This is a genomic window from Streptomyces pseudoechinosporeus, from assembly GCF_054783935.1.
Genome location: NZ_BAAGPS010000025.1, coordinates 89511 through 135481 on the forward strand (window position 1 = coordinate 89511; position 45971 = coordinate 135481).

Below are 45971 nucleotides of genomic sequence, written 5' to 3' on the forward strand. Positions count from 1 at the left end.
CAGAGCAGGACCCGCACCACTCGTGCTCAGGAGCCGAACGCGGCGCGGAGGATCCGCTCCTCCACCGGGTTCATGGCCACGGCCTTGGCGTCGGTCGCATTGATCGAGTGGACGAGGGTGCGGGAGAGGTCGGGGGTCGTGGCGATCACCGTGCGGTAGCCGGGGCGGGAGCCGGACTTGAGCCAGAGTGTGAGGCCGTCCTTGCTGTAGTACTGCAGGCCCGCGCTCATGGTCGCCTCGCCCTCCTCGACCTTCGGGAGCGTGAGCATCTCCTTCTTCAGGAGCGGCTTCGGGACCACCTTTCCGCGGAACAGGCCGAAGAGGAGGCGTTCCAGGTCCGCCGTCGTGGAGATCATGTCGCCCGCCGCCCAGCGGTCCGACATGTTCCACTCGGTGGCGTCCACGAGGCGGCCGTCGGCGAGTTTCTGGTAGCCGCGGTTGTGGGGGCCGTGGATGCGGGGGTCCGGGCCGCCGGGGAAGGAGGTGTGCCACATGCAGAGCGGCTTGAAGATCCGTACGGCCGCCTGGTGTTCGTACGAGTCGCCCGTGACCTTCTCGATGAGCATGCCGAGCACGGTGTAGTCGATGTTGCCGTACACCTGCCGCTGGCCCGGATCGAACGCGCGCCCCTTGGCGACGGACGAGGCCACGACCTCCTCGGGCGTCAACGTCTTGTAGCGGTTCTCGAAGCCCTCCCCGGCGACGTCGCCCAGTGAAATGCCCGGTTGCAGGCCACTGGTGAAGATCAGCAACTGCCGTACGGTGATGGGGTCGAAGTCGTCCGAGAGCAGGCCGGGAAGGTACGTCTGGACGTGCCCGTCCAGGTCCACCTCCCCCTCGGCCGCGAGCTGGAGTACGACGGCCGCCGTGACCACCTTGGTCGTGGAGCCGGCCCGGAAGCGGCCGTGCTCCAGGGCGGCGCGACCGGTGGCGAGATCGCGCACGCCGGCGCTGCCGTGCCAACTGCCGTCCGTGCCGCCGACCCGTACGAGCGCGGCTGTCGCGTCCTTGTCCGGGTCCGGCAGGTCGGCTATCGCGGCGCGCAGGGCCGCGGCGTTCGGGCCGTCGGCCTTCCGTACGACCGTTGAGGCGGGGGAGGCGGCAGCGGCCCCGGCCAGGGGTCCGGCTGCCAGGCCCAGGACGACGACAGCGGCGCAGACGGTACGGACACGGGCATGCATCAGGCGACTCCTCGAGGTGGTGGATCTTCATCCTCCGCGCGTATGCCGCCCCCGCGGATCATCACCGAGGAGGGCACCGCCCCTCGGCCGACCCTCAGCCAACTGACGTGCCGGTCAAGGGTGTTGTCAGGGGTCTCCCTTAAGGTCCGCGGTCGTATCCGTGAAAAAATTGTTATCGCGGAGAGGTTTCCGCCGTCTCCTGTGCACACGCGGCACACAAGCCCCACCTGACACCCACAGGCCGCGCCCCCGCACTCGTTGTCGTACAGGAGCTCTTCATGGCAGAGCACAACAAGCACCGCATCAGCCGCCGCGGCATGGTGAAGATCGCCGGAGGCGTCGCCGCCGCGGGTGCGGTGGGCGGCATGGCGGTCTCGCTGAGCGGCCGCGACTCGGCCGGCGCCGCGCAGACCGGTACGCCCGCGTCGTCGCCCAGCACCTCCAGCACCACCGCCCCCAAAATGACCTTCGCGCACCCCGGGATGCTGCACAACGCCGGCGACCTCAACCGCGCCAAGATGCGCGTGGCCGCGAAGGGAGAGCCCTGGCTGGCGGGCTGGCAGCGGCTGACCGCCAACCGGCACTCCGCGAGCACCTGGAAGCCCAACCCGCAGGCCAGGATCATCCGCGGCGGCCCGGGCCAGAACTACGCCATTCTCTTCAACGACATCCACGCCGCCTACCAGAACGCCCTGCGCTGGAAGATCGCGGGCACGAAGGAGAACGCCGAGGCGGCCGTCGCGATCCTCAACGCCTGGTCGGCCACGCTCACCACACTCACCGGGAACTCCGACCGGTTCCTGGCCTCCGGCATCTACGGCTACCAGTTCGCGAACGCCGCCGAACTCGTCCGCGACTATCCGGGCTTCGACCTGACCCGCTTCAAGAAGATGCTGCTCAACGTCTTCTACCCACTCAACGACCACTTCCTGATCAACCACAACGGCGCCGTCATCACCAACTACTGGGCGAACTGGGACCTCTGCAACATCGCCTCGATCATGGCGATCGGCATCCTGTGCGACGACAGGGCCAAGTTCGACCGTGCCGTGGAGTACTTCAAGAAGGGCGCGGGCAACGGCTCGATCAAGAACGCCGTCCCCTTCGTGTACGAGGACCAGGGCCTGGCCCAGTGGCAGGAGTCCGGTCGCGACCAGGGCCACACCGCGATGGGCATGGGACTGATGGGCTCGATCTGCGAGATGGCGTGGAACCAGGGCGTCGACTTCTACGGCTATGACAACAACCGCCTGATGAAGGCCGCCGAGTACGTCGCCAAGTACAACCTCGGAGGAGACGTCCCCTTCACCAAGTACGTCTGGCGCACCGGGACCAGGGGCGCCTGGCGCGAGCAGACCGTGATCTCCAACATAGGCCGCGGCCAGATTCGCCCGGTCTGGGAGCTTTTGCACAACCACTACGCCCGGCGCCGCCGCCTCCCGGTGCCGCACGTCACAGCGATGGCTGAGAAAGTACGTGCCGAAGGCGGCGGCGGAGACTACGGCCCCAACAGTGGCGGCTTCGACCAACTGGGCTTCGGGACGCTGCTCTACAGCAAGTGACATCGGTGCGGGAAGGGGCGTACGTGGACGGACGGCAGTGGCGTACGACCATCGCGGCAGCGCAGGCCGGTGACCGGCGCGCCCTCGACGAGCTGGTCAAGGGCTGGCTGCCGCTGGTCTACAACGTCGTCGGCCGCGCCCTGAACGGTCACGCGGACGTGGACGACGTCGTGCAGGAGACCATGCTGCGGGCCGTGGACAACCTCGGCTCGCTGCGGGATCCGGACAGTTTCCGCTCCTGGCTGGTCGCCATCGCGATGCGGCAGATACGGGACCGGGCGCGGCGCCGTACGTCCGAGTCGCTGGCTGAGGACGCCGCGCACGAGGCCGCCGACTTCGCCGAACTGACCGTACTGCGGCTTCAGTTGGAGGGGCAGCGGCGTGAGGTCGCGGAGGCGGTGCGCTGGCTCGACGACGAGGACCGGCAGCTCCTGTCGCTGTGGTGGCTGGAGGTCGCGGGCGAGCTCACACGGCGGGAGCTGGCGTCGGCGCTCGGCATCAGCCGGCAGCACGCCGCCGTGCGCGTCCAGCGGATGAAGGCACGCCTGGAGACCGCGCGGGGCATCGTGCGGGCGCTCGGCTCGTCCTGCCCCGACCTGCGCGAGGTCACCGCCCGCTGGGACGGGCAGCCCGACTCGGTGTGGCGCAAGCGGCTGGCCCGGCACATCCGGGACTGCCGCCACTGCTCCGGGCGGCGCGAGAAGGTCGTACCGGCCGAACGCCTGCTGGTCGGGCTCGCGCTCGTCCCCGTCCCCGTCGGCTTCACGCTCTCGCTGGTCTTCGGCGGCAAGACGGCGGTCGCCGCGACGACGGCCGCCACGACCGTTGGCTGGTCCGCCAAGATCGTCGGTGCTTTCACCAAGCCCGCGGTGGCCATGACGGCCGGGGCGACGATGGTCGCGGGCGGCGCCTACGTGGTCACACAGCCGCCGGACGCGCCGCGCCCCCGCGTCGCGGCCCCCACGGCGCAGAGCACGGTCCGTCCGAGTCCATCACCCACGCCCACGCCGACGCCCACCCCCTCACCCACGAGGAGGGCCAGCCTGTACGGCACGGTCGTCGACGCCGTTGACCAGGCACCCGACCCGAACGCGCGCCCCGCCGAGCTGCCGCGCCGGCCCGAGTCCGGCATCACCAGCACCGGTGGCGGGCGGGCCGTGATGCAGCACCGCGGCGAGAGCGTGACGCTCAGCGGCCAGGGCTATGTACTGGTGCGCTGGCAGATCTCCCCGCATGACCGGCCCGGCGGCCTGGTCATGCCGACCTGGACGGGCCTGCGGGGCAAGCTCTTCCACGTCGCGTCCGGCGGCGGCCGACGAATGGACGACGCCGGCGGCACCCGGCCCGGCTATGCCACCGGAATGGGCAGCCCGGACATCGGCTTCACCGTCCTGCCGGAAGGCACCCAGCAGATGTGGCAGAACGAGTTCTTCTACGTCGACGGCACCGTCACCCTCAACGTCAACGAGCGCGGCGCCTCCTACGGCCTGGCCGTCTTCCCGACCGACTGGGAAGCGGTGAACAAGGACATCACGACCGGCCCCGAACAGGGCGCCATCCGCTACGGCCTCACCCGCGACAACGGCAAGGACACCGCCCCGGTGCCCCAGTACGTCACCCGCTCGAAGCCCGCCGATCCGGCGACGGTGCCACAGCGCTCCCGGGTGACGACCTAGGGGGCTTCTGACGGCACCTGCCGAAGCGAGCACAGCGTGTCGATGCGGTTCGTCGTGATCGAGTCGGCTCCCGCATCCAGCAGCCGTCGCATCGAGCGGCGGGTGTCGGGGGTCCAGGTCGACAGGAGGTAACCGTCGCGGTGGACGCGGGCGGCGATATCGCGGTCGACCAGGCTGAAGCGGTAGTTGAGCCAGCGGGGGCGGATCGCTTCGAGGAGGGCGGGGCGTGGGGGCGCGAGCGTGGTCCAGGTGAGGGCGATCTCCGCGGCGGGGTCGGCCGCGCGGACGGCGAGCATGGTCTCGGCGCCGGCGCTGTAGTACACGCGCTCGTCGGCGCCGAGGTCGCGGATGACGTCGACGATCCGGCGTACGGCCCGGGGGTTCGCGGCGCCCGGCAGATCGACCATGAAGCGGCCGTGGTCGGTCGCCTTCAGTGCCTCCTCCAGGGTGGGAACGCCACCGGAGGTGAGTCCGTGCACCTCGTCCGAGGAGAGCGAGCTCAGCGGCCGGTCGTGCTCCCACAACCGCTTCAGCGTCGCGTCGTGCAGCAGCACCGGCACATCGTCGCGGGTCAGCCGCACATCGAACTCGACGGCGTCCGCGCCCCGTTGGAGCGCGGAACGCAGCGAGTCGATCGTGTTCTCGCGGACGCGATAGGGGTCGCCGCGATGGGCCACGGCTGTCACGGAACGCATGGGCCCATTGTGCTGGTTCAGTTCGCGAGCCATGCCGCGGTGTACGTGTCGATCTCCCCGGCCAACTCCGCCTTGCCGACCGGGTCCAGGAACGACGCCTCGACGGCGTTCTTGGCGAGCGCGGCGAGACCCTGTTCGTCGAGGCCAAGGAGGCGGGCGGCCACCGCGTACTCGTTGTTGAGGTCCGTGCCGAACATCGGCGGATCGTCGGAGTTGATGGTGACGAGCACCCCGGCCCGTACGAACTCCTTGATCGGGTGCTCGTCGAGCGTGCGGACCGCACGCGTGGCGATGTTGGAGGTCGGGCACACCTCCAGCGCGATGCGGTGCTCGGCCAGGTGCGCGAGGAGCTTCGGGTCCTGCGCCGAACTCGTGCCGTGCCCGATGCGCTCGGCGCGCAGGTCGGTGAGGGCGTCCCAGACGGTCTCCGGCCCGGTCGTCTCACCCGCGTGCGGCACGGAACGCAGCCCGGCCGCGATCGCGCGGTCGAAGTACGGCTTGAACTGCGGCCGGGCCACGCCGACTTCGGGCCCGCCGAGCCCGAACGAGACGAGGCCCTCCGGGCGGATCTTGTCGGTGGTGGCGAGCCGGGTGGTCTCCTCGGCGGCCTCGAGACCCGCCTCTCCGGGGATGTCGAAGCACCAGCGCAGTACGGTCCCGAAGTCGGCCTCGGCTGCCTTGCGGGCGTCCTCGATCGCGTCCATGAATGCGCCGTCCTCGATACCGCGACGGGTCGAGGAGAACGGCGTGACGGTCAGCTCGGCGTAGCGGATGCGCTGCCGCGCCATGTCGCGGGCGATCTCGTACGTGAGCAGGCGTACGTCCTCCGGGGTGCGGATGAGGTCCACGACGGACAGATACACCTCGATGAAGTGGGCGAAGTCCGTGAACGTGAAGTAGTCGACGAGCGCCTCGGGGTCGGTCGGCACCTTGGAGTCGGGGTGGCGGGCGGCCAGTTCGGAGACGATACGGGGGGAGGCGGAGCCGACGTGGTGCACGTGGAGTTCGGCCTTGGGCAGCCCGGCGATGAAGGAGTGCAGGTCGCGGGGGACGGGCACGGCGGGCGGGACGTTCGGGTCGCGGTGGTCGGTCAAGGGTTCCTCCCCGGGAACGGCGCCCGGCCGGTGTCGAGTTGTGTACCGGTGGGGCGCGGATGATCGGCTGATCGGTGGTGCGGGATCATCGTAGGCCGGGGTCCATGGGCCCGTGGTCCGGCCGTAACATGACGGAACGTACGACAGAGGGGACTCCGCGCATGTCCGACGCCGCGCAGCCGCCGGGTACGCCGGGGAACGGCGAACCGAACCCGTGGGCTCCGCCTGAGCACCGGGCTCCGACTGCCGGAGCCCCGAGCGCAGGTCCGCAGGACGCGACTCCCCAGGTTCCCTTGGACGAGCCGGGCGCTGGGGCAGCTTCGGGAGCGGGGGCTTCTGGGCCGCCCTACGGTGCCGGGGGCTCCGGGCAGCGGGGCGGCGCCGGCTCACCTTCCGTGCATGACCAGCCGACGGTCACCTCGATACCCAGCGCGGGCACGCCGCCTTCGCCGGGCGGCGCCCAGCCCTGGGCCAATCCCGTGGCACCGCCGGCCGCCTCCGGCCCAGGCAACCCGTTCGCGGGCCCTGGCGGTACGCCCCCGAATCCGCCGAGTCCGTCGAATCCATCCGGCAACCCCTTCGCGGCCCCGGGCGGCGGCCCCGGCGAACCCGTTCCCCCGCCCCCCATCTCCCCGGAAGGGCCAGGCCAGGTGCCCTACGGCTATGGCTACCAGGGACAGCAGCCCTACTATCCGGCCACCCCGGGCGCCGGTCCCGGCTACGGCTGGCCCGGGATGCCCATGGCGCCGAGCAACGGCATGGGCACGACGGGGATGGTGCTCGGGATCATCTCTGCGGTCGGTTTCTGTCTCTGGCCGGTGGCCATCATCCTGGGCATCCTCGCGGTGATCTTCGGCGCGATCGGCCGCGGCAAAGCCCGCCGGGGCGAGGCCACCAACGCCGGCCAGGCCCTGGCCGGGATCATCTGCGGAGCCGCGGGCATCGCGCTGGGCGTGACCATGTTCGTGCTGGTCATCATCGCCCCCGGCCTGCTCGACGACAGCGAAACCGACTACTCGAACACGGGCGACGACGGCTTCAACACATCACTCGTCGCCGAACGCTAGCGGCTCCGCCGGGGTGCGGATAGGCGGGGGGTTGGAGTGGGAGGGGTTTTCTTCCCCAGGCCCGCCCCTTCCCGAAACTGGGGCTGCGCCCCCAGACCCCCCAAGGGGGTGGGGGTGACAGTCGTGTCGCGGCCGCGGGTGCGTCGTGGCTGGTCGCGCAGTTCCCCGCGCCCCTGAAGGGGCGCTCCCGGAGCCGCCAGCCACCATGCTCACCAGCCCCGACGTGCCCGCACTCGCCCTCCGGCGGGAGGGGACGTGGGCCGGTGCGTCGTATGCCCGTCGCTTAGGTTCTGTCTCAGGCCACCAGGACCCTGTACCAGCAAAGGGCCGTATGCCCGGCCTGCGACGGGCTGACGCACCGGCCCACGGCCCCGACCCACCCACCGGACCCAAAGGGGCGCGGGGAACGGCGCGAGCAACCACCACGAACCCGCACCCGCCCCACCGCCGGAGGCACCCGCGACCAGCCACAACGAACCCGCACCCGCCAACGATCAACAGATTCCGTCGCTTAACCAAAAGGCAACAACGGAATCCCTTGTTGCGCAGACCCCCCTCTGTCAGGATCAGCCTTCAAATCGAGCTGGAGCCACGCCACCCCCCTCCCCCGGAGGGGAACGGCGGCGGAGGAGAGCGACATGCACAACGCGGGCCAGATCAAGCACGTGCAGCGCAGCATCAGGAACGGCGGACCCTCCGTCACCCGCCGTTCACTGCTGCGCGCCACCACCGGCGGCGCCCTCACCCTCGGCGGCGCCGCAACGCTGAGCGCCTGCGGCATCCCGGCGGCAAAAAACACCGCAGGTGTCGACTCCGACGACCACTCGGCCAAGGAGAAGGAGATCAGCTTCTCCAACTGGACCGAGTACATGGACGTCGACGACAGCGAGAAGCGCCACCCCACGCTCGACGCGTTCACGCAGCGCACCGGCATCAAGGTCAAGTACACCGAGGACATCAACGACAACGTCGAGTTCTTCGGCAAGATCAAGCCCCAGCTGGCGGCAGGCCAGGACACCGGCCGCGACCTCATCTGCGTCACCGACTGGCTGGCCGCCCGGCTGATCCGTTTCGGGTGGGTCCAGAAACTGGACCCGTCCAACCTGCCGCACGCGTACGCCAACCTCTCCCAGCAGTTCCGCAACCCCGACTGGGATCCGGGACGCGCGTACTCGTATCCCTGGACCGGTATCTCCACGGTCATCGCGTACAACAAGAAGGCACTCGACGGCGTCGAGGTGAAGTCCGTCTCCGACATGCTCGACAACCCCAGGCTCAAGGGACGCGTCGGCTTCCTCTCCGAGATGCGCGACAGCATCGGCATGACGCTGCTGGACCTGGGCAAGGACCCGGCGAAGTTCACCGACGACGACTACGACGCGGCGATCGCCCGCCTCCAGAAGGCCGTCGACCAGGGCCAGATCCGCCGCTTCACCGGCAACGACTACACGGCCGACCTCACCAAGGGCGACCTCGCGGCCTGTATCGCCTGGGCCGGTGATGTCGTCCAGCTCAAGGCGGACAGCCCGGACGTGGACTTCGTGATCCCGGACAGCGGCTACATGACGTCGACCGACAACCTGCTGGTCCCCAACAAAGCCCGCCACAAGACCAACGCCGAACGGCTCATCGACTACTACTACGAGCCCGGCCCGGCCGCGCAGCTCGCCGCGTACATCAACTACGTGTGCCCCGTGGACGGTGTGAAGGCCGAACTGGCGAAGATCGACGAAGACGCGGCGAACAACCCGCTGATCATCCCCGACGCGGCCATGGCCGCCAAGTCGCGCTCCTTCCGCTCCCTGAGCACGAAGGAAGAGACGGCGTACGAAGAGAAGTTCGCAAAGCTCACAGGGGCGTGACGATGATGACGAAAGACACCAGCGGCGATGTCCGCCTCTCCGGAATCAGCAAGACGTACGGCTCCTTCACCGCCGTGCACCCGCTCGACCTGACCGTCCCCCAGGGATCGTTTTTCGCCCTCCTAGGGGCATCGGGTTGCGGAAAGACCACCACCCTGCGGATGATCGCGGGCCTGGAGGAACCCACGTCGGGAAACGTGTCCCTGGGAGACCAGGACGTGACGAACCTGCCGCCCTACAAGCGGCCGGTGAACACCGTCTTCCAGTCGTACGCCCTCTTCCCGCACCTCGACATCTTCGAGAACGTCGCCTTCGGTCTGCGCCGACGCGGCATCAAGTCCGTGAAGAAGCAGGTCGAGGAGATGATCGAGCTCGTACAACTCGGCGAGCAGGCCCGCAAGAAGCCGCACCAGCTCTCCGGCGGCCAGCAGCAGCGCGTCGCCGTCGCCCGCGCGCTGATCAACCACCCCAAGGTGCTGCTCCTCGACGAACCCCTCGGCGCCCTCGACCTCAAGCTGCGCCGTCAGATGCAGCTCGAACTCAAGCGCATCCAGACCGAGGTGGGCATCACGTTCATCCACGTCACGCACGACCAGGAGGAGGCCATGACGATGGCCGACACGGTCGCCGTGATGAACGCGGGCCGTGTCGAACAGCTCGGATCGCCCGCCGACCTCTACGAGAACCCGAACACCACCTTCGTCGCCAACTTCCTCGGCACCTCCAACCTCATCGAGGCCGAGGTCGACACCAAGAGCGGCGACGAGATCGTGCTCAGGGCGGGCGGTGGCAAGCTCTCCCTGCCGGCCGCGCGCTGTTCGGCGCCCACCGCGACCGGCGGCAAGGTCCTGGTCGGCGTCCGCCCCGAGAAGATCTCCCTCACGCATGCCGACGACGCGGGCGGGATACCCGAGGGCCGCAACCGCATCACCGGGAAGATCGCCGACTCCAGTTTCATCGGCGTCTCCACGCAGTACGTCATCGACAGCCCCGTCTGCCCCGAGTTCGAGGTCTACGTCCAGAACATCGACCGCGACGCCCGCCTCGTCCCCGGCGCCGAGGTGGTCCTGCACTGGAGCCCGGCGCACACCTTCGGCCTGGACGCGACTCAGGACATCGATGCAGGTGTCGAGACAGTCGGAGAAGAGGCCTCGGCATGACGACCGTCACCGAGGCGCCACCGCCTCTCGCACCCACCCCACAGAAGAAGCCCCCGCGCAGAAGAGGCCGCCTCACCCCGTACTGGCTGCTCCTGCCCGGCATCCTCTGGCTGCTGCTCTTCTTCGCGCTGCCGATGGTCTACCAGGCCTCCACGTCCGTGCAGACGGGCTCCCTGGAGGAGGGCTACAAGGTCACCTGGCACTTCGCGACCTACTGGGACGCGGTCTCCGAGTACTGGCCGCAGTTCCTGCGCTCGGTCCTCTACGCCGGCACCGCCACCGCCCTGTGTCTGCTGCTCGGCTATCCGCTCGCGTATCTGATCGCGTTCCGCGCGGGCCGCTGGCGCAATCTGATCCTGATCCTGGTCATCGCGCCGTTCTTCACCAGCTTCCTGATCCGTACGCTCGCCTGGAAGACGATCCTCGCGGACGGTGGCCCGGTCGTCGGCGCCCTCAACTCGCTGCACCTGCTGGACGTCACGAGCTGGCTCGGCATCACGGCCGGTGACCGCGTGCTGGCCACGCCGCTCGCGGTGGTCTGCGGACTCACGTACAACTTCCTGCCGTTCATGATCCTGCCGCTCTACACCTCCCTCGATCGCATCGACGGCCGCCTCCACGAGGCGGCGCACGACCTGTATGCCAAGCCGTTCACGACCTTCCGCAAGGTGACCTTCCCGCTGTCCATGCCGGGCGTCGTCTCCGGCACGCTCCTCACGTTCATCCCCGCCAGCGGTGACTACGTCAACGCCGATCTGCTCGGCTCCACGGACACCCGCATGGTCGGAAACGTGATCCAGGGCCAGTTCCTGCGGGTTCTCGACTATCCGACGGCCGCGGCTCTTTCCTTCATCCTCATGGCCGCGATCCTCATCATCGTCACGCTCTACATTCGCAAGTCCGGAACGGAGGATCTGGTCTAAATGGTCCTCGTACGCTGGCTCAAGCGCCATCTCGTCGTCATGGCAGGCCTGTTGACGCTCGGATATCTGCTCCTGCCGAACGTCGTCGTCACGGTCTTCTCCTTCAACAATCCGAAGGGGCGCTTCAATTACGAATGGCAGCAGTTCTCCACGGACGCCTGGACCGATCCGTGCGGGGTTGCCGATCTGTGCGGTTCGCTGTCACTGAGTCTGCAGATCGCGGCCTGGGCGACACTCGGCGCGACGGTTCTCGGCACGCTGATCGCCTTCGCGCTGGTCCGCTACCGCTTCCGCGCGCGGGGCGCCGTGAACTCGCTGATCTTCCTTCCCATGGCGATGCCCGAGGTCGTCATGGCCGCCTCCCTGCTGACGCTTTTCCTCAACATGGGCGCTCAGTTGGGTTTCTGGACGATCCTGATCGCCCACATCATGTTCTGCCTCAGCTTCGTCGTGACAGCCGTCAAGGCGCGCGTCATGTCGATGGACCCGAAGCTGGAGGAAGCCGCGCGGGATCTGTACGCCGGACCGGTCCAGACCTTCGTCCGCGTCACCCTGCCCATCGCGGCCCCCGGAATCGCCGCGGGCGCACTGCTCGCCTTCGCGCTCTCCTTCGACGATTTCATCATCACCAATTTCAACGCGGGTGCGACCGTCACCTTCCCCATGTTCGTCTGGGGCTCGGCGCAACGCGGCACACCCGTCCAGATCAATGTCATCGGTACGGCCATGTTCATCGTCGCCGTACTGATCGTGCTGTCCGGAATGGTCATCAGCGGTCGCCGAAAGCGGCAGAGAGCATAACCGGGCACAACTGCCAAAATTCTGTGGGGAGTTGACATCATGGCCCCGAGCGCCATGACCCGTTGGAATCACTGGATGAAATCCCTCTCCGAAGCCCAGCCGGTTTCCCACTGGCTGGACGACCCTGCAAAGCCTCGCCCCGAGCCTGCCCTCACCAGCGCCGAGACCTGCGACCTGCTCGTCGTCGGCGGCGGCTACACCGGACTGTGGACCGCGCTGCTCGCCAAAGAACGCGACCCGCACCGCGATGTGGTGCTCGTCGAAAGCCGCGAGGCGGGCTGGGCCGCCTCCGGCCGCAACGGCGGCTTCTGCGCGGCCTCGCTCACGCACGGCCTGGCCAACGGCCTCAGCCGCTGGCCGGACGAGATCCACACACTCCAGGAGCTGGGCGCCCGAAACCTCGACGCGATCGAGGCCACCGTCGCTCGCTACTCCCTCGACTGCGACTTCGAGCGCACCGGCGAGATCGACGTCGCCACCGAGCCGTACCAGGCTGCCGAACTCCGTGACTGGTACGGGGAGTTGGAGCGCCACGGACTCGCGAACGGCATCGAGTACCTCGACGCCGACGCCGTACGGCAACAAGTCGACTCACCGACATTCCGTGCTGGCCTCCATGACCGCCACGGCGTCGCGCTCCTGAACCCCGCCAGACTCGCCTGGGGCCTCAAACGCGCCTGCATCGGGCTGGGCGTCCGCGTGTACGAGCACACGCCCGCGCTCAGCCTGAAGGCGCACGGCGCCGGTATGGCCGTACGCACTCCGTACGGCAGCGTCCGCGCCCGCCACGTCGCCCTCGGCACGAACATCTTCCCCAACCTGGTCAGACGCGTCCGCCCGTACACCGTCCCGGTCTACGACTACGCGTTGATGACCGAGCCGCTCACCGAAGCCCAGCTCGCCTCCCTCGGTTGGAAGAACCGCCAGGGCCTCGGCGACAGCGCCAACCAGTTCCACTACTTCCGGCTGTCGGCCGACAACCGTGTCCTGTGGGGCGGCTACGACGCGGTCTATCCGTACGGCGGCCGGGTGCGCGCCGAGTACGACGACCGCCCGGAGACCTACGCCAAGCTCGCCGGGCACTTCTTCACCTGCTTCCCCCAGCTCGAGGGCGTCCGCTTCACGCACGCGTGGGGCGGCGCGATCGACACCTGTTCCCGTTTCTCGGCCTTCTTCGGCACGGCACATCAGGGGCGGGTCGCGTACGCGGCGGGCTATACGGGACTCGGCGTAGGGGCCACCCGCTTCGGCGCGGACGTGATGCTCGACCTGCTGGCGGGGGAGCGTACGGAACGTACGTCCCTGGAAATGGTCCGCAAGAAGCCGCTCCCCTTCCCGCCGGAGCCCTTCGCCTGGACGGGCATCGCGCTCACCAAGTGGTCGCTGGCGCGGGCGGACGCGCACGGCGGCCGACGCAATCTGTGGCTGAAGACGATGGACAGACTGGGCCTCGGATTCGACAGCTGAAGCCGGGGCTAGCGACGACGGGAGTTCAGGAACACCGTGAGCGCGATCAGCAGCATCGCGCTCAACACCAGACTCGCCACCACATCCAACGGCCAGTGGTAGCCGCGCCGGACCAGCCCGAAGCCGACGGCGACGGCCAACACCAGGCAGCCGATGGTGAGTTCACGGCGGACGTACGAGCCGCGCAGCCAGGGCAGCAGAAGCAGGACGGCCGCTCCGTAGGCGACGGCGGCCGTCGCCGTATGGCCCGAGGGGTAGTAGCCGTCGCCCGCCATGCCGGGTGGACCCGTGCGCCCCACGGCTTCCTTCAGCGGGATGACCAGCACCGGTACGGCGGCCATGGTGACCAGGGCCGCGAGCGCCGGCAGCCACCAGCGGGGCGTACCGGCGCGACGCGCGCGCCAGGCGACGTACGCGAGAACGACGACCAGGACCGGGGCGGCGACCGTGACGTTGCCGAGATCAGCGAGGAGTTCGGCGACGCCGTCCGGCAGTGGGCCGTCCGCGATCGCCCGGCCCAGGCGCTCGTCGGCGCGGCGCAACGGGCTGTCGACGGCGACCTGCCAGGTGAGGAACGCGAAGAGCAGGGCCAGAGTGGCCAGAGCCGCCAGAGACAAGGTCGGCCGCCCCGGAACAGGGGGGGTAGTTCCGAGGCGGCCGCAAAGACCGGGTCGTCGCACGCCCCGGGGGGTTTGGGGCGAGCGACTGTCCGATCGGTGAGGAGACCCTCCGGAGCCGGAGGCTCCAGTTGTGTGCGCGAGGGCACGACCAGGGTGAAGCTGGGGAGGCCTCGACCCTGAATCGCCCACAGTTCCCTGTGGGCGGGGTGTATCTCTCATCTGGGTAGAACCTACGACAGGGGATCGGCGTCCGACAGACCGATTCGCCTCCCGCCATGCACCCCGCACACGTTCTTCACATGTCTTGCTCGTCGCCGCCCCGCAGCGGAAGCGGATGAGAGAAGTCCTGCTCAGATGCGGGTGAACGCCTGCTCCAGGATGTCGAGGCCCTCGCTGAGCAGTTCCTCGCCGATGACCATGGGCGGCAGGAAGCGCAGCACATTGCCGTAGGTGCCACAGGTCAGGACCAGCAGGCCCTCCTGGTGGCAGGCCTTGGCGAGCGCGGCGGTGGCCTCCGGGTTCGGCTCCTTGGTGGACGGGTCCTTGACGAGCTCGATGGCCAGCATGGCGCCGCGTCCGCGGACGTCGCCGATGATCTCGTACTTCTCCTGCATGGCGCCGAGACGTGCCTTCATGACCGTCTCGATGTGCCGCGCCCTGGCGCCCAGGTCGAGTTCCTTCATCGTCTCGATCGAGCCGAGGGCGCCCGCGCAGGCGACGGGGTTGCCGCCGTAGGTGCCGCCCAGGCCGCCCACGTGCGCGGCGTCCATGATCTCGGCGCGGCCCGTGACGGCGGCCAGTGGCAGACCGCCCGCGATGCCCTTCGCCGTGGTGATCAGGTCCGGGACGATGCCCTCGTCCTCACACGCGAACCACTGACCGGTGCGGCAGAAACCTGACTGGATCTCGTCCGCGACGAAGACGATGCCGTTGTCCTTCGCGAACTTGTCGAGCGCCGGCAGGAAGCCCTTCGCCGGCTCGATGAAGCCGCCCTCGCCGAGGAGCGGCTCGATGACGATCGCGGCCACGTTCTGAGCGCCCACCTGCTTGCTGATCTGGTCGATGGCCTGCGCGGCGGCCTCGGGGCCGCAGTTCTCGGGGCCGGTCGGCCAGCGGTAGCCGTACGCCATCGGCATCCGGTAGATCTCCGGCGCGAAGGGGCCGAAGCCATGCTTGTACGGCATGTTCTTCGAGGTCAGCGCCATCGTCAGATTCGTACGGCCGTGATAGCCGTGGTCGAAGACGACGACGGCCTGGCGCTTGGTGTACGCGCGGGCGATCTTGACGGCGTTCTCGACGGCCTCGGCGCCCGAGTTGAAGAGGGCCGACTTCTTGGCGTGATCGCCGGGGGTCAGCTCGGCCAGCGCCTCGGCGACGGCCACGTAGCCCTCGTACGGCGTGACCATGAAACAGGTGTGGGTGAAGTCGGCGAGCTGCGCGGACGCCCGGCGTACGACGGCCTCGGCGCTCGCACCGACGCCGGTCACGGCGATTCCGGAGCCGAAGTCGATCAGCCGGTTCCCGTCGACGTCCTCGATGATCCCGCCGTCCGCACGAGCGGCGAACACGGGCAGCACGGACCCCACACCGGCCGCGACCGCGGCGGTGCGGCGGGCCTGCAACTCCTGCGACTTCGGGCCGGGGATAGCGGTGATGACGCGGCGCTCCTGCGGAAGTGCGCTCATGAAGGGGGCTCCCTGGGGTCTTGCGGGCGGGGTCTGTGCGGCGGGGTGTTTCGGACAGATCGGTTTCTTTCTTCGCAGGCTAGGGCCGGGGGTGGGGAGTGGGCATGCTCCATGTGGGCGTTGTCGGAGGGTCGGGTTGTCCGTGGTGGACATGGCGGTAGCCGAGGGGCTGGCCCGGGCCTGGCCGGGCAATGCGGTGAACTCCCCCTGCGGGGGCATTAGATTGGCTCGCTGATGGTGGATCGAACGGCTGGTCAGGGGACAAGGGCGATGGACAGCGACGGCACGCAGGACGCACGGGGCACACACGCCGATCGTGTGCCGCGCCCGGCGGGGCCGCCTCAGGTACCGCCACGGCCCGCGCAGGCGCCGGGCGCGCCGCCGATGCCGGACGGCTCCGCCTTCCTGGCCTGGCTGCGGGCTCCCCGGCCCGAGGCGGCGCCGGGGGTGTGGCGGTTCGGGCACCGGCCGCGGCCGGACGAGGAGCCGGAGGTCGTTCCGACCCGGCAGTTGCTCAGCGGCGCGCTGATCGCCTTCCTCGTGGGATGGCTGATCTGGTCGCTGCTGCAGAACGGTTACCTGGGCGACTGGTGGTGGGTGCCGCTGTTCCTGCTCACACCCGACTCCTGGCGTGGCGACAACAGTGCGATCGGCGAGGTCGGCAATCTCTTCGTGTATCGGAGCTATCAGCTGCTTGTCGCCCTGGCCATCATGGTCGCGGTCGGGCGGCTCGGCCGCTGGAGTGAGGTCTGGCGCCGCTTCGTCGCCCCCCTCTTCCGGCGCCGAGAGCCCAAGCAGACGGCTCCCGAGCCGCAGGACGATCCCGCCGAGTGGCCCGGGCTCCGCGACGCCGGAGCCACCGACGCCGCCGAACGGCTCGCCGCCGAGGCCCGCTCCGGGCTGATGCGCGACGTCGACCACGCGCGCATCACCCGCGCCTGGCAGGGCGTACGCAGCGGGCGGCACAGTCTCGCCACCTTCACCGGCGCCGTGCTCAAGGACGGCGCCGCCGCCTGCCTGCACCCTTCCGGCGAGCGTGATCTTCCGGGGCGCCTCGCCCAGCACGACCTCGTCACCGGGCAGGTCCGGCTCGGTACCACCGCCGACGACGCGCGCAATCCGTACGCCTACCGCGGCACCGGACTCGGCCTCGGCCCCGAACTCCTCGGCACCTCCCTGCTCGCCGTCGGCCCCGCCGGATCCGGCAAGACCAGCGGTGTCGTCTGGCCGCTCGCCGAGTCGCTGTGCCTGCACGCGCTCGCCGGGCGGGCCGCCGTCGTCGTGGTAGGGGCGGCGGGCGCGGGGCTCGGGCCCGCGGACGCGTATGACGTCGTCGTACAGGTCGGAAGTCCCGAGTCCGTCTACGACCTCGACCTGTACGGCGGAACCCACGACCCCGACGAGGCGGCGGCCGTCCTTGCCGAGGCACTGGTCGGCGACCTCACCGATCCGCACCCCGGCGGAGACAGCCGCCGGTCCACCACCGTGCTCGCCCAGCTGCTCGGACCGTATCGCGCGGTCCACGGGCGCTTCCCCTCCGTACCCGAACTGCGGCAGCTCCTCGACGGCGCGCCCGGCCCGCTCGGCGCGCTGCGCAAGGCGCTCACGGAGGCTGGACAGGAGTCGCTGCTGCGCGAACTCGACGCCAGGGAGCGGCAGTTGGGGCATCCGGGGGATGTGGGGGGCGTACTCGCGGATCGGGTGGCGCTGCTGGACCGGCCCGCCTTCGCCGGCTTCTTCAACACGTCCGGGCAGTCGCGGCCGTTTTCGCTGAGGGCGTTGGATCACCCGGTGCGGGTACGCATCGACCTGCCCGAACGCGGACACGCCGACGCCTCGCGGATCCTGGCACGGCTCGTGCTTGCGCAGTTCACAGCGAGTGTGGCGGTGCGCGAGGACCGGTCGTTGTTCGCGTGTCTGGTGCTGGACGATGCGACGGGCGTCGTCACGCCCGAGGCGGTACGAGGAGTCCAGCGGCTGCGGTCCGCCAATGCGGGGGTGGTCATGACCCTGCGTACGCTCGACGATGTGCCGCGGCCGCTCAGGTCGCCGCTGCTCGGGGCGATCGGCTGCCGGGTGGCGCTGTCCGGGCTCACGCCCTGGGACGGGCAGGACTTCGCCGAGGTGTGGGGCAAGGAGTGGACCGAGGCGACGGACGTCACCGACCGGCAGATCATCGCCGAGACCCCGCTCGGCAAGACCGCCCACGCGCTGCGCCGAGTGATCACGGGACGTGCGCCCACCGCCCGGGCAGTCACCGTGCGGCAGGTCGAACGTGAGCGGTGGTCCGCGTCCGAGCTGGCGCATGCCGTTCCGCCGGGGCATGCGGTGCTGTCGCTCACGAGTGTGCGCGGGGAGCATGCGCCGCCGTTGCTGGTGGATCTTCGCGACTGAGCCGGACAGGTGGCAGGACATCTGGACATAAGGTGACGTGGTCACCGTACAGTGAGGCAGAATCGACACAGGTCGTTCATACGTGACGGCCAAAAGATCATACCCTCCGCTACTCACTGCACTTCCGCCGCTCCGGTGAAGGCCTCGCCAGGAAGACCTGAAGGTCCCATGCCCCCCACGCTCTCCTCGCTCGTCCAGCACTCGGCGCTCAAACTCACCGTGCGCGCGGGCGAGGAACACCTGGACCGGCCCGTCCGCTGGGCCCATGCCAGCGAACTCGCCGACCCCGTGCCGTACATGGAGGGCGGGGAGCTGCTCCTGATCACCGCGCTCCAGCTGGACGCGGAGGACCCCGAGGCCATGCGGCGCTATGTGAAGCGGCTCGCCGGGGCGGGCGTCGCGGGGCTCGGGTTCGCGGTCGGGCTCCACTACGAGGAGATTCCGAAGGCGCTGGTCGACGCCGCGGAGCGGGAGGGCCTACCACTCCTCGAAGTCCCTCGGCGCACCCCCTTCCTCGCCATCAGCAAAGCCGTCTCCGCCGCGATCGCCGCCGACCAGTACCGCGCCGTGACCGCCGGCTTCGCCGCCCAACGCGAGCTGACCAAGCGGGCCTTGAGCGAGGGACCCGAGGGCCTGCTGGCAGCGCTCGCCTCCCAGGTCGACGGGTGGGCCGCCCTGTACGACGCGTCCGGCGCCGTCGTCGCGACGGCGCCCGAGTGGGCGGGGAGGCGGGCGGCCCTGCTCACCGCCGACGTGGAGCGGCTGTGGGAGCGGAGCGTGCCCGCCAGTTCCGTCGTCGGGGGCTCCTCCGAGGAGGGCGAGGACGAGGACCGCGTCGAGCTGCACTCGCTGGGGACGGGGAAGCGGCCGCTGGGGGCGCTGGCTGTGGGCACGGCCGCGGCACTGGGTACGGCCGAGCGGTACGCCGTGCATTCGGCCATCGCTCTGCTGACGCTCACGACTGAGCGGTCGCGGTCGCTGTATGCGGCGGAGCAGCGGATCGGGGCGGCGGTGCTGCGCATGCTGCTGGCGGGGCAGCCGGACCATGCTCGGGCTGCCGCGGGGGATCTGTACGGGGAGCTGCTCGATGCTCCGTATCGCGTGATCCTTGCGGAGTCCGGGGCGGTGCCGGGTACGCGGGGCCGGGGCGTGGGCGGAGGCTTGGTCTCAACTTCGGCTTCGGCAGCGGCTCCGGCTTCAGGGACTGACGCGGCGGCCGATGCCGGGACTGATCCGGTGGGCGGGTTCGCGGAGGTCGTCGAGGCCGCGGCGGCCCGGTCGGGGGAGGCCGTGCTGGTCGTGCCCGATGGGGAGCGGCTGGTGGTGCTGGCCGCGGACGGGGGAGCGGTGGTTGCGTCCTGCGCCCAGTACGCGGAGGCGCTCCTGGCCGATCGGGGTGCGGCTGAGCAGGGCGTGGACGAGGACGAGTTGGTGGTCGGACTGTCGGCTCCTGCCGGCCCCATTGCCGCCGCGGCTGCCTATAAGCAGGCCGAACAGGCCTTGTCCGTTGCCCGGCGGCGGGGGCGGGTGCTGGTCGAGCACGAGGAGTTGGCCGCGGGGTCCGTGGTGCCGTTGCTCGCGGACGACGCTGTGCGGGCGTTCGCGGACGGCTTGTTGCGGGCGTTGTATGAGCATGACGCGACGGGGCGGGGGGATCTGGTCGCTTCCCTTCGGGCCTGGTTGTCGCGGCATGGGCAGTGGGATGCGGCTGCGGCGGATCTTGGGGTGCATCGGCACACGTTGCGGTACCGGATGCGGCGGGTCGAGGAGATCCTGGGGCGGTCGCTGGATGATCCGGATACGCGGATGGAGCTTTGGCTGGCCCTGAAAGCGTCGGCTTCCGGCGGTTAGCCCATCCACCCAGCGCCCCACCCCCGTATGCGCCAAAGTGGAGCACCGAGCACAGTGAGTGGTACAGGCCGGACAAGCCACCGCTCCGGCCGGCAGGCCTACCGTGGGGCACGTACAACACCACATCGACCGAAGGGCCGGACCCCCTATGACTGACACGCACGCCTTCTGGCTCGCCGGCCGCCAGGCCACAGGCGACGCCACGTTCGAGGTCACGTCCCCGTGGGACGGCCACGTCGTCGGCACGGTGAGCGTGCCGAGCGACGCGCAGGTCGACGAGGCCGTCGCCGCCGCCCACGCCGTGCGCGACGAGTTCGCCGCCACCCCGGCCCACATACGCGCCGCCGCCCTCGACCACGTCTCCCGCCGACTCATCGAGCGAACCGAGGAGATCGCCCGCCTCATCTCGGCCGAGAACGGAAAGCCGATCAAGTGGGCCCGCGGCGAAGTCGGCCGAGCCGTATCCGTGTTCCGGTTCGCGACTGAGGAAGCCCGGCGATTCAACGGCGGAGAGGCCCAGCGACTCGACACCGACCTCGGCGGACAAGGACGGCTCGCGATCACGCGCCGCTTCCCCAAGGGCGCCGTCCTCGGTATCGCACCCTTCAACTTCCCCCTCAACCTGTGCGCCCACAAGATCGCCCCGGCCATCGCCGCCGGCGTCCCGATCATCCTGAAGCCCGCACCCGCGACCCCGCTGTCAGGCCTGATGATCGGTGAACTGCTCGCCGAAGCCGCAGCCGAAGCCAAGACCGAACTGCCCGCCGGAGCGTGGAGCATCCTCCCGGTCGCCAACGACCGCATGCCCGCCCTCGTACAGGACGAGCGCCTGCCCGTCATCTCGTTCACCGGATCCGAGAAGGTCGGCTTCTCGATCATGGACTCGGTGCCGCGCAAGCACTGCACCCTGGAACTGGGCGGAAACGGTGCGGCCGTCGTCCTGGCCGACTACGCCAGTGACGAGGACCTGGACTGGGCGGCAAGCCGTATCGCCACCTTCTCCAACTACCAGGGCGGCCAGTCCTGCATCTCCGTCCAGCGAGTGATCGCCGACGCCTCCGTGTACGACCGGCTGGTGCCCCGTATCGTCGCCGCCGTCGAGGCCCAGGTGACCGGCGATCCCTCCGACGACGCGACCGACGTCGGCCCGTTGGTGAGCGAGGACGCCGCGAGGCGCGTGGAGTCGTGGGTCGACGAGGCGGTCGGGGCGGGGGCCCAGTTGCTGACCGGCGGCAAACGCGACGGGGCCTCGTACGCGCCGACCGTTCTCGCCGAGGTACCGGGCGACGTCACCCTGTCCTGCGAGGAGATCTTCGGACCCGTCCTCACCCTGCACAGGGTGGAGGGGGAGGCCGCCGCCTTCGCCGCCGTCAACGACTCCAAGTACGGCCTCCAGGCAGGGGTGTTCACCCACGACCTGCAGACCGCCTTCCGCGCGCACCGTGCGCTGGAGGTCGGCGGCGTGATCATCGGCGACGTCCCCTCGTATCGCGCCGACCAGATGCCGTACGGCGGAGTGAAGCAGTCCGGAGTCGGGCGCGAGGGCGTGAAGTTCGCGATGGACGACTACACGTACGAGCGGGTCATGGTGCTGACCGGGCTCAGCCTCTAGCTTGTGACAATCGTTTTCATGTACGCTCGGGTCGTATCCCGGGATGAAGAGGGCCCGGCACCGCTGCCTTCCGGTGCCGGGCCCCTTCTGTGCGTCGGCCTGGTCCGGACCCTCAACCGGAGAAGCCGACACGCGCGAGCCGAACCCGGCCGCGCAGTCTGATGTGCAGGTCGTGGACCCCGGTGACGTGCGCCGCCGGGCCGGTCACGGTGGTGTGGTCGTACGGGCCTGTCGTCGCCGGGATGTCGAGCCGCGCGAGCACCGGGCCATCCGCGAGTGCGAGTTCGACCGATCCCTCGCCCGCCGCCTCGATGGACGCCATGGTCGTACCGTCGGCGAAGTCGCAGGCCAGGAAGACCAGTTCGGCCTCATCATCGCCCGCCGGCGTCACCGCGTCGCCCGACTCCTTCGTACGGTCGACGATCTCGGCGTCCCGCTGCTCGTCGAAGTCGGCGGCGTTCAGGCCGAGTTCGAGGACGGGACGGGGAGGCGTGGGAGTGCCGTCGAGGTCGATCGTGCAGCGCAGGCGGATGTCCTCGCTGGATGCGCCCACGAGCACCTCGTACGCTCCCGGCTCCAGCCGCCATCTGCCGTGCGCCACATCCCAGAACTCGAAGGTGTGCAGCGGGAGTTCGAAGGAGAGCTCGGCGGAGGCGCCGGGGGCCAGGTGGACTCGGCGGTGTGCCGCCAGTTCGCGGCGGGGGCGCGGGACCGAGGGGTGCACCGCGCGCGTGTAGAGCTGGGCGACCTCGTCGGCGGCCACCCCGCTCGCGTTGGTGACCGTGACAGAGACCTTCAACTCGCCATTGCCCGGCTCGACTTGAAGGCCGTCGTAGGTGAAGGACGCGTACGACAGGCCGTGGCCGAACGGGAAGAGCGGGGTGCCCTCGAAGTAGAGGTACGTCTGGCGGCTGCCGATCACGTCGTAGTCGAGGAGATCGGGGAGGTCCGTGTCGGAGGCGTACCAGGTCTGCGGGAGGCGGCCGGCCGGGGAGACGTCGCTCGCCAGGACGCGGGCCAGGGCGGTGCCGGCCGCCTGGCCGCCGTGGGCCGTCCACAGCAGGGCCGGGATGTCCTCGGGGTCCACCGCGTACGGGTAGGCGGAGACGAGGGCCAGGGCTGTGTTCGGGTTCGCGGCACGGGCGGCCCGCAGCAGGCGCTCCTGGTGCTCGGGGAGGCGGAGTGTCGTACGGTCCTCCGTCTCCCGGCCGTTGATGTGCGGGTCGTTGCCCGCGACCACGAGCACCACGTCCGCGGTGGCGGCGGCCCGGGTCACCGCGTCCTCGCCACGCTCCGTGACGATCAGCTCGAAGATCTCCGCGTCCCGCGGGTCGTCGGCGGCAACCTTTACGCCGTCGGCAGCGACAGAGACGTACCGACCCGTCCCTACGTGCTTCAGGAGGTGCCCGTTCGCGTGGGAATCATGGGGTTCCAGGCGGAATATCTCCTGGACCACCCAGCCGCCGGGCTGCTCCGCGGACGCGCGTACGTAGCCGTCGTCGGCGACGGAGAGATAGCGGCCGTCGGGGGCGCGGAGGGTGAGGACGCCCTCGCCCCAGTCGATCAGCGCGAGGTCCGTACCGGTGACGTCGGTGGTCAGCGGGGGCAGGTCGGTGCGGCCCGCGAGGAGGGCCGGGTCCAGTGCGCCCTCCGCGCCGCGGGCTTCGTCGGTCACGTCGTCGGCCAGGGGCACGCTCAGATACGTACCGGCCGAGGTCTTCAGGCGTACCCGGTCCACGCCTTCGGCGAAGTCGACGCGCTCGGCGCCGAAGCGCTCGTACAGGCCCTCCAGGGGTGTGGAGCGGTGGATGAGCGTGCCGCTGTACCAGTCGAGCTTGCACTCGTCGGCGAGGAGGCCGACCACAGCGATGCGGGTGCCTTCGGCGAGGGGCAGCAGGCTGTCGTTCTTGAGGAGGACGATCGCCTGTTCCGCGGCCTCCTGGGCGAGCGCGCGGTGGGCCGGGGTGTCGAAGGCCTTCGTGTCCGCGTACGGGTCCAGGTGCGGGTCGAACTCTCCGAGCCGGAAGCGGACCGAGAGCTGGCGGCGGACCGCCGCGTCGATGTCCGCCTCGGTCAACAGGCCCTGGTCCAGGGCGCCCTGGACACGTTCGACGATCTTCGAGCTGTCCGTGCCGTGGTCCGTGAAGCTGTCCACGCCCGCGCGCAGGGCGGCGGCCGTCGCCTCCTCGTGCGTGTCGAAGTAGTGCTCGGAGTCGACCAGGTTGGAGGGCGCGCCCGCGTCCGAGCAGACCAGGAGGTCCTCGTCCGTCCAGGTGCGCAGATGCTCGCGCAGATACGGCGACACGTGGTTGGGGCGGCCGTTGACCAGGTTGTACGCGGGCATCACGCCGGCCACCGTGCCCGCCTCGACCGTCTCGCGGAAGGCGCGCAGGTCGTACTCGTGCAGGACGCGGGGCCGGACGGACGACGAGGTGATGTCCCGCTTCGTCTCGTTGTTGTGTGCCAGCCAGTGTTTGAGGACGGGGGCCGTGCGCCAGTACGCGGGGTGGTCGCCGCGCAGGCCACGGGTGTACGCCGTCGCGATCGCCGAGGTCAGTTTGGGGTCCTCGGAGTAGCCCTCCTCGTTGCGGCCCCAGAGGGGGTGGCGCAGGAGGTTGACCGTGGGCGCCCAGACGTTGAGGCCGACGCGGTCGTCGCGGGCGCGCATCGCTCGGGCCTCGGTGGAGACGGCCTCACCGACGCGGCGTACGAGATCCTCGTTCCAGGTCGCGCCGAGGCCCACCGCCTGCGGGAACACGGTCGCCGGGCCCATCCAGGCCACGCCGTGCAGCGCCTCCTGGCCGGTGCGGAACGCGGCGACGCCGAGCCGCTCCACGGCGGGCGCGAACTGGTGCAGCAGCGCGATGCGTTCGGCCACGGTGAGCCGCGACAGGAGATCGTCGACGCGCTTCGCGAACGGCAGCTGCGAATCGCGGAAAGGCGGCGTTTGTGCGGTCACGCGAGCATCCCTTTGTGGAGGAGCGATGAAGAGCTTTCGAAGCGCTTCGATGCTCATTCGACCGGAGGGTGGGTGTCAAGACATCCCGAGGCAACATCTCCGCATCCTCTTTGGCATTTCAAGGCCCAGATCAGACAGGTTCAGTCCTTTACACCTCGGAGGAATGTTCGGAACGACTCTTGTGCACCCTCGGGTGTTCACTTAACCTCACAGCAACATCGAAGCGCTTCGACTGATCGAAGGGGCTCATCCGGTGTCCACCTGGTGCGCACATCCTCCGAGGTCCGCTTCAGCTCAGCCAGCTTTCACTCAAGACACCGCAGCCGACGGCCACACCGCCGGGTGTCCTGGTGTGCGCCATGAAGGGTTGACGCAATGACGCCGAACTCCGCCTCCTCCGGACCCAGTCGGAGAAGCTTCCTCGCCTCCACGGCGGTCGCCACCGCAGCGGTGGCGGGCGGGATGCCGTTGCTTGCCGCGTGTGGGGGCTCGGACACCGACTCGCGCGAGGGCACCACGTCTGGCAAGGCCGCCGACAAGCTGCTGCCGGCCTACGCGGCCAGCGCGTTCGCCAAGCCGGACCTTCCGTCGAAGAACGGTTCGGCGGCCGGCTACACCGGCAAGGTCGACCTCGCGAGCCTCACCACCTCGGTCCCGGACAAGCTCGGCACCGGCGCCGCCCTCAAGATCATGTCCCCCTTCTGGGGCTCCCCGCCGAAAGCCAACTGCGCCTACTACACGGCGCTCGACGCCGCGGCGGGCACCAAGGTCACCTGGCAGAACCAGGACGGCAACACCTACGGTGAGAAGCTCGGCGCCGTCCTCGCCTCCAGCTCCATACCCGACATGGTGGTCGTGCCCGGCTGGGAACTGGTCGGCAAGATCGCGAACGCGGTCACCGCGAAGTTCATGGACCTCGGCCCCTACCTGGCGGGCGACAAGGTCAAGAAGTACCCGAACCTGGCCGCGATCCCCTCCGACGCCTGGCGCATGGGCATCTTCGGCGGCGCGCTACGCGGCATCCCGATGCCCGCTGCCACCGCGAACTGGATCACGCCCTTGTACCGCAAGGACCTCTTCGACGAGAAGGGCTACGCGGTACCCAAGTCGCCCGACGAGTTCATGAGCTGGGCCAAGGAGGCCACCAGCTCCAAGGCCAAGGTGTGGGCCTGCGGTGACATGACCTGGTCGGCGTGGAGCATGTTCGGCGTCCGCGGCTCCGGGACGATCGGCTGGGACATCGGGTCCGACGGCAAGCTGACGTACCGCATCGAGCAGCCCGAGTACCTCGAGGCTCTGGAGTGGGTCCGCAAGCTGTTCGACGCGGGCGTGGTCCATCCCGACGACAAGGCCCGCTCGGGCGACCAGGGCCAGCGGTTCACCGCCGGGCAGATCCTGGTCTACAACACCAACATCGCCGACTGGTACGGGAAGACCGCCGAACAGGCCCAGTCCAACCCGGACCTCCAGATCGAGGCCATCGACCTCTTCGGCGCGGACGGCGGCAACCCGACGCTGTACGCGTCCCAGCCCGCCACCATCTGGTCGCTGATCCGCAAGGGCGCCTCGAAGGCGACGATCGAGAACGCGCTGGCCGCCGCCAACTTCTCGGCCGCGCCCTACGGCACCAAGGAGCGGATGCTCGTCGACTACGGCGTCGAGGGCACCCACTACACGGTCAAGGACGGCGTCCCGGTCAAGAACGACCTGGGCAACTCCGAGGTGCTCAACGCCTGGGTGATGCTGGCCGCACCGGCCGCCTACTACGCCCACCCCGACTTCCCGGACGTCGCCCGCAAGCAGGTCGAGTGGCAGCAGCGGATGGGTGCCTTCATGAAGAAGACATCCACCTTCGGCATGAACATCGTCGAGCCGTCCCGCTACGCCAACCTCTCCAGCCAGTTCGAGCAGTTGGAGATCGACTACGTGCGCGGCAACAAGAAGCTGTCCGACGTCCAGCAGGCCATCTCCACCTGGAAGTCCTCCGGTGGCGAGAAGCTGCGCGACTGGTACAAGAACCTCATCGACCAGAACGGCAGCGGCAACTGATGTCTCTCACGGCCGGGAGCAGGCCCGACGGGACCCGTCCCCCCGCGGCCGTCGAGGAACCGACGGCCGCGGTCGCCCCCGCCGCGGCCAAGGCGCGGGCGCCGCGTGGGACGAGCAAGGCCGGCAAGGTCCCCTGGCGGATCCGGCTGCGCCGCGACCGCGCGCTCATCCTGATGACGCTGCCCGTCATCGTGCTGCTCCTGATCTTCAACTACGTCCCGCTGCTCGGCAACATCGTCGCCTTCCAGGACTACGACCCGTACGTCTCCAGCAACGGCGTCACGGCGATCTTCCACAGCCCGTGGGCCGGCGTGGAGCAGTTCTCGCGGATGGTCGACGACCCGCTGTTCTGGGACGCGGCGAAGAACACCATCGTCCTGTTCGTGCTCCAGCTGGTGCTGTTCTTCCCGATCCCCGTCGCTCTCGCGCTGGTCATCAACAGCGTGATCCGGCCCCGGGTCCGGGCCGTGGCGCAGGCGATCATGTATCTGCCGCACTTCTTCTCGTGGGTCCTCGTGGTCACCGTCTTCCAGCAGATCTTCGGCGGCGCGGGCATCATCGCCCAGACCCTTGAGGACCACGGGTGGAGCGGTTTCGACCTGATGACCAACGCGGACCTGTTCAAGTACCTGGTTACCGCGCAGGCCGTGTGGAAGGACGCCGGCTGGGGGATCATCGTCTTCCTCGCCGCGCTCGCCGCCGTCAGCACCGATCTGTACGAGGCGGCAGCCATGGACGGCGCGGGGCGCTGGCGTCGCATGTGGCATGTGACGCTGCCCGCGCTGCGCCCGGTGATCGCGCTGCTGCTGGTGCTGCGGGTGGGCGACGCGCTGAGCGTCGGATTCGAGCAGTTCCTGCTCCAGCGGGACGCGGTCGGCGTGGGGGCCAGCGAGGTCCTCGACACGTACGTGTGGAACACGGGTATCCAGTTCGGCGACTTCAGCTACGCGGCCGCGGTCGGCCTCGTCAAGGGCGCCATCGGAGTCTGTCTCGTCCTGGGCGCGAACAAGTTCGCGCACCTGCTCGGCGAGCAGGGGGTGTACAAGAAGTGAGCCTCAACACACAGCTCATCCGCAGCCTCAAGGCTCCCGCCCGCCCCGTGTGGGAGGAGCCGCCCAGCAAGGTCGGACTCACCGCGAAGAGCGCCTTCCTCGCGCTCTGCTGCCTGGGGGTCCTCGGTCCGCTGTGGATCGTGATCGTCACCAGCCTCTCCCCGAAACCCGTGATCGACCGGGTGGGCGGCCTTGTGGTGATCCCCCAGGGCATCACCTTCGTCAACTACACGGAACTGCTCAGCGGCGGCCAGGTCAGCCGGGCGATCATGGTCTCGGTCGGCGTCACGCTCTTCGGCACGCTGTTCTCGATGACGGTGTCGGTGCTCGCGGCCTACGGCCTGTCCCGGCCGGGCAGTCTGGGGCACCGGTTCCTGCTGATGACCATGATGGCGACCATGTTCTTCGGGGCCGGCCTCATCCCGACGTACCTTCTGGTGCAGTCGCTGGGCCTCACCGACACCTATCTCTCGCTGGTCCTGCCGAGCGCGGTCAGTGTCTTCAACATCCTCGTCCTGCGGGCCTTCTTCATGGGCATCTCCCCCGAACTCACCGAGTCCGCCCGCATCGACGGGGCCGGTGACCTGCGCATCCTGCTGACCATCATCATGCCGCTGTCGCGGGCGGTGCTGGCCGTCATCTCGCTGTTCTACGCGGTCGGGTACTGGAGTGCCTGGTTCAACGCGTCCATCTATCTCAGTGATCAGGAGATGATGCCGCTGCAGAACGTGCTCATCCAGCTGGTCCAGCAGAACAGCGAGGCGCCGACCGGCCTCCAGCAGGCGGTCCGTACCGGTCAACTCTCCGCCCTGGGGCTGCAGATGGCCGTCATGGTCCTCGCGCTGATCCCCGTCGCGGTTGCCTCCCCCTTCGTCCAGCGGCACTTCAAGAAGGGCATGCTCACCGGCGCGGTCAAAGGCTGACTTCGGTCAGCCCGCTTTCCTCCGGCTCCGGAACCCGCCGCGCCGATCCGCGGGGCGAGCCGGGGGCTGCCGAGTCCGTTATGAACTGCGGGCCGTTCGTTGCTGGTCGCGCAGTTCCCCGCGCCCCCGAAGGGGGCGCGCCCGAACCCCGACTTGAACAGGGCGCCCCGCGTCCTTCACACCCCCAGAACGAGGTATGTCATGCGCACGCCCCGCCTGAGCAGACGCGCCGTCCTTGCCGGGACCGCCTCCACCGCCGCGCTCTCCGCTGTCTCCCTCGCAGGGAGCCCGGCATGGGCGGCCATCGCCCCGGCCGAGGCAGCGGGCAACGCGAACGCGCCCCGCTACCGCTGGCGCAACGCCGTCATCGGCGGTACCGGATTCGTCACCGGCGTGCTGTTCCACCCCTCCGTGCGCGGGCTCGCCTACGCCCGTACCGACATCGGTGGCGCCTACCGCTGGGACGACCGGACCGACCGCTGGACGCCGCTCACCGATCACCTCGGCTGGGACGACTGGAACCTCCTCGGTGTCGAGGCGATCGCCGTCGACCCGGCGCACCCCAACCGGGTGTACCTGTCGCTCGGCACGTACGCACAGTCGTGGGCCGGCAACGGCGCCGTCCTGCGCTCCGACGACCGCGGCGCCACCTGGTCCCGCACCGACCTGACCGTGAAGCTCGGCGCCAACGAGGACGGTCGCGGTACCGGCGAACGTCTCCTCGTCGACCCGCGCGACAGCGACACCCTGTGGCTGGGCACCCGGCACGACGGGCTGCTCAAGTCGACCGACCGGGGCGCCACTTGGGCAGCCGTGACCGGCTTCCCGGCGAAGGCGAACGCCTCCGGGCAGGGCGTGACGTTCCTCGTCGCGGCCGGGCGTTCCGTCTACGCCGGCTGGGGCGACGGCGACGGCACCTCCGGCACGGCGAACCTGTACCGCACCGCTGACGGCACGAGCTGGGAGGCCGTCCCCGGGCAGCCGTCCGGCGCCTCGGCCAAGGTCCCGATCCGGGCCGCGTACGACAGGCACACCCGCGAGCTGTACGTGACGTACGCCGACGCGCCCGGCCCCAACGGCCAGTCCGACGGCAGCGTGCACAAGCTGCGCACCGCCACCGGCAAGTGGACCGAGGTGACCCCCGTGCAGCCCGGCGGCACCACGGAAGACGGCTCGGCGGACAACTTCGCCTACGGCGGGGTCGCTGTCGACGCCCGCCGCGCGGGCACCGTCGTCGTGTCCACCAACAACCGCTGGGCGGACATCGACACGCTGTTCCGGACCACCGACGGCGGCCGTACCTGGACGTCCCTCAAGGACGCTGCCGTGTTCGACGTATCCGAGACTCCCTTCCTCAACTGGGGTGCTGACAAGCCGAAGTTCGGCTGGTGGATCCAGGCGCTCGCCCTGGACCCGTACGACTCGAAGCACATCGTGTACGGGACCGGCGCGACCCTCTACGGCACCCGCGACCTCAAGCGCTGGGCGCCGCAGATCCGCGGCCTGGAGGAGACGGCCGTGCGCCAGCTGATCTCGCCCCCGGTCGGGGAGGCGCACCTGCTCAGCGGGCTCGGGGACATCGGCGTGATGTACCACGAGCGGCTCACGGCGTCTCCGTCGCGCGGCATGGCGGCGAACCCCGTGTTCGGGTCGGCGACGGGACTCGCGCAGGCCGCGGCCAAGCCGTCGTACGTCGTCCGGGCGGGCTGGGGCGACAACGGCAACGGCGCGTACTCGAACGACGGAGGCCGGACCTGGGCGCCCTTCAAGGCCCAGCCGGACATCGCCAAGAGCGCACCGGGGCCGATCGCCACCAACGCCGACGGCAGTACGCTGCTGTGGTCCTTCGTGCACTGGGACGGCACGAAGTACGCAGCTCACCGCTCCACCGACAACGGCGCGACCTGGTCCGAGGTCTCCTCCTTCCCGAAGGGCGCCACGCCGGTCGCCGACCCGGCCGACCCGACGCTCTTCTACGCATACGACACCGACACAGGAACGCTATACGCCAGCACTGACAGTGGCCGTTCCTTCACCGCCCGTGCGGGTGAACTGCCCTCCGGAGACAGCCAGTTCAAGGTGGTGGCCGCCCCAGGACGCTCCGGTGACCTGTGGCTTTCCGCCAAGGAGAACGGTCTCTTCCGGTCCACCGACGGCGGCGCCGTCTTCTCGAAGGTCGCCAGCTGCCGGTCCTCCCACACCCTCGGCTTCGGCAAGGCCGCCGCCGGCGCCGACTACCCCGCGATCTACCAGGTCGGCGCGACGGAGGCCGGGGCCGTCACCGGCGTCCTCCGCTCCGACGACGGGGCCAAGAGCTGGGTCCGTATCAACGACGACCAGCACCAGTGGGGCTGGATCGGCGAGGCGATCACCGGCGACCCGCGCATCCACGGCCGCGTCTACCTCGCCACCAACGGACGCGGCATCCAGTACGGGGACCCGGTCTGATGCCCACGAACAAGGGGCCGAGCCTCGCCGACGCCACCCGTGGCCGCATCCTTTTCGGCGGCGACTACAACCCCGAACAGTGGCCCGAGGAGACCTGGCACGAGGACGTACGCCTCATGAAGGCGGCCGGGGTCAACTCCGTCACCCTCGGCGTCTTCTCCTGGGCGGAGCTCGAACCCCGGCCCGGGGCAAGGGAGTTCGGCTGGCTCGACCGGCTGATGGACCTGATGCACGAGAACGGCATCGGGGTCGTCCTCGCCACGCCCACCTCCTCGCCCCCGCCCTGGATGGGCCGCCTGCACCCCGAGACCCTGCCCCGCGACGAGGACGGCCGCACCGAATGGTGGGGCGGCCGTCAGCACTTCTCGCACTCCAGCGCCACCTACCGTCGCTACGCCGCCGCCATCACCGAGGACCTGGCCGCCCGCTACGGCAGCCACCCGGCCCTCACGATGTGGCACATCAACAACGAGTACTGCACCTACGACTGGGGCGACGAGGCCGCCGTCACCTTCCGCCGCTGGCTCAAGGACAAGTACGGCACACTCGACGCGCTCAACTCCGCCTGGGGAACGGCCTTCTGGAGCCAGGGCTACGGCGACTGGGACGAGGTCCTTCCGCCGCGCCACGCCCACTACCTGAAGAACCCCACGCAGGTACTGGACTTCAAGCGCTACACCTCCGACATGCTCCTGGAGTGCTACGTCGCCGAGCGCGACATCGTCCGCCGGCACACTCCGCACATCCCGGTCACCACCAACTTCATGCCGATGTGGGTGGGACAGGACGCCTGGAAGTGGGTCGACGAGGAGGACCTCGTCTCCGTCGACATGTATCCGGACCCCCGCGACCCCTTCGGCGCCCAGAACGGCGCGCTCATCCAGGACATGACGCGCTCTCAGGCCTGCGGCGAACCGTGGATGCTCATGGAGCAGGCGGCCGGTCCCGTCAACTGGCGCGGAGTCAACCACCCCAAGCCACGCGGCCTCAACCGCCTCTGGTCCCTCCAGGCCGTCGCCCGCGGCGCCGACGCCGTCTGCTACTTCCAGTGGCGGCAGTCCAGGCAGGGCGCCGAGAAGTTCCACTCCGGAATGGTCAGTCACGCGGGGGAGGAGGGACGTACGTACCAGGAGGTCAAGCGGCTCGGGGCCGAACTCGCCGCGCTCGGGGCCGAAGTGACCGGCAGCCACATAGAGGCCGAGGTCGCGATCCTGCACGAGTGGAACGCCTGGTGGGCGGGCGCGCAGGACGGCCGCCTGTCCTCCGAGGTCGACTATCCGCAGGTCGTACGCGCCTGGCACCGCGCCCTGTGGGAGGCCCACCTCACCACCGACTTCGCGCACCCCGAGCACGACCTGTCCGCGTACAAGCTGGTCGTCGTCCCGCAGTTGTACCTGCTCACGGACGCGGCGATCGACAATCTCCTCTCGTACGTACGAGCCGGAGGCACCCTCGTCTGCGGATTCCTCACCGGTATCGCCGACGAGGACGACCGGGTACGTCCGGGCGGCATGGACGCGCGGCTGCGGGACCTCTTCGGGATCCGCACGCTGCACGAGTGGTGGCCGCTCGATGCGGGGGAGAGCGTCGAATGCGACGGTTTCCGGGGGACGTTGTGGTCCGAGGAACTCGAAGCCGAGGGCGCCGAGCAGGTCATCCCGTACAAGAGCGGCGAGCTGGACGGGATGCCCGCCGTGCTGCGCAAAGGCCGCGCCTGGTACGTCTCCACGCTGCCCGAACCGCCCGCGCTGCGTGACCTGTTGGCGGACGTGGCGGCCGGTACGGGGGTCCGGCCGCCCCTTGACGGCCTCCCCGCGCAGGTCGAGGCCGTCCGCCGGGGCGAGCTGCTCTTCGTGTTCAACCACGGGCGCGAGACGGTCACGGTGGAGGTGCCGGGCACGCACCGGGACGTCCTCACTGGCGAACTGGTCACCGGTTCCGTGGAGTTGGCGCGCTACGGAGCGGCGGTGCTCGCGCCGTGAACACCCGATCCCAGGACTTCCTCCCGAGCGCGCGACCGTTCTCCCCGCGCGCCGGAGAAGACCGCGTCCTCCTCCCGGAGCCGCGGTAGTTCCACAGCATTTCCCCCCACCCATGGAAAGGGACAGCCATGGCAACACGCACCCGCAAGAGGGTCGCCAAGGCCCTCATCGCCCCCGCACTCGCACTCGGCGCCACCATCGGCCTCGCCTCCGCGCCGGCCTCGGCCGCTGTCTGGAACTCCTGCGACCAGTGGGGCAACACCAGCCTCAACGGTTACACGCTCTACAACAACATCTGGGGTTCCGGCGCCGGCGCGCAGTGCATCTGGGCCAACTCCGGCACCAACTGGGGCGTCAACGCCAACCACCCCAACACCGGCGGCATCAAGTCCTACCCCAACTCCAAGAAGGTGATCAACAAGTCGATCACCTCGCTCGGTTCGCTCAGCAGCAGCTACAACGTCACGGTCCCGTCCTCGGGCGCGTACAACTCCTCGTACGACATCTGGGACACCGACTACGACTACGAGATCATGCTCTGGATGAACTACAACGGCGCCGTCGGCCCGATCGGCACCTCGCAGGGCAGCGTCACCCTCGGCGGCCACAGCTGGAACGTCTACAAGGGCAGCAACGGAGCCAACGAGGTCTTCTCGTTCCTGCGCACCTCGGACTCGAACTCCGGCAACGTGAACATGCTCCCGATCCTCAAGTGGATCAAGGACACCAAGGGCTGGATGGGCAACGAGACCATCGGAGACGTCCAGTTCGGCTTCGAGATCACCTCGTCGTCCGGCGGTCTGGACTTCCGCACCAACAACCTGACGGTCAGCAGCAGTTGACCCAGCGGTCGACTCGGCCGACCGATTGACCGGCTGAGCGGGCCGGCTCCGCATCCAGGCGGGGCCGGCCCGTGCCGTCAGGCCCGGTCGACCTCGGCCCGCAGGGCGTTGTAGTCCGCGAAGGCCGACTCGACATCGGCGCGGGCCAGGCCGTAGCGGGCCAGGTCGTAGCTGTGGGGGCGGGTGCCCTTGGGGCGGGCGGTGACCTCGGGGAGCCGGGCGGCGTCGGAGTCGGTCCACCGGGCGCCGATGGACTCGTAGAGCTTCGGGGCGCCCGTGGCCGGGTCGGACCCGAGCCAGGAGTACGGGACGTCCACCAGGGCCTCCCGGGGGATGGCGGCACGGGCGGCGAGAGCGCGTGCCATGGAACGGCTCAGCAGTTCGAGCCAGGTGGCGCCGATGCCCTGCAGGTCGACGGGGCGGACGCTGATGGCCATGCCGTGCTCGACCAGGCTGCAGAAGGACGCCAGGACGGTGACGGGGTCGCGGTGCGTCCACACGATCGTGGCGTCGGGGAAGACGGTGCGCAGCGCGTCGAGGTTCTCGATGTGCATGGGGGACTTCAGCATCCAGCGGCGGCGCGGGCGGCCGTACTGGAGGACCTGGTAGACCTGTTTGAGGTGGCGGTAGTCGGGGACGAAGTCCCGCTCGCAGTGCCAGGCCTGGTACTCGGGTATGCGGGCCGCGGAGAGCGGCATCAGGGCGTGCGGCAGGGCGAAGGTGCACTCCTCGGGGCCCTCGGCGACCATCCGGTGGATGTCCTGGAAGCGTGGGGCGAGCAGTTCGGTTCCCTGGACCATGCGGCGTGCGGGCGTGATCGCCTTTCGCCGCTGCCCGGGCGGTACGTCGAGGTCGGGTGCGAGCAGCTCCCACAGCCGGGGGCAGCGGTGCTCGTCCGAGAGGGACAGCACGCCGTGGGTGAGCGTGGTCGCGGTGCGCGGCAGACCCACCACGAACACCGGGTTCTCGATCGGCTCGCGCTCGATGGCGGGGTGCTCGGCGATCAGCCGCCGGACCCGGGCCCGGTTGGTGAGATGTCTGCGGACATGGGCCTGTGCGGACTGCCAGCCGACCGGAGTGAGATTCTCGGCCCGCGCCCAGCAGCGCAGCAGGAACCGGAAGTCGTCGGCGAATCGCTCGTCCCCCGCCGCCTGCCCGGCCTTGGCGACGAGCCGGTCGAAGGCCCGGTCGGGGGTGAGGCGGGAGCCGAACGCGGGCCGGACGAGCAGATTGGCCAAGGTGAGGGCGAGCGGGGTGGAGGACACGGGGGCGGGTTCCTTTCGGAGGAGGGGCGGAGGAGGGAACGTATCCCATCGAACTGGCTTACTGTGCCTATAAGTTGACCGACGCCAATAAGTTGACAGCGCAATGACCCGGCAACCTTCGCCCGGCCGGCGGCGACTCGGGAACGCAACCGTTTCCCGACGGACGAGGCCCCGATGATCAGACCGAGCCGTACCTCGAACCGCGACCACGACCGCTTCCGTTCCCCCTTCCGTCCCCGCCGACGCCGCCCCGGCAAGCTCCTCTCCGGGGCGCTCGCCGCGCTTCTCGTCGCCACTGGCGGTGTGCTGACACTGCAGCACACCGCGGGCGCCGCGGAGGAGATCCCGGCGCCCGCGAACAAGGCCACCTCGGCGCTGGCCGCCGCCCGCGTCGCCGAAAAGCTCGACCGCGGTCTCGTCGCCGTACCGGCGAGTGGCGGCAACCTCGTCACCTGGCGCATGCTCGGCGACGACCCGGAGAGCGTGACGTTCCGGCTCTACCGCGGCGGCACTCTCATCGAGGAGACCCAGAAGACCAACTTCCTGGATGCGGAAGGCAGTTCCAGCTCCTCCTACGAGATACGCGCGGTCGTGGGCGGCACCGAGACGGCGGGCGGCACCGCCCGCGTCTGGGCGGGCGGCCGTCTCGACATCCCCCTCCAGAAGCCCCCGGGCGGCACCACACGCGACGGCGTCGCCTACACCTACTCCGCCAACGACGCGAGCGTGGGCGACCTCGACGGCGACGGGCAGTACGAGCTGGTCCTCAAGTGGGTGCCGTCCAACGCCACCGACGTCGCCAACTCCGGTACGTGCACGGGCCCGACCGTCTTCGACGCGTACGAGCTGAACGGCACCCGGCTGTGGCGGGTCAACCTCGGTACGAACGTGCGCAGCGGCTCGCACTACGACTCGTTCCAGGTCTACGACTACAACGGCGACGGCAAGGCGGAGATGGCCGTCCGCACTTCCGACGGCTCCCGCGACTCGGCGGGCACCGTCATCGGCAACGGGAGCGCCTCCCATCTCGCCGACAACTGCGCGGTGATCAGCGGCGCGGAGTACCTGTCCGTGTTCAACGGCCAGACCGGTCGCGTCATGGACTCCGTCCCCTTCGAACCGGCCCGCGGCTCGGTCGCCGACTGGGGCGACACCTGGGGCAATCGTGAGGGCCGGCTGCTGTCCGCCACCGCCTACCTGAACGGCTCGACGCCCAGCATGGTGTTCAGCCGCGGCATCTACGAGCGCATCGCGCTGGCCGCGTACACCTGGAACGGCACGGACCTCACCCGCACCTGGAAGTTCGACACCAACTCCTCGACGAACTACGGCAAGGGCTACGACCAGCAGGGCAACCACAACCTCGCGGTCGCCGACGTCGACGCGGACGGCCGGGACGAGATCCTCTACGGCGCCATGGCCGTCGACGACAACGGCAGTGCCCTGTGGACCACCAAGCTCGGCCACGGCGACGCCCTGCACGTCGGCGACCTCGACCCGGCCCGCCCGGGCCTGGAGTCCTTCAACGTCCACGAGCACACCGACGCCGCCTACGGCTACGAGATGCACGACGCGCGGACCGGCCAGATCCTCTGGGGCTCGCGCACCGGCACGGACGTCGGCCGCGGCCTGTGCGCGGACCTGACGCGTGGCCACGCGGGCGCCGAGTGCTGGTCCAGCGGGGGCGGCCTCTACGCGGCCAACGGCACGAAGATCAGCGACAGCGTGCCCACGTTCGGCGGCGGAGCCTCGTACAACTCGGCGATCTGGTGGGACGGCGACGCGCATCGCGAACTCCTCGACCACCGCTGGTCCGGCTCGGCGGGCGTCGGCTACGCCCAGGTCCTGAAGTACAACGGCTCCAGCGAGCTCAGCCGCATCTGGCTGGACCAGGACGCGAAGTCCAACAACTGGACCAAGGGCAACCCCGCCCTGTCCGCCGACCTCCTCGGCGACTGGCGCGAGGAGATGCTGTGGCGCAACGCCGACTCCACAGCGCTGCGGCTCTACTCGACGCCCCATCCGACCGACTTCCGGTTGCCCACGCTGATGAGTGACCCCGTGTACCGGCTCGGCGTGGCCTGGCAGAACGTCGGCTACAACCAGCCGCCGCAGGTGAGTTACTACCTGGGCACCAAGTAGCGGCAACACGCACGTGGGGGCGGCCGGACCTCTCAACGGAGACCGGCCACCCCCACGTCGTCGTGCGACTACTCCGCTACCGGCAGCTTCGCCCCGTCCCGCAGGAACAGCGGAATGCGGTCCAACGGGGCGTCGACGGTCACGGCCGCGCCGCCCTCGTACGTCTCGCCGGTCCACGCGTCGGTCCAGCGCGCGCCCGCCGGAAGATAGGCGGTACGGGCCGTCGCGCCCGCCGTCAGCACCGGCGCGACCAGCAGGTCCGGGCCGAAGAGGTACGCGTCGTCCACCGACCAGGTCGCCTGGTCCTCCGGGAACTCGAGGAACAGCGGGCGCATCACCGGCAGCCCCTCCTCGTGTGCGGCGCGCATGACGTCCAGGACGTACGGCTTCAGACGCTCGCGCAGCCGCAGGTACTTCTCCATGATCGCGGCGGCCTCCTCGCCGTACGACCAGACCTCGTTCGGGCCGCCGGTCATGGCAGGGCCGAGCGGCATGCCCGGGACGCGGAAGCCGTGCAGGCGCATCAGCGGGGACAGCGCGCCGAACTGGAACCAGCGGACCATGACTTCCTGGTACGCCGGGTCGTTCGGGTCGCCGCCGTGGAAGCCGCCGATGTCGGTGTTCCACCAGGGGATGCCGGACAGCGCGGTGTTGAGGCCCGCCGCGATCTGGCGGCGCAGGGTCGCGAAGTCCGTGCCGATGTCGCCGGACCACAGGGCGGCGCCGTAGCGCTGACTGCCCGCCCACGCCGAGCGGTTGAGGGTGACGACCTCGCTCTCACCGGCGGCCACCATGCCCTCGTAGAAGGCACGGGCGTTCTCGCGCGGGTAGAGATTCCCGACCTCCAGGCCGGGGCCCGCCCAATAGCGCAGGTTCTCCTGGAAACCCGGCTTGATCTCCGGCTCGCAGGCGTCCAGCCAGAAGGACTGGATGCCGTACGGCGTGAGGTAGTTGTCGCGGACCTTCGACCACATGAACTCGCGGGCCTCGGGATTCGTGGCGTCGTAGAAGGCGACCTGCACCGTGGAGGCGACCTCCTTGTCGGGCCAGTCGGCGTGCGCCATCGGGCCGTACTGCGTGCCGATGAAGTAGCCGCGCTGCTCCATGAGGTCGTGGTTCTCGGAGAGCGGGGACACCGACGGCCACACCGACACGACCAGCTTGACGCCGAGTTCGTCCAGCTCCCGCACCATCGCCGCCGGATCGGGCCACTCAGCGGGGTCGAACTTCCACTCGCCCAGATGCGTCCAGTGGAAGAAGTCGCAGACGATGACGTCGAGGGGCAGCCCGCGGCGCTTGTACTCCCTTGCCACGGCGAGGAGTTCGTCCTGTGTGCGGTAGCGCAGCTTGCACTGCCAGAAGCCCGCGGCCCACTCGGGGAGCATCGGTGTACGACCGGTGGCGGCGCTGTAGCGGCGCTGGGCGTCGGCTGGATGGCCCGCGGTGATCCAGTAGTCGATCTGCCGGGCCGAGTCCGCCACCCAGCGCGTGCCGTTGCCCGCGAGCTCGACGCGGCCGATGGCCGGGCTGTTCCACAGCAGGGTGTAGCCGCGGCTGGAGGTGAGCACCGGGATGCTGACCTCGGCGTTGCGCTGTACGAGGTCGAGGACGGCGCCCTTCTGGTCGAGCATCCCGTGCTGGTGCTGGCCGAGGCCGTACAACTTCTCGCCCTCGTACGCGGCGAAGCGCTGCTCCAGTCGGTGGTAGCCGTTGCCGACGGGGGTGTAGAGGCGCGGGCCCGGCCACCAGAAGTGGGCGCGCTCCTCGGTGAGGAGTTCGGAGCCGTCGTCGGTGCGGGTGAAGCGCAGGAGGCCCTCGGCGCTGACCTCGACCGTGAGCGCGCCGACGGTCAGCAGACCGCGCCCGTCCTCGATCTTGACGGCGGCCTCGGTGGCCGGCGCCTCGTCGAGCAGCGCGCCCGGCAGGCCCTCGACGACCGGGCCGCCGAGCCGCGCCCGGACCCGGACCGCGTCCGGACCCCATGGCTCGACGCGTACGGTCTCCTGGCGGCCGCTCCACTCCAGGGCGCCGTCGCGCTCGCGGAACGTGCCGATGGTGGGGGAGGACTGGGCGAGGCTGACCGCGCCTTGCTGGGGCTTGGTCTCGGCAGGCTGATTCACGTGGGGTGCTCCCTGAAGGAGTGACGGCGGGGAGGGGGTGCCTTGCGAGGGCCGGGAGGACAGGGCTGAGGGCCGGGGGCGTCGGCTACGAGGTGGCGGGCGCGGGCCCCGTGCTGGCCCGTGTCGTCAACTCGGGTGCGATCAGGACGACTTCGTCGGTGCCGTCGCCGTCGAGCTTGGCGACGAGCAGTTCCACGGCGTTGCGTCCCATCTCCTGCGCGGGTATGGCGACGGAGGTGAGCCGCACCGAGGCCTGGGTGGCGACCTGGTCCGGGCAGACCGCGACCACCGACACATCCTCGGGCACGGCCCGGCCCTGCTGGCGCAGGAGCCCGAGCAGCGGCTCCACCGCGGACTCGTTCTGCACGACGAAGCCCGTGGTGTCCGGGCGCTCGTCGAAGACCCGGGCAAGAGTCACGGCCATCGCGTCGTACCCGCCCTCGCAGGGCCGGTGCAGCAGCCGCAGCCCGAGCTCGCGGCTGCGTGAGCGCAGCCCGTCGAGGGTGCGCTCGGCGAAGCCCGTATGCCGCTCGTAGACCGCGGGTGCCTCGCCTATGACAGCGATGTCACGGTGCCCGAGCATGGCCAGATGCTCGACGCACAGCGCGCCCGTAGCGCCGAAGTCGAGGTCGACGCAGGTCAGACCGCTGGTGTCGGCGGGCAGTCCGATGAGTACGGACGGCTGGTCCGTGCCGCGCAGCAACGGCAGCCGCTCGTCGTCGAGTTCGACGTCCATCAGGATCATCGCGTCGGCGAGCCCGCTCCCGGTGACCCGGCGCACGGCGTCGGGCCCTTCCTCGCCGGTGAGCAGCAGCACGTCGTACCCGTGCGTGCGGGCGGAGGTCGCCACCGCGATGGCGATCTCCATCATCACGGGTACGTACATGTCCGTACGGAGCGGGACCATCAGCGCGATGATGTTGGAGCGGTTGCTCGCCAGCGCCCGGGCCCCCGCGTTGGGGTGGTAGCCGAGCTCCTGGATGCTCCGCTCGACCCGCTGCCGGGTGCCCATGGAGATGGACCGCTTGCCGCTGAGCACATAGCTCACCGTGCTGGCCGAGACTCCGGCGTGCTGGGCGACCTCGGCGAGGGTGACCATCCAGCTCTCCAAGGTGTGTGAAGCGCTTCGACAGCGCGTGGTGCGGGTAAGGGCGAGTGAGGGTGGCTCGACAGTAGCTTGATGGGGGGTGGGTGTCCATAGGTTGTCGAAGCGCTTCGACTCCATCGGTTTGGCGGGGCGCCTGGGGGTGGTGGGGTGGGGTTGTCGGGCGGGTGCGGGTTGGTGGGGGCTTGTCGTGCAGTTCCCCGCGCCCCTGAAGGACCTGCGGGCCCTTTTCCGGGCGTCGCTTCATGCCTAGCATGACCGGCCGTGGGGGGCCATGGAGTGGGGGGCGGTGGGGTGGCCGAGCGGTGGATCGGGCCCTACCGCGTCGTCGGACTGCTGGGTGAGGGCGGCATGGGTGCCGTACACCTGGGGCGTGACGTACGGGGGCGGGCCGCCGCTGTGAAGGTGCTGCGGCCCGAACTGGCCGCGGACGAGGACATGGTGCGCCGCTTCCGGCGCGAGGCCGACGCGGCCGCGACGGTGCGTGGGCGGGGAGTGGCCCGTGTGCTCGGGTACGACCTAGACAGTCCTGTCCCGTGGATCGCCGCCGCGTATCTGGCGGGGCCCACGCTGCACCAGGCGATCGCGGCCTGCGGGGTGCTCGACGAGGGCGGGACCAGGGCGCTGGGCGCCGAATTGGTCCGCACGGTCGCGGAGATCCACGCCGCGGGCCTGGTCCACCGCGACCTCAAGCCCTCCAACATCGTGCTCACCCGGGCCGGCCCCCGCGTCATCGACTTCGGCATCGCCCGCCCCGAGTACGGTCTCACGCTCACCGAGCCGGGCCTGGCCCCGGCGACGCCCGGCTACGCGCCCCCGGAACAGGTCACCGGCCGCCGGGCGGGCCCGCCCGCCGACGTCTTCGCCCTCGGTGCCGTGCTGGCCTTCGCGTGCACGGGGCGCGGCCCGTTCGGGGCGGGGCATCCCGCGGCCGTGAGCTTCCGGGTCGTACACGAGGAGCCGTCCCTGGAAGGCGTACCGGAGACGCTGGTACCGGTGGTGCGGGCCTGTCTGGAGAAGGACCCGGCGAGGCGGCCGGTGCCGGAGGAGATGGCGGGCGCTCTGGCGGGGGAGAGGGCACTGGCTTCCGCCCTCGTTCCGCGCGCCGGGCGCCCCGTAGTGCTCGCCTCGCGACCCCCTTGGCAGCAAGGTCCTCTCGCCGACGAGATCGCCCGGCGCGCGGGCGAAGCCGCCGAGTTGTTGAGCGCGGGGAGCGGTCCCTCGCGCCGCGCCGTGTTCGCGGCGGGGGCGGGAGCGGTCGTCGCGAGCGGGAGCGGTGTCATCGGCTGGTGGCTGTCGCGGGACCGGGGCGGCGGGGCGTCACCGGTCACCGCGGACGGTGTTCCCGTCGCCGAGCCGCTGGCCCGCCCCACGGCCGGTACGGTTCCCCAACCGCTGTGGACGGCAGGGAAGTTGAGCGAGTCGGGACCGGGTCCGGTCACCGTGGGCCGTGTCGTCGTCGCGGGAGCGGGCGACGGGGTCGGCGCGTTCACGCAGCACACCGGTGCGCGGGCCTGGACCTGGGCGGGCGGCGCCGCGCCGGACCGTGACGGGCCGCTCCTGGTGTCGGGCCGCACCGTCCTGGTGGTCACGCGGGACGGCGGGCTCACCGCCCTGGACGCGGACCGCGGCGCCCGGTTGTGGAGCGTGCCGGCCGACGCGCGGCAGGCGCTCGCCCTCGACGCCGCGCACGTCTACGTGCTTGACAGCGACCGCCGCGTGAAGGCCCTCGCGCGGACGGACGGCACCGAGCGGTGGACGGCGCGCCGCGCCCTCGGCTCCACGGGCGCCGTGTCCGGCGCGGTGTCGGGAGGCCGGCTCATGGTCACCGCCCGGGACGGCGGGACACTCGTCCTCGACACGGCGGACGGGGCCGTCCGCTGGGAGCGGGACATCGGACGCCCACGGTTCGTCCTGCCGTCGGTCGGACTGACGCCGGCGCCGGTGCGCGACGGTTTCTGCGTAGGCGGCGACACGCTCGCCGTGCTCGACGCGCGCAGCGGCGACGAGCGCTGGTCGGTCCCGGCCGAGGACTCCTTCTGGGGCGCGCCCACAGTCGCGGGCGGTCGCGTCTACGCGGCCCGGCTGTACACAGTCCGGAAGGACGAGCTCACCTGCCTGGACGCCGGAAACGGCGACCCGCGCTGGTCCGTCCCGCTCGACTTCGGTGCCGAACCCGTGCGCCCAGGCGTCGTCCTCGGCAACGCGCTGTACGGCGCACTCGGGCGGATCACCGGCCCCGCCCACGAGCGGCTGCAGGACCTGGGCGTGTACACGGCGGACAGCCGTACAGGTCGGCTGCTGTGGACCTTCAACGACGATGTGGATCAGGCCGGTTGGCGCCTCGCGGGCGCGGCCGGGCGGGTGTTCGTCGCCCGTCGCACGACACTGCGCGCGCTCCCCGTCTTCTGAACTGCCCTCTTGAACTGCCCTCTCACGAGAGGGACTTATGAATCGGACGTTCCGGGCTTAGTCTGGCCGACCGGGGGCGAACGGGGGTTCGTATGGACAGGCTGAGGGCTGATGACCCGCCGGTGCTGGACCGGTACCGGCCACTGGCCCGGCTCACGGCAGCCGGCGGGGAGCGGAGGCTGCTGGCCCGCGGGCCGGACGACGGGCTCGCCGAGATCGTCCTGCTCACGTCGAACGCGCCGGCGGACCTCCAGGGCGTGGCCGAGGCGCTGCACGAGGCCGCGGGTCCGGGCCTGCCCGCGCTGCTGCACGGCGGCGCCGGACCCGGACCCGCCTCGGGAACGGCGACCCGGCGGACCCTCCTGCTGTCCCGCGCCGAGAAACGGGACCGGGAGCCCACGCCCGTGGTCCCGCCGGAACCGGCCTGGCTCGCCTTCCCCTACGTGCCCTCCCTCACCCTCGCCGAGGCCGGCGCCCTCATGTACGGCGGCCTGCCGGACGAGACGCTCCGCGCGGTCCGTGCCGTGCTCACCGGTGCACTCGGCCGACTGCACGCCTTGGGTACCCCTCACGGCGCCGTCACCGCGGAGGGGGTACTGATCTGCGCCGACGGACCCCGTCTCGTACGCCCCCGGCCACGGCAGGGGAGTCCGCGGGAGGATCTGGCGGCCCTGGACGCCGTACTGGCCCAGGTGTCACCCGCGGGCACACCGCCACCGGACACGGCGCACGATCCCCGTCTCCCGGACCCCGCGGCCCCGTTCCCCTTGCCCGCCCGCCTGGTCACCGCCCTGGCCCGCCAGGCCGACCGCGCCCTGGCCATGGAGGGCGCCACCGACATCGGGCAGGCAGGGACCGGCCGGACGGAGAGGCGACCGCCGGGCCGCCGGGCCGTGGTGATCGCCGCCGGGGCCGGGCTGCTCGCGGGCGCGGGCGGTGTCGCCGCGTTCACGCTGCCGGACCGCGGCTCCGGCACCGGCGCGCGGTCCGCCGCGAACCGCGCCCGTGTCCCGGAGGGCATCGCACCATCCGCCCTGTGGCGTTACGACTCCCGGCACAGCCATCTGAGCTACGAGAACTCGACGGTCTGGGCCGTCCGCGAAGGCGAGGCCGCTCTGCTGGCCGAGTCGGAGGAACTGACCGCGCTGCGCCTGTCCGACGGCCGTGTGCTGTGGCGCGCCGACCAGGAGGACGTCCACCTCTCCAGCGCGCCGAACGACTCGATCGTCCCCGGCGCTCCCGGCACCGTCGTCGTCGCGCACGGCACGGGTTTCGTCGCGGTGAGCACCGAGGACGGCACGCGTCTGTGGTCCGAGGACATGGGCATCGCCCCGGAACTCTCCTTCCGGAAGATGCTCGCCTTCGACAGGCGCCGAGGCTTCGTGCTCTACCAGGCGGCGCTCACCACGGCACCCAAAGGAGCCGATCCGGGCGAGCACCTCATCGCCTTCGACTACCGGAAGCGGACCGAGCGCTGGCGGCTGCACATCCCGGTCTCCAAGAGCGACGGCCTGGGCTTCGACGTGCGGGAGGGCCGCGTCTTCGCGGTCGCCGCCCGTGACGGCACAGCCCACGTGATCCCCATCGACCTCGACCGGGGGAGGGCGGGCACGGGCCTGGCCCACCACTGGATACCCAAGGGCCACCAGATGACCGTGGACCCGGTCATGCGACTCGTCTACGCCATGGGTGACGGCCACCTCACCGCCGCCCGCCTCGACGAGGACGAACCGCTGTGGCGGCTCAACCTCAACGACGACGCCTCGCGCACCGAGGAGTCACTGATCAACAGCCCCTCGACGACGGAGATCGCGGGACTGGGCAAGGTCGCCTTCACCAGTGACCAGAACCGCACCGTGTACGCCGTCGACCCGGCCCGGGGCCGCGAACTGTGGCGCGTACGACTCCTCCCCGATCCGCCCGGTGAACACGTCCGGCTCGCCCCGGGACTGACCCTCAGCGACTCCCGCCGCACTCTGCTGGTCGCCGGACGGGCGGCGGGCGTGGTGGCCCTCGATCCGCGCAACGGCACGGCTCTCTGGTCCTTCCAGGCGGGGCAGTCCCCCGAGGATCTCTACAGAGTCCACCGCATGCCCGGCGATCGTGTCCTGGTCGTCAACCAGTCCTCCGTGTACGCACTCCCGGTGAGGTGAGCCGTATGCAGCCCCTACTGGGCCTGAGCGCCGACGACCCGGCCGAGGTCGGCGGACACCGCCTGCTCGCCCGCGTCGGCTCCGGCGCCATGGGCACCGTCTATCTCGCCCGGACGCCGACGGGACGCACCGTCGCCCTGAAGCTGCTGCGCGCCGACCTGGCGGCCCAGGTCCCGTCGCACGCACGGTTCTCACGGGAGATCGAGGCCGCCGCCCGGCTCGGCACGCACCCGCACTTCCCCAGCCTGGTCTCCGCGGGCGCGCAGGGGGAGCGGCAGTGGTTCGCCGCGGAGTACGTCGTCGGGCCCTCGCTCGCCGAGGCGGTGACCGAACACGGGCCCTGGCCCGAGGAGTCCGTACGGGCGCTGGCCCGGCAGCTCGCCGACGCGCTGCGCACGCTGCACGGCGAGGGCTATGTCCACCGGGACCTCAAGCCGTCGAACATCCTGCTCGCCGCCGACGGCCCGTACGTCATCGACGTCGGCCTCGCGCACGCCGCCGGGTCCGAACACCTCACCGCCACGGGCGAGTTGCTCGGCACACCCGCCTACATGGCTCCCGAGCAGAGCGGCGGCGCGGACCCCGGCCCGCCCGGCGACGTGTTCGCGCTCGGCGCGGTCCTGTGCTTCGCGGCCTGCGGGCGCCCGCCGTTCGGCGAGGGCGAACCGGGCGAGGTCCTCTACCGGATCGCCCACCAGGAGCCGGACCTCACCGCCGTCCCGCCGTCCCTGCGCCCGCTGCTCGCCGACTGCCTGGCCAAGGACCCGGCCGACCGCCCCGACGCGGCGGTGGCGGCCGGTCGGGCGGGGCCGGCCGGGCCCGGGCGGACCGGCGGCGGGTTCGCCGAACTGCTGCCGCCCGCGGTGCTC

The 45971-nt window shown here is 70.4% G+C and carries 29 protein-coding genes and 1 pseudogene; 21 read left to right on the top strand and 9 right to left on the bottom strand.

The window, feature by feature from the left end; all coding sequences use genetic code 11:
- Positions 1-26: 26 nt before the first annotated feature.
- Positions 27-1181, bottom strand: coding sequence for a serine hydrolase domain-containing protein (locus tag ACYVO6_RS27410; protein ID WP_461065627.1), 1155 nt, complete (start codon positions 1179-1181; stop codon positions 27-29).
- 278 nt (positions 1182-1459) lie between these two features.
- On the opposite strand from ACYVO6_RS27410, the gene ACYVO6_RS27415 reads away from it, so the two are divergent.
- Together ACYVO6_RS27415 and ACYVO6_RS27420 are read left to right on the top strand one after the other, a co-directional pair.
- Entirely contained in the window at positions 1460-2743 is a 1284-nt protein-coding gene (locus ACYVO6_RS27415) for an alginate lyase family protein (protein WP_461065629.1), read from the top strand.
- A 23-nt stretch (positions 2744-2766) separates the two neighbouring features.
- Complete coding sequence (locus ACYVO6_RS27420) at positions 2767-4419, top strand: RNA polymerase sigma factor (protein WP_461065631.1); 1653 nt, start codon at positions 2767-2769, stop codon at positions 4417-4419.
- Here the strand turns inward: ACYVO6_RS27420 and ACYVO6_RS27425 are convergent.
- Both ACYVO6_RS27425 and ACYVO6_RS27430 read right to left on the bottom strand, forming a co-directional pair.
- Positions 4416-5114, bottom strand: a complete 699-nt coding sequence (locus ACYVO6_RS27425) for a glycerophosphodiester phosphodiesterase (protein ID WP_461065633.1) — start codon at positions 5112-5114, stop codon at positions 4416-4418. The genes ACYVO6_RS27420 and ACYVO6_RS27425 overlap by 4 nt on opposite strands.
- Positions 5115-5131: 17 nt before the next feature.
- Positions 5132-6355: pseudogene (locus ACYVO6_RS27430) on the bottom strand (adenosine deaminase).
- 248 nt (positions 6356-6603) lie between these two features.
- On the opposite strand from ACYVO6_RS27430, the gene ACYVO6_RS27435 reads away from it, so the two are divergent.
- The 6 genes from ACYVO6_RS27435 (at position 6604) to ACYVO6_RS27460 (ending at position 13488) form a co-directional block, all read left to right on the top strand.
- Positions 6604-7275, top strand: a complete 672-nt coding sequence (locus tag ACYVO6_RS27435; protein ID WP_461065635.1) for a DUF4190 domain-containing protein — start codon at positions 6604-6606, stop codon at positions 7273-7275.
- 638 nt (positions 7276-7913) lie between these two features.
- The gene (locus ACYVO6_RS27440) at positions 7914-9137 is read left to right on the top strand and encodes an ABC transporter substrate-binding protein (RefSeq protein ID WP_461065637.1); all 1224 of its coding nucleotides are present in this window, start codon (positions 7914-7916) and stop codon (positions 9135-9137) included.
- A gap of 5 nt (positions 9138-9142) precedes the next feature.
- The gene (locus tag ACYVO6_RS27445) at positions 9143-10297 is read left to right on the top strand and encodes an ABC transporter ATP-binding protein (RefSeq protein ID WP_461065695.1); all 1155 of its coding nucleotides are present in this window, start codon (positions 9143-9145) and stop codon (positions 10295-10297) included.
- Positions 10294-11220: an ABC transporter permease gene (locus ACYVO6_RS27450; protein WP_461065639.1), complete on the top strand. Its 927-nt coding sequence runs from the start codon at positions 10294-10296 to the stop codon at positions 11218-11220. Before ACYVO6_RS27445 ends, ACYVO6_RS27450 begins: the two co-directional genes overlap by 4 nt.
- A complete protein-coding gene (locus ACYVO6_RS27455) occupies positions 11221-12021 on the top strand; it encodes an ABC transporter permease (RefSeq protein WP_461065641.1) in 801 nt (266 codons plus the stop codon). It abuts the gene before it with no gap.
- A 39-nt stretch (positions 12022-12060) separates the two neighbouring features.
- Positions 12061-13488, top strand: a complete 1428-nt coding sequence (locus ACYVO6_RS27460) for an NAD(P)/FAD-dependent oxidoreductase (RefSeq protein WP_461065643.1) — start codon at positions 12061-12063, stop codon at positions 13486-13488.
- 8 nt (positions 13489-13496) lie between these two features.
- Here ACYVO6_RS27460 and ACYVO6_RS27465 read toward each other — a convergent pair whose 3' ends face one another.
- Together ACYVO6_RS27465 and gabT are read right to left on the bottom strand one after the other, a co-directional pair.
- A complete protein-coding gene (locus ACYVO6_RS27465) occupies positions 13497-14105 on the bottom strand; it encodes a phosphatase PAP2 family protein (protein WP_461065645.1) in 609 nt (202 codons plus the stop codon).
- 353 nt (positions 14106-14458) lie between these two features.
- Positions 14459-15793, bottom strand: coding sequence for a 4-aminobutyrate--2-oxoglutarate transaminase (gabT, locus tag ACYVO6_RS27470; protein ID WP_461065647.1), 1335 nt, complete (start codon positions 15791-15793; stop codon positions 14459-14461).
- A 270-nt stretch (positions 15794-16063) separates the two neighbouring features.
- On the opposite strand from gabT, the gene ACYVO6_RS27475 reads away from it, so the two are divergent.
- From ACYVO6_RS27475 to ACYVO6_RS27485, 3 genes are all read left to right on the top strand, one after another.
- Positions 16064-18187 (top strand): ATP-binding protein, encoded by a 2124-nt coding sequence (locus tag ACYVO6_RS27475; protein ID WP_461065649.1) that lies wholly within the window; start codon positions 16064-16066, stop codon positions 18185-18187.
- A 168-nt stretch (positions 18188-18355) separates the two neighbouring features.
- Positions 18356-20038 (top strand): PucR family transcriptional regulator, encoded by a 1683-nt coding sequence (locus ACYVO6_RS27480; protein WP_461065651.1) that lies wholly within the window; start codon positions 18356-18358, stop codon positions 20036-20038.
- Positions 20039-20186: 148 nt separating this feature from the next.
- Positions 20187-21650, top strand: a complete 1464-nt coding sequence (locus ACYVO6_RS27485; RefSeq protein WP_461065653.1) for an aldehyde dehydrogenase family protein — start codon at positions 20187-20189, stop codon at positions 21648-21650.
- A 112-nt stretch (positions 21651-21762) separates the two neighbouring features.
- Here the strand turns inward: ACYVO6_RS27485 and ACYVO6_RS27490 are convergent, their stop codons facing one another.
- Complete coding sequence (locus tag ACYVO6_RS27490) at positions 21763-24609, bottom strand: glycoside hydrolase family 3 C-terminal domain-containing protein (RefSeq protein ID WP_461065655.1); 2847 nt, start codon at positions 24607-24609, stop codon at positions 21763-21765.
- 375 nt (positions 24610-24984) lie between these two features.
- Between ACYVO6_RS27490 and ACYVO6_RS27495 the strand changes: the two genes are divergently transcribed.
- From ACYVO6_RS27495 to ACYVO6_RS27520, 6 genes are all read left to right on the top strand, one after another.
- Positions 24985-26658, top strand: a complete 1674-nt coding sequence (locus ACYVO6_RS27495) for an extracellular solute-binding protein (RefSeq protein WP_461065657.1) — start codon at positions 24985-24987, stop codon at positions 26656-26658.
- Positions 26658-27710 carry an ABC transporter permease gene (locus ACYVO6_RS27500; protein WP_461065659.1) on the top strand — a complete coding sequence of 351 codons (1053 nt, stop codon included), beginning with the start codon at positions 26658-26660 and terminating at the stop codon, positions 27708-27710. The genes ACYVO6_RS27495 and ACYVO6_RS27500 overlap by 1 nt, the downstream gene beginning before the upstream one ends.
- Positions 27707-28633 carry a carbohydrate ABC transporter permease gene (locus tag ACYVO6_RS27505; protein ID WP_461065661.1) on the top strand — a complete coding sequence of 309 codons (927 nt, stop codon included), beginning with the start codon at positions 27707-27709 and terminating at the stop codon, positions 28631-28633. The genes ACYVO6_RS27500 and ACYVO6_RS27505 overlap by 4 nt, the downstream gene beginning before the upstream one ends.
- Before the next feature lie 201 nt (positions 28634-28834).
- Positions 28835-31081 carry a 1,4-beta-glucanase gene (locus tag ACYVO6_RS27510; protein ID WP_461065663.1) on the top strand — a complete coding sequence of 749 codons (2247 nt, stop codon included), beginning with the start codon at positions 28835-28837 and terminating at the stop codon, positions 31079-31081.
- Positions 31081-33063 (top strand): beta-galactosidase, encoded by a 1983-nt coding sequence (locus tag ACYVO6_RS27515; protein ID WP_461065665.1) that lies wholly within the window; start codon positions 31081-31083, stop codon positions 33061-33063. Before ACYVO6_RS27510 ends, ACYVO6_RS27515 begins: the two co-directional genes overlap by 1 nt.
- A 128-nt stretch (positions 33064-33191) precedes the next feature.
- A complete protein-coding gene (locus ACYVO6_RS27520) occupies positions 33192-33905 on the top strand; it encodes a glycoside hydrolase family 12 protein (protein WP_461065667.1) in 714 nt (237 codons plus the stop codon).
- 77 nt (positions 33906-33982) lie between these two features.
- On the opposite strand, the gene ACYVO6_RS27525 is transcribed toward ACYVO6_RS27520, so the two are convergent.
- Entirely contained in the window at positions 33983-35170 is a 1188-nt protein-coding gene (locus tag ACYVO6_RS27525; protein ID WP_461065669.1) for a sulfotransferase family protein, read from the bottom strand.
- 174 nt (positions 35171-35344) lie between these two features.
- Between ACYVO6_RS27525 and ACYVO6_RS27530 the strand changes: the two genes are divergently transcribed.
- On the top strand, positions 35345-37312 hold the full coding sequence (locus ACYVO6_RS27530) for a rhamnogalacturonan lyase (RefSeq protein ID WP_461065671.1): 1968 nt from the start codon (positions 35345-35347) through the stop codon (positions 37310-37312).
- A gap of 68 nt (positions 37313-37380) precedes the next feature.
- On the opposite strand, the gene ACYVO6_RS27535 is transcribed toward ACYVO6_RS27530, so the two are convergent.
- Together ACYVO6_RS27535 and ACYVO6_RS27540 are read right to left on the bottom strand one after the other, a co-directional pair.
- Positions 37381-39432 carry a glycoside hydrolase family 31 protein gene (locus ACYVO6_RS27535; protein WP_461065673.1) on the bottom strand — a complete coding sequence of 684 codons (2052 nt, stop codon included), beginning with the start codon at positions 39430-39432 and terminating at the stop codon, positions 37381-37383.
- Positions 39433-39517: 85 nt separating this feature from the next.
- Complete coding sequence (locus ACYVO6_RS27540; protein ID WP_461065675.1) at positions 39518-40531, bottom strand: LacI family DNA-binding transcriptional regulator; 1014 nt, start codon at positions 40529-40531, stop codon at positions 39518-39520.
- A 270-nt stretch (positions 40532-40801) separates the two neighbouring features.
- Here ACYVO6_RS27540 and ACYVO6_RS27545 point away from each other — a divergent pair, with 270 nt between their 5' ends.
- From ACYVO6_RS27545 to ACYVO6_RS27555, 3 genes are all read left to right on the top strand, one after another.
- Positions 40802-42949 carry a protein kinase domain-containing protein gene (locus ACYVO6_RS27545; protein ID WP_461065676.1) on the top strand — a complete coding sequence of 716 codons (2148 nt, stop codon included), beginning with the start codon at positions 40802-40804 and terminating at the stop codon, positions 42947-42949.
- Positions 42950-43041: 92 nt separating this feature from the next.
- The gene (locus tag ACYVO6_RS27550) at positions 43042-45102 is read left to right on the top strand and encodes an outer membrane protein assembly factor BamB family protein (protein ID WP_461065678.1); all 2061 of its coding nucleotides are present in this window, start codon (positions 43042-43044) and stop codon (positions 45100-45102) included.
- Positions 45103-45107: 5 nt separating this feature from the next.
- Positions 45108-45971 (top strand): serine/threonine-protein kinase (locus ACYVO6_RS27555; RefSeq protein ID WP_461065680.1); only part of this gene is annotated, 864 nt, incomplete at its 3' end.

Excerpts from the sequence above, each read along its gene's own strand:
- ACYVO6_RS27410 (WP_461065627.1), bottom strand. The coding sequence starts at position 1,181 with ATGCATGCCCGTGTCCGTACCGTCTGCGCCGCTGTCGTCGTCCTGGGC.
- ACYVO6_RS27480 (WP_461065651.1), top strand. The coding sequence starts at position 18,356 with ATGCCCCCCACGCTCTCCTCGCTCGTCCAGCACTCGGCGCTCAAACTC.
- ACYVO6_RS27510 (WP_461065663.1), top strand. The coding sequence starts at position 28,835 with ATGCGCACGCCCCGCCTGAGCAGACGCGCCGTCCTTGCCGGGACCGCC.
- ACYVO6_RS27495 (WP_461065657.1), top strand. The coding sequence starts at position 24,985 with ATGACGCCGAACTCCGCCTCCTCCGGACCCAGTCGGAGAAGCTTCCTC.
- ACYVO6_RS27520 (WP_461065667.1), top strand. The coding sequence starts at position 33,192 with ATGGCAACACGCACCCGCAAGAGGGTCGCCAAGGCCCTCATCGCCCCC.
- ACYVO6_RS27500 (WP_461065659.1), top strand. The coding sequence starts at position 26,658 with ATGTCTCTCACGGCCGGGAGCAGGCCCGACGGGACCCGTCCCCCCGCG.
- ACYVO6_RS27475 (WP_461065649.1), top strand. The coding sequence starts at position 16,064 with ATGGACAGCGACGGCACGCAGGACGCACGGGGCACACACGCCGATCGT.
- ACYVO6_RS27415 (WP_461065629.1), top strand. The coding sequence starts at position 1,460 with ATGGCAGAGCACAACAAGCACCGCATCAGCCGCCGCGGCATGGTGAAG.
- ACYVO6_RS27515 (WP_461065665.1), top strand. The coding sequence starts at position 31,081 with ATGCCCACGAACAAGGGGCCGAGCCTCGCCGACGCCACCCGTGGCCGC.
- gabT (WP_461065647.1), bottom strand. The coding sequence starts at position 15,793 with ATGAGCGCACTTCCGCAGGAGCGCCGCGTCATCACCGCTATCCCCGGC.
- ACYVO6_RS27445 (WP_461065695.1), top strand. The coding sequence starts at position 9,143 with ATGACGAAAGACACCAGCGGCGATGTCCGCCTCTCCGGAATCAGCAAG.
- ACYVO6_RS27540 (WP_461065675.1), bottom strand. The coding sequence starts at position 40,531 with ATGGTCACCCTCGCCGAGGTCGCCCAGCACGCCGGAGTCTCGGCCAGC.
- ACYVO6_RS27440 (WP_461065637.1), top strand. The coding sequence starts at position 7,914 with ATGCACAACGCGGGCCAGATCAAGCACGTGCAGCGCAGCATCAGGAAC.
- ACYVO6_RS27455 (WP_461065641.1), top strand. The coding sequence starts at position 11,221 with ATGGTCCTCGTACGCTGGCTCAAGCGCCATCTCGTCGTCATGGCAGGC.
- ACYVO6_RS27450 (WP_461065639.1), top strand. The coding sequence starts at position 10,294 with ATGACGACCGTCACCGAGGCGCCACCGCCTCTCGCACCCACCCCACAG.
- ACYVO6_RS27425 (WP_461065633.1), bottom strand. The coding sequence starts at position 5,114 with ATGCGTTCCGTGACAGCCGTGGCCCATCGCGGCGACCCCTATCGCGTC.
- ACYVO6_RS27485 (WP_461065653.1), top strand. The coding sequence starts at position 20,187 with ATGACTGACACGCACGCCTTCTGGCTCGCCGGCCGCCAGGCCACAGGC.
- ACYVO6_RS27460 (WP_461065643.1), top strand. The coding sequence starts at position 12,061 with ATGGCCCCGAGCGCCATGACCCGTTGGAATCACTGGATGAAATCCCTC.
- ACYVO6_RS27550 (WP_461065678.1), top strand. The coding sequence starts at position 43,042 with ATGGACAGGCTGAGGGCTGATGACCCGCCGGTGCTGGACCGGTACCGG.
- ACYVO6_RS27530 (WP_461065671.1), top strand. The coding sequence starts at position 35,345 with ATGATCAGACCGAGCCGTACCTCGAACCGCGACCACGACCGCTTCCGT.